The sequence below is a fragment of the Salibacterium qingdaonense genome, from assembly GCF_900114715.1.
Lineage (GTDB): Bacteria > Bacillota > Bacilli > Bacillales > Marinococcaceae > Salibacterium > Salibacterium qingdaonense.
The window spans coordinates 1-57,671 of record NZ_FOTY01000007.1 but is presented as its reverse complement, the minus strand read 5'-3'; the positions used below and the strand labels follow the sequence as shown (position 1 = coordinate 57,671).

Genomic DNA, 57,671 nt, shown 5'->3' with positions numbered 1-57,671 from the left:
GAATGGAAAAACCTGAGCGAGTGCCGGCCCGTAGTCATCGAGACCGTCCTGATAAAATGGCTTCCACATCTGTGTTGTCAGTTCTTCTGTATAATAGGTATGGAAGGTGTCTTCAATCTCCTCAAACGGTACTTTTGGTTCGTCGTTCTCGAAAGATTTTTCCCATTCGTTGTACATCACATCTTCAATAGCTGCTTCCGCCTCTGTTATATGACCCTGGAAGAATGCCAGGGAAGGGGTTTCCACTGGTTCCGGTCTGTATTCTTCGTTCATGGCTCTTGCGGTAAATACCGAGAACTGGGCTCTTGTCGTTGGCTCTCCCGGACGGAACGTGTTGTCTTCGGCGTAGCCTGTCGCAATATCGGCACCGGCCAGGGCCTGGATATCATGATAGAAAATATAATCTTCCTCTATATCCGCAAAGTCCACCGTACGGTCTGCATTCAGGTTATATGCTCTGGTGAGCACCGCTGCCATCTGCCCTCTAGTTAAGGGATCATTCGGCATAAACGCCCCATCGTCTCCATTTATAATTCCTTCATCCGCAACAGCCGCAATGGCTTCATACGCATGACTGGATTCATCTACATCTTCAAAGCCGGGACTCGGACGGTCTCCGGTATCAAGATTCAGGGACGCGGCAATCATAAGTGCTGCCTGGGAACGTGTGACTTCGTTTCCGGGCCGGAACTCTCCGTTCGGATAACCGCTGATCACCCCTTCACCGGCAAGGAACGTTATTTCATTCTCCGCCCAAAAGTCCGAATGGACATCGGAAAAGTCTTCATTTGCAGATACCATGCCTGTCGTCATAAAGAATGCGGTGATGCAGGACAGCCCTGCCTTCTTCCAGAATTTCATCATGATCCACCTCTTTCTTGAATGATCTTCATCTTTCTGTCTATTTCCTTCTATCTATTTGACGAAACCGGAAGAAGGAAGGTTGCAAAACGGTATCCTTTTTCTTTCTGCTGCGAAAAAAGGTTTAATCATGCGCGCTTGAGAGGGATAGTACACATAAAAGGTGAAAGGAGCGTACTGCGATGCATATCTTTTCTGAACGTGATATCCGCCAGGTGGTGGATATAAACAAGAAAGCACTGGAGCTGGTGGAAGAAGGGTTTCAGAAACTGGAGCAGGGGGAGGTGACGATGCCGCCGGTTCTGCGCGTCGATATCCCCGAACACAACGGAGAAGTGGATGTGAAAACAGCTTACGTGAAAGGCATGGATTTGTTTGCACTGAAAATGTCATCTGGTTTTTTCAACAATGCAGACAAAGGGCTCCCCAGCCTCAGCGGCATGATGCTTCTGCTCCGTACAGATACAGGGTTTACCGATTCCATCCTGCAGGACAATGGCTATCTGACCGATGTCCGCACGGCGGCGGCCGGAGGAATCGCAGCAGCGCACCTTGCCCCGGAAACGGTGAAAACAGCGGGTGTGATCGGAACCGGCACCCAGGCGCGGTACCAGATTCGTGCCCTGCAGCTCGTCCGGAAGCTGAATCAGGTGCTCGTGTACGGGAGGAAGTCAGAACGGGTACAGCAATATATCGATGACATGCAAAAGGAGCTCGGGGTGGAGGTGAAAGCAGCCAAGAGCCCGGAAGAGGTAGTACGAAACAGTGATGCGGTCGTAACAACAACGCCTGCCAAAGAACCAATCATTCAAAAAGAATGGCTTCATCCCGGCCTCCATATTACTGCTATGGGATCCGATGCCGAAGAAAAGAACGAGGTGGCCCCGGAAGTACTCGGAACGGTAGATGTGCTCGCTTGTGATGCCAAAGCCCAGGTTTTTAAGCTTGGTGAACATCATCATGCACTGGAAGCAGGAGTTATTCAGGAAAACACGGATACGGTGGAACTCGGAGCACTGTCTCTTGGTCATGCCGGGGGAAGGACATCTGAGGAGGATGTGACGTTCTGTGACTTGACCGGCACCGGCGTTCAGGACACTGCCATCGCCGTATACGCGCGGCACAGCCTTATCGACGCAGGAAAGGGAACGACATTTGAAGGTTAGATAGAAGGAGAAGAGCTGTTCCATGAAACGGGGCAGCTCTTTTCCTTCTAAGATGCACAATCATATTATTTTTTTCCGATTGTGAAGGTTAAACATGTTCTAAGCGTCCCTTTTTCAACGATTCACCGTCATTGTGACGCTTAGTCCACATCTAAGGGTCACTTTTCACCGAAAAGGAGTACAAAGTAACCCGCAGCGTGATCAAATCCAAGCGGCACGTGCCGCCATACAGAAAAAGGGATTCAGAATGACTGTGATTCATGTATAATAGAAAGAAGTCAGTCCGGCAGGTGTCTTCATCGATCTAATTTTCCGTACAATAAAGTCATAATCATGCAGACCGGTACATATCATGACAGCGTAGGCCTGTCTTTATCTTGCATGTGACAAAAGGAATCGCTACACTTTGTATACGGAGAAACACAGGGACCCGAAAAATCCATGATCTAAAAGGGGAGCGGTAGAATGACCGATGCACTGAAGACGCCGGTGGATGTCAAAATGACCACCAACATCAGGCAGCAGGGGGAAAAGGAACAGGTGAACCTGGAGGCGAAAGGTGAAGTCTACCAAAAGCAGAATTTCACGTTTGTGTCGTTCACGGAAAATCTGGACGACATTGGTGAAGTTTCTACTGTCTTAAAGGTGGGAGGACGGGAGATTACGGTACTACGGTCCGGATCGGTATCCATGCGTCAACGTTACTTACGTGGAGAACGAACCGAAGGAAGCTATGAAACACCATTTGGTACTTTTACCACCGAAGCGGACACCCATCAGGTTGCTGTCATGTGGGCGGACAGCGGCAGCACCGGCCGCATTCAGTTCGGCTATGATCTTAAGCTGCAGGGGGCTTCTGCCGGGCGGTATGAAGTCACTATATCGATTGAGGAGGATACGTAACGGTTATGAACGTCGTCGAACAGATCAAGGAACAATTAAAACAGGAAACCGCAGCCGCCGCTGTAAAAGCAGGGCTCGTGTCCAAAGAAGAACTGCCGGAAGTGGTGATGGAAACACCAAAGGACAAAGAACACGGCGACTTTGCCACGAACCTTGCGATGCAGCTGGCCAAAACAGCAAAAAAAGCGCCAAAGCTGATTGCAGAAGATATTACCGGAGCCATGGATACATCGAAAGCCTCTGTTGAAAAGATGGAGATTGCCGGACCGGGATTTATTAATTTCTTCCTCGATCACAGTTATCTGCGCCAGGTCATTCCGGCAGTGCTTTCATCCGGACAGGACTACGGAAAAACAGATGTCGGCGGTAAAAAGAAAGTCCAGGTGGAATTCGTTTCCGCTAACCCGACAGGAGATCTGCACCTTGGACATGCCCGCGGCGCGGCTGTCGGGGATGCGCTCAGCAGCATCCTCGAAACCGCAGGCTATGATGTGACACGGGAGTATTACATCAACGATGCCGGCAATCAGATCAATAATCTCGCCTACTCGGTGGAAGCCCGTTATCTGGAAGCCCTCGGAAAAGAGACGACAATGCCTGAAGAGGGCTACCGCGGTGCTGATATTAAACAGTTCGGCGAAGAACTCGCCGCTGAGCACGGGGACGCTTTTGTTGAAACAGCGCGCGAAGAGCGGCTTGCCTTTTTCCGGGAATACGGATTGAAACGGGAAATGGAGAAACTGAAACAGGATCTGCTGGATTACCGGGTCGAGTTTGACGTATGGTATTCTGAAACATCATTGTATGAAAGTGGGAAAGTGGAAGAAGCCCTGCAGCTTCTGGAGGAGCGCGGGGAAGTATATGAAGCAGATAACGCCGTCTGGTTTAAATCCACCAATTACGGAGATGACAAAGACAGAGTACTTGTCAAAAATGACAACACCTATACGTATCTTCTGCCTGATATTGCGTATCACCAGAATAAGTTTGAGCGCGGTTTTGAAAAAGTCATCAATGTCTGGGGAGCCGATCATCACGGCTACATTCCGAGAATGGAAGCAGCGGTGCAGGCACTTGGTTATGATAAGGAGCAGCTTGATACCCGTATCATTCAGATGGTGAACCTGTATGAGAACGGCGAACGGGTGAAGATGAGCAAGCGCACAGGCAAAGCCGTGACGCTGAAAGACCTAATGGAAGAAGTCGGGATCGATGCGACGAGATACTTTTTCGCGATGAGGAGTTCCGACACCCATATGGATTTTGATTTAACGCTCGCCAAGTCCGAATCCAATGAAAATCCGGTTTACTACGTCCAATATGCGCACGCGCGTCTGTGCAGTATTTTCAGACAGGCGGAGGAAAAAGGGTATGAGTACGATCCGGACGCCGATCTGACGCCGATTGCTTCGGAGAAAGAGTACGATCTGCTGAAAAAAATCGGCGAGTTCCCGGAAGCGGTCGCCATTGCTGCGGATAAATACGCGCCGCACCGGATGACCAATTACGCGCACGAACTCGCCGCAGCCTTCCACAGCTTCTACAACGCAGAGCGCGTAGTGGATGCCGAAGACGCCGCCAAAACACAGGCCCGTCTGAAACTCGTCAAAGCCGCCCAGATCACCCTTCAGAACGCCATGGCTCTGATCGGGGTACAGGCTCCTGAAAGAATGTAACCCTGCCACGGGTCAAAAACTTCCGAATGATTCCTTCCGTGGAATCGTTCGGAAGTTTTTTTATGTCGGCAGACAGGAATGGGCAAAAATCTGCGTTATACCGATTGTAAGGAAGGCATCGCCGGTCGGAAAGGTGTGAAGCAGAAATCGGGAGAATTAGTCGAGAAATCCGGAGAATCGATCGAGAAATGGGGAAAGTCGATCGAGAAAAACCCAATTCACGCGAGAATCAATCGAGAAACGAGCGAAACAATCGAGAAATGCGGAACATCGAACAAGAAATGCCGACACCACCCCAGCCGTTGCGCGGTGGTCTTGTCTGGTCCGGATCGAGGCAGAAACCAGCACCCCGTCTCCGCCGACCGCATTATCCATTTGGAAAATCTACTCCTACGCGCGTTAACCAGGATTAGAAACCGGGAATAAGCCCGAAAGCGTTGATGCATAGTATAAAGAAAGGTGTGGTACGAATGCAGGAAGCATTATTATCCCTTTTTACAGGACTGGGCGTTGGCTTTTTATTTGCTCTCGTACGCCTGCCAATTCCAGCTCCGCCCGCTCTGCCCGGAATACTGGGTATTGTCGGTATTTTTCTTGGATGGAAAATATTCCATCTCATTCAAACCTGGCTGCAGAGCGGAGGGAGCTGATCAAAGGAGAGAGGACAGACATGCCATTTTTCATCTCACAGGGACACAAGCTGCATTACGAGGTAAAGGGAGAGGGACTGCCGATTTTTTTCATCCATCCTCCGGCAATGGGCAGCGCGGCTTTTTATCATCAACGAAGACTCGCCCATGATTTCAAGGTGGTTCTGATGGATGCCAGGGGCCACGGTTTCAGCCAAGCCGGCAGGGAGACGCTTACTATTTCCGAATGGGCGGAGGATCTGCATAATCTGGCTGATGTGCTCGGGCTGGACCGGGTTCTTCTGTGCGGTTATTCAAGCGGTGGTTCGGTTGCGCTGGAATTCGCACTCCGTTGGCCGGAGCGGACCGCGGGGGCAGCACTGGCAGGAGGGTTTCCGGAAGTGCGCACCACGCTGCTTCACAGAGAATTTGAAATCGGAATGTGGATTACGGAAAAAGGATGGATGGGGCTGCTCGCCGGTATGCTTTCTATAGGAAATGCGGCGCAGGCGGAACACCGTGAACGAATAGCCGCTGCGGTGAAAAGAAGTTCCGCTCCACTCGTCCACTCCTTGTACGAGTCCGGACTGCATTACTCCTGTACAGCGGGACTCCCTTCCCTCAGCCGGCCGCTTCTTCTTTTGTACGGCTCCAGAGACTGGTATGTTCATTACTACCAGTACATGTTTTACAAATACGCGGTTCAGGCACCGAAAGATATTGTAATGGTCCATGGCGTAGGCCACCAGATCCCAACCCTTCAACCCGCCTCCTACAATGCCGCGGTGGCACAGTTCGCCCGGCAGCTCGAACAGGGAGGTGTACCCTTCAAAACGTTGACATGACGGCCCGCTACAACAACGGTTTCAGCAGATGAGCGGCTTTTTCTTTGATACGCACTGAAAACGGCCGCTTCTTAACATCCTCAAGGCGCAGGAGGGTAGAGTGCCGCATGTCTTTTTCCAACATATTTCTGATGTATTCGATGAACGTTTTATCTTCAATCAGCGTATTCATTTCGAGATTCAGGTGAAAACTCCGTTGATCAAAATTAGCGCTGCCGATATCGCAGCACTGTTCATCAATCAGCACAGCCTTCGCATGAAAAAAACCGTCGTTGAAATGATACACGCTGACCCCTGCATGGATTAAAGGCTCAAGGTAAGACCAGGACGCTTCCTGAACAAGAGGGTGATCCCGTTTAGCAGGAAGAATAATTGTGATGACAACGTCTCGTCCGGCCGCTTCAAGCAGCGCTTCCTGAAGAGTGGAACCCGGGATAAAATAAGGAGTCGCAATATAAATGCGGGAACGGGCCCGGCGGATCATATGAAGAAAGGTGTTCTGTACCTTGTCTCCATCCGTTGCCAGAAAGCGGAAAGTGGTATCTCCTTTTGGAAGAGGCTCCGGGTTTTTGTCGGAGGAAAAATCATCTTCCGGATGTTCCCGGTGCCAGTCCGCGATGAACTGGCGCGTTAAATCCTGCACCCCGTCTCCTTTAATACGAAGGTGAAAATCACGCCAGTATCCAAATTCCGGGTCACGCCCAATATATTCATCTCCTACGTTGAAACCGCCCGTGTACCCGATTTCTCCATCAATCACCGTGATTTTGCGGTGGTTACGCCGCTGCAGTGAATAGAACAAGAAAGGCAGAGAAACCGGCTGGCTGTATGTGAAATGTACTCCTGCTTTCCTAAGCTTTTTCACACCTTTGCGGGTTATGCCGCTGCTGATACGGTCGAGCATGACATGGACAGGGACACCCGCTTCTGCTTTCCGGCAGAGCAGATCAATCAGCTGACTGCCAATGCTGTCATGACGGAAGACGTAAAAAAGAATGTAGATGGACTCTTCCGCCTGCTTTATATCTTCAAAATAATCCTGGAAGAAGGTTCCACCCTCCTTATAGCACGTTACCTGTCCCGACCGGCGCGGATAAAGCACACTACTGCGTTCTTTATGGTGCTGTTTTCTGCCGCAGGCAAAATCAAGCAGACACCATCCTGCACCCAGCAGCAGTGCGGTGGTTCCTGATATTATCCAGATCATGAAAGAGTCCTCCTGACACTCCCTTTGCTACTGTTAGAGGGTTCGCTGTACCTCCTAGAATATCCGAAACGGAGCTGTTCTAGAATCAGGATACAAAAAAACTTTCCGCTGCATGTAGAAACAGAGTGCGAATCCATCGAAAAATGCTGGCATAAATACTGCAAATATGTTTATAATGAAAAGTATGATTTTGAAGAACGGATAACTTAAACGGAGTCTGTTTCCAAGTCGGGAGAATGTCTGAGTGGACAGTTCCCCGAAGGACATGAATACTTTGTGGAAAAAAAGGAGTGTGCGGTCCTTGAGTATTTCTGATTATAATGAAGAAGAAGTGGAAGAAATGTCTGCGATAGAACTGGCTCATATTCTGCTGGAAGATGAAAAAAAACCATATGAATATGGAAGTTTGATGAACCGGATTGCTGAATTGAAAGACTTGAGTTCCGAAGAAACAAAAAACCGGCAGACAAAACTGTTCACCTCCATGAATCTTGATGGGCGTTTTGTTCATCTGGGAGAGAATCACTGGGGCCTGCGCGGATGGTACCCGCTGGACCAGTCCGATGAAGATTTAAGTACGACTGTGAAGATGGAAGATACGAAGAAAAATCAAGAACCTGCCGATGAGTTCGAGGAAGACTTTGATGATAACTTTGAAGATATTGAAGATGAACTCGATGAACTCTCCCAGGAAGAGAATGCGGAAGACGAAGAAAAAACGAAACCGCTGGACGGATTTGAAAGGGAAGAACCGGAAGAACCGGAAGATGATGATTCCTACTGATTTCCATAGGGTGCAGCGGATTCTGTGCCCGGTCCAGGACGTGCACGGTTTCCGTAGAGGTTCCTCTCATATTGATGCTTGACTTTTAAAATAAGGCTCGGTAAAATCATTTTTGGGCTTAAACAGATATATAATAAGGATTCCATAAATGAAACGAAACGAAAGTGCGCCCCCTCCCCGGGATTGGTGTCACTTTTGTTTTTTTTATAGTTAGGAAGAGCACAAATACCGACGTATGCCGGATCCAGTTTCAGCGCCCGCCACAGAACGTGTACGCTCTTCATAGAAGCTCATTTTAAACAGGCGGACGCCTTGTACTTTTCTGAAGAGCAGCCGGCTCGTGCAATTAAATAAAAAAGGAGTAGATGAAGGCATGGCAGTTAAATATATCTTCGTAACCGGAGGAGTTGTGTCATCGCTTGGGAAAGGAATTACCGCCGCTTCGCTGGGCCGTCTTCTAAAAAACCGTGGTTACGGGGTGACGATCCAGAAGTTCGATCCGTATATTAATGTCGATCCCGGAACGATGAGTCCGTACCAGCACGGAGAAGTGTTCGTGACCGATGACGGTGCGGAAACGGACCTTGATTTAGGCCATTATGAACGTTTCATTGACATTAACCTGAATCAAAACAGCAACGTAACGACAGGGAAAGTATATTCATCGGTTATCCGTAAAGAACGCCGGGGAGACTATCTCGGCGGGACGGTCCAGGTCATTCCGCACGTGACCAACGAAATCATTGAGCGGGTGTACCGGGCCGGACGTGAAACCGGAGCAGACGTCGTTATTACTGAAATCGGCGGTACCGTCGGCGATATTGAAAGTCTGCCTTTTCTCGAAGCCATCCGGCAGATTAAAAGTGACGTCGGCGTAGAAAATGCCATGTATATTCACTGTACGTTGATTCCCCACCTTTCCGCAGCTGGTGAGCTGAAGTCAAAGCCGACCCAGCACAGCGTGAAAGAACTCCGCAGCCTTGGGATTCAGCCAAATGTAATTGTGGTCCGGACTGAAAGCGCCGTGCCACAGGAAATGAAAGAGAAAATCGCGCTCTTCTGTGATATTCATAAAGACGCTGTGATTGAATGTTCGGACGCCGATACATTGTATCAGATTCCGATTGATCTCCAGCGTCAGAAGATGGACCAGATTGTTTGCGATTATCTGAAACTTGGCGGCGGTCCGGCTGACATGGAAGAATGGAAAATGCTGGTCGAAAAGGTGCAGAATCTCTCCGGCCGGGTGACCATTGCTCTTGTCGGAAAATATGTATCGCTTCCTGATGCCTATCTCTCTGTGGCAGAATCGTTGAAACACGCGGGGTATGCTTTTGACTCCTATGTGGATATTCAGTGGATTAACTCGGAAGAAGTGACACCAGCTAACATTGTGGAAAAGCTGAAAGAAGCAGACGGCATTCTTGTGCCCGGAGGATTCGGTGACCGCGGCATAGAAGGTAAACTGACGGCTATCCAGTACGCCAGAGAAAACAATATTCCTTATCTTGGGCTTTGTCTGGGCATGCAGCTTGCCTCTGTGGAATTTGCCCGTAACGTTGTGGGGCTGACGGAGGCTGGTTCGGCAGAACTTGATCCGGATACAAAGGACCCGGTCATTGATCTTCTGCCGGAACAAAAAGAAGTGGAAGATATGGGCGGAACCCTGCGGCTCGGCTTGTACCCGTGCAAACTGCGGGAAAACACCGTCGCTAAGAAAGCATATGGAGAGGAAGTGGTGTACGAACGCCACCGCCACCGTTACGAATTTAACAACACTTACCGTGATGCTATGGAAGCAGCAGGATTCATTTTCAGCGGGACAAGCCCGGACGGCAGACTCGTGGAGATTATCGAGCTCACGGATCATCCGTACTTTGTTGCTTCGCAGTTCCACCCTGAATTTGTGTCCCGCCCGACCAGACCACAGCCATTGTTCCGCGAATTCATTCAAGCATCCATCGAACATCAATAAATAGATAAAAAGGAGCTGTCCCGTGTTTCAAGGGACAGCTCCTTTTTTGGGTGACAGGCTGTATGGGGAAACTACAAGCCCGGAGTAGTGCCATTAGTGTCCTCAGGGAGTAATTTCGGAGACACTATTATGCTGGAGCAAAGAATTAGTAGTTCCGGGTGACTGCCGGCAGCCACTAAGTCCGCGTTTCAGAGCCGTAGTGTTCATGAAACTTCGTTTGGAGGACACTAATCTTCCATTTCCATCTGCCAGTGTCCACAGTCGTTGTGAAAACAGTTTTCCCCTTTCATTTTTCTGGCGATTGGAAAACAGGGATATCTCCCCGCTGATAAAGCCTTAGAATTCGTCGAGCATTTCTATGATGTTCAAAAAGAGAAGCTGTCCTGCGAATAGAGCACACAGCGCGGAAGGATCCCCCATCCGCAGGCCGCCTTCTCCGGGTACGATGCCGCCTTTCACGTGGGTCTGCAGCCACACGTCTGTCGGTTCCAGTTCCAGGCCGCTGTCTTCTGCAGCAAACGGAGCTGTTACGACAAACGGAATCTCCTGCTCCAGCAGTCTGCCGGCGGCGGTCAGCAGCGCATCCTTTTCCTCATTTCCGGCCAGAAGCAGCACCCGGTCGTCCATTTCCACCTTTCCCAATTCTTCAAGAGGCACAAACGCTGTCTGCGGCGGGGCATCCGGATGCTGCGCCAGAGTTAAAGCGCTCCCTTCCATGGACGATGTTCCGCCGATCAAAAGCCGTCCGGTTCCTGCCGGTCCCTGCGCGAGAAGTCTGGCTCCATTTTCTATCGCTTCATCCTCTGATAAAATATGCTGAAAAGCTCCCTGCAGCTGTGTAGCAAATACTTTCACATGGCTCCCGCCTTTCCTTAAGTACTGATTCTATCGTAAAGTAGATTCGTGTTTGTGTAAAAAAGACAGCAAAAGAAGGAAATCAGAGGGTGGATATGGAAGGGGTAACAATAACAACGAATGAAGAAAAGCGCGGGGCATCCTGAGTAGAAAGAATCTGCTTTACGGGGAGAGGTTCTCTCAAAAACAGCAGTCGTTCCATGTCACGCCCTGTCCCGGGTGTTGATTTTCACCCGAGCTTCCGCTGTTTCAGGGTGCTTGCGCTTTTCTTGACCACTTGGAAATAGTCGGTATGGAGCGTACTGCATAGAGAAAGAAGGGGAACCGGTTTGAATAAAATATTAATTGTGGATGATCAATACGGCATAAGAGTGCTGCTGCAGGAAATACTTCAGAAAGAAGGGCATGATATTCTGGAAGCCTCGAACGGCAGTACGGCTCTTGAACTGCTTGAACATGAACATCCCGATCTCGTGCTGCTTGATATGAAAATTCCCGGAATGGACGGGGTTGAAATTCTGAGGAAACGCTCGGAACGCGGGCTGGCCCCCGGCGCATCTGTGATACTTATGACCGCGTACGGGGAGCTGAGCATGATGCAGGAGGCCGAGCGGCTGGGTGCTTCTTCGTATATTTCCAAACCATTTGATATCAATCAGATAAGAGAAGAAATTCAGAAATACCTGACCTGAGTTCCGTAAACTGAAACAAAACAGCGTGACAGTGTGTTATGGCACGCTTCACCGCAACTTTTCCCGGACGGATGGGTGAAAAACTTTCATAATGTGCTATAATGAAGCAGAAAACAATCCAGAGATAGTGGAAGACACGATACTTTGTTACATAGCGGGGCAAAACAACTGCCGTTTTTTCAAAGTGTGCTGCAAACAGTCTTTTTCATCCATTCTGTCACGACGTAAGCCGCAAGGAGGGTAAGTATGCCGCTTGTATCTATGAAAGAGATGCTGAATGAAGCAAAAGCCAATCAATATGCCGTGGGTCAGTTCAATCTGAACAACATGGAATTTATTCAGGCAGTTCTGCAGGCGGCCGAAGAAGAACGTTCGCCGGTTATCTGCGGAGTCTCTGAAGGAGCAGCCCGTTATATGAGCGGTTTTAAACCGGTGGTGGACATGGTGAAGACTTTCATGGAAGCCCACAATATTACGGTGCCCGTGGCGGTTCACCTGGATCACGGTTCCAGTTTCGAAAAATGCATGGAAGCCCTTCGTGCCGGTTTCACATCCGTGATGATTGATGGTTCGAATAATCCACTTGAAGACAACATTGCCCTGACCAGACAGGTGGTGGACGCTGCCCATGCTGTTGGTGTGTCTGTTGAAGCAGAACTTGGCCGGGTCGGCGGGCAGGAAGACGATGTGGCCGTGGAAGAGGCAGAAGAAACATATGCAGTTCCGTCTGAGTGCAGTAAGCTTGTAAAAGAAACAGGGGTGGACTGTTTTGCGCCGGCTCTTGGTTCTGTGCATGGTCCGTACAAAGCAGAACCCAACCTTGGTTTCGACCGCATGAAGGAAATGGACAGCGCTGTTGGTGTGCCGCTCGTGCTTCACGGCGGAACGGGAATTCCTGCTGAAGACGTGCAGAAAGCGATTGGTTTTGGGCACGCTAAGATTAACGTTAACACAGAAAGCCAGATTTCCTCTGCTGCTTCCGTACGCAAAGCCCTTGAAGAAAAGCCGGACCTTTATGATCCCCGTAAATACATGGGGCCGGCACGTGATGCCGTCAAAGATACCGTAAAAGCGAAAATGCGTGAATTCGGTTCGTCCAACCGGGTGTAACGCAGGGTCGTGAAGGGAAAAGAGTTAATAGAGTGCAGACCGGACCGGGCTGCACCTGTTAACTCTTTCATTTAGCAGACAGGAAAGCATACCAATGAGTGTGTTTAAGAATCCGGCGCAGCATTCAGCCGCTCGGAGGCTCACAGAACGTGAGGATCTTAGTTGAACTTCTATTATTCAGGATGCCGGCACTTTTCTTTTAAGATAACTATCAAGGAGGAGGCGGAAATATGAAATTTTTTATTGATTCAGCCAACATGGACGAAATAAAGGAAGCCCACGAACTGGGTATCCTTGCCGGGGTGACAACCAATCCAAGCCTGGTGGCAAAAGAAGGAGCTGACTTTCAGGAGCGTTTGAAAGAAATTACCTCACTCGTAAAAGGTTCGGTCAGTGCCGAAGTGATTTCCACCCAGGCCGACGGAATGCTCGCCGAAGGAAGAGAACTCGCGCAAATTGCACCGAATATCACCGTGAAAGTCCCGATGACCGAGGAAGGAATGAAGGCGGTAAAAGTCTTTACCGAAGAAAACATTAAAACCAACGTCACGCTCGTCTTTTCTTCCGTCCAGGCCCTTCTGGCTGCCAGAGCCGGAGCGTCCTATGTTTCTCCATTTCTGGGCCGGTTGGATGACATCGGTCACAACGGCCTTGACCTGATCAGTGAAATTGCTGAAATTTTTGACGAACACGATATTGATACAGAAATTCTTGCCGCCTCCATCCGTCATCCTATGCACGTATCGGAGTCGGCAGCAAGAGGGGCGGATGTTGCCACCCTGCCGCTCAAGGTGATACGCCAGCTCTTCAAGCATCCACTGACAGATCAGGGAATCGAAAAATTCCTGAATGACTGGGAGAACCGCTGACCCTGACTCCACCGGAAAATATGAAACCCTTGTTTTTGGAAAAATCAAAAACAGCCGGGAGGGTCTATCTCCCTTCCCGGCTGTCTATACTGAAATTATCCCTCTTAACAGATAAAAAGAACATCCCAAGAACGAAGACGAGGAAGTGAGATACGCATGCAGAAGTTGATGATTGAAGGAGGACATCCCTTACACGGCAGCATACATATCAGCGGTGCCAAAAACAGTGCAGTAGCTCTAATTCCTGCGGCTGTACTGGCTGATTCCGTCGTATCCATCGAAAACCTTCCGACGATTTCCGACGTGGAAACACTGGCTTCCCTGCTTGAAGATATTGGAGGGTCCGTCTCGTATGATGGATCGAAAATGGACATTGACCCCTCCAGTATTGTCCCGACGCCGCTTCCCAACGGAAGAGTAAAGTCTCTTCGCGCTTCCTATTACATGATGGGAGCGATGCTGGGCAAATTTAAACAGGCGGTCATCGGTCTTCCAGGAGGATGCAATCTTGGTCCGCGCCCGATTGATCAGCATATTAAAGGATTTGAAGCTCTCGGTGCCAAAGTAACGAATGAACAGGGGGCTATTTACCTTCACGCAGAAAGATTAACCGGTGCCCGCATCTACCTTGATGTCGTAAGTGTAGGAGCGACCATTAATATTATGCTTGCCGCCGTAAAAGCTGAAGGACGAACAACCATCGAAAATGCCGCTAAAGAACCCGAAATCATTGATGTAGCTACGATACTCTCCAGCATGGGCGCCAAAATCAAAGGAGTCGGCACCGATATTATCCGGATCGACGGGGTGGAACAGCTGAATGGCTGCGTGCACTCCATTATACCGGACCGGATCGAAGCGGGAACCTATATGATTGCTTCGGCGGCGATGGGCAGAGAAGTGATGATGAACAATGTCATTCCCGATCACCTTGAGTCGCTCATGGCAAAGCTCCGGGAAATGGGTGTAAGCATTGAAACGGCCGATGAACAGGTCAGAATAGCAACGCCGTCTGAGATCACCAGTGTTGATATCAAAACCCTTGTATACCCCGGTTTTGCTACAGATCTGCAGCAGCCGGTCACGGCACTTTTGACGAGGGCAGGCGGCACAAGTGTCGTAACTGATACCATCTACAATGCCCGTTTCCGGCATGTTGATGAACTGAACCGTATGGGCGCCGACGTTAAAGTGGAAGGACGCTCTGCGATTATTAACGGCAGGTCTTCGCTGCAGGGCGCAAAAGTAAAAGCAAGCGATCTCCGTGCAGGAGCCGCTCTCGTCGTAGCCGGACTGATGGCTGAAGGGGTAACAGAAATCACTGGTCTGGAACATATTGACCGGGGTTATGAAGATCTGGAAGAAAAACTTCTTGATCTTGGAGCGAGAGTTTGGAGAGAAGAACTGACGTCAAGCGAAATACAGCAGGTAAAAAGTTCGTAAAGCAAATGGGAGGGGAACGAATTGGAGAGAAGTTTATCCATTGAACTGGTACGGGTAACCGAAGCCGCTGCATTATCATCAGCGCGTTGGATGGGGCTCGGAAAAAAAGAAGAGGCAGACGATGCAGCCACAAGCACAATGCGGGATGTGTTTGATACGATCCCGATGAAAGGCACGGTCGTGATCGGTGAAGGCGAGAAAGATGAGGCGCCGATGCTTTACATAGGGGAAAAACTCGGCACCGGATTCGGTCCCCGGGTGGATGTGGCGGTGGACCCTTTAGAAGGAACCAATATCGTTGCAAACGGTATGGAAAATGCGCTCACCGTCATTGCCATAGCTGACCAGGGATGTCTGTTGAATGCTCCAGACATGTATATGCACAAAATCGCCGTCGGTCCGGATGCTGTCGGAGTTATTGATATTAAAGCGTCTGTTCTCGATAACTTGAAAGCGGTGGCGGGGGCCAAAGGCAAAGACGTAGGGGATGTTGTTGTCACGATGCTCAACCGCGAGCGTCACACGTCCCTCATCCAGGAAGTGCGGGATGCAGGCGCAAGGATCAAGTTTATTCAGGAAGGCGATGTGGCTGCTGCCATCAACACAGCCTTCGATGAAACCGGAATTGATATTCTGCTCGGTTCGGGAGGTGCCCCGGAGGGTGTTCTTTCTGCTGTCGGCCTTAAATGTCTGGGCGGAGAACAGCAGGGATTGCTGCTTCCAAAAGACGATGAGGAGAAGAAACGGTGCGAAGAGATGGGCATCGATGACGTGTCACGAGTTCTGTACATGGAAGACATGGTTTCCGGAGATGACGCTATCTTCGCTGCCACCGGCGTGACAGACGGCGGTCTTTTGAAAGGCATCCACTACAAGGGAACAAGCGCCACCACCCAGACGCTTGTTATGCGGGCGCGTTCAGGAACTGTGAGATTTGTGGACGGCAAACATAACATAGAGAAAAAGCCTGGATTTGTCATAAAAAAAGCAGACTGAAAAAAGGAAGAAAACGGGGCAGCAGCACAGCACCATGTGCTGCTGTCTTTTGAATTCATTGTTGCTATTCTTGTATAAACGTGTTTACAATATACGTTAGACGGGAAAAATAGAAAGATAGTATATACAATCTCCCCACCTGAAGATTTTTACCAGCATTTCCAAGCGGAAACCGCCATTTTCCACCCCGAACCGATAATTATCCTATAAAAATCCCAACTCTGTTTTTTCATAGAAACGAACATAGTATAGAAAAATGTGTATTTGACTATGCAGAAAAGTGGTGACGATGATTGAGTGTAAATTTAGCAGAACTGGAGAATAAAACGCTGAAAGAGCTTTATGCGCTGGCTAAAGAGTATAAAGTATCCTACTACAGCAAGCTGACAAAGCGCGAATTGATTTTTGCCATTCTCAAAGGACAGGCGGAAAAAGACGGTTATATGTTCATGGAAGGAATTCTTGAAATTATTCAGACGGAAGGATATGGTTTCCTGCGGCCGATTAATTATCTGCCGAGCTCGGAAGACATTTATATTTCCGCCTCCCAGATCCGCCGTTTTGATCTGCGAAATGGTGATAAAGTATCCGGCAAGGTCCGTCCGCCGAAAGATTCGGAACGGTACCACGGCCTGTTGATGGTCGAGGCTGTGAATGGGGACGATCCCGATGCATCAAAAGAACGCCCGCACTTTCCGGCGCTCACTCCTTTGTATCCGCAGGAGCGTATGAACCTTGAGAACAAACCGGGACGGGCCGGTACGCGGATTATGGATATGGTTACACCGGTCGGTTTCGGGCAGCGCGGGCTGATTGTCGCCCAGCCGAAAGCCGGGAAGACCTCTCTCTTAAAAGAAGTCGCGAACAGCATCACCGAAAACCATCCCGAAACGGAATTAATCGTACTTCTGATTGATGAACGCCCGGAAGAGGTGACCGATATCGAACGGTCGGTGGACGGCGATATTGCCAGTTCCACGTTCGATGAAGTACCGGAAAACCATATCAAAGTGTCGGAACTGGTTCTTGAACGGGCAATGCGTCTTGTGGAGCAGAAGAAGGATGTTGTTATTCTAATGGACAGCATCACCCGTTTGGCCCGTGCCTACAACCTTGTCATTCCACCGAGCGGTCGTACACTGTCCGGCGGTATTGATCCTGCAGCCCTGCACCGTCCGAAACGGTTTTTCGGAGCGGCGCGTAACATTGAAGAAGGCGGGAGCCTGACGATTCTCGCGACCGCCCTTGTGGAAACGGGTTCCCGGATGGACGACGTTATTTATGAAGAATTCAAGGGAACCGGTAACATGGAACTGCATCTGGACCGCCGTCTTGCGGAACGCCGCATTTTCCCGGCCATCGATATCCGCCGTTCCAGCACAAGAAAAGAAGAACTGCTTCTTTCCAAAGAGCACCTTGAGAACTTGTGGGCCATGCGGAAAACGATGAACGATTCCCCGGACTTTCTGGATCATTTCATCCGCAAAGTTAAACAAACGAAGACCAATGACGAGTTTTTCGAAGATCTTGAAAAGGACAAGCAGAAAGGCCGGACAACGAACCGGCGCAGCTGACCGGATCATAGAGAAATAGTTGAAAAATCACAGCGGACTTGTTATAATCCCGTTATGTGTGACATCAATCGCTGATGGGAAAGTAATATACATGCTGCGCGCAGGTTCGGTTCAAAACCATGCATGCCGCAGCATTTTCACCACCAGAGCAAAAGGAGTGAAAACAAATGAAGCAGGACATCCATCCGGAATTCCACAAAGTCGTATTTATGGATTCAAGCACAGGATTTAAATTCTTGAGCGGTTCCACCAAATCGTCCGAGGAAACGATTGAATGGGAAGACGGCAACACGTATCCGCTTTTGAAAGTGGAGATCAGCTCCGACTCCCACCCTTTCTATACCGGTAAGCAGAAGCTCGCGGACACCGGCGGCCGTATCGACCGTTTCAAGAAGAAATACAACCTCGACTAATGATTATATCAGTCCTGGACAAACACCAGGCAGGGATATGAAACCCTGCCTGGTGTTTTTATATAGAGAGAAACGAGGGATTGCAGGTGTTTGTGCCCCGCGTCTCCAGAGGCAGCGCTGCCTGGCGGCCAATTATCACAACCTCGCCAGGTGGATTATCCGGTTCTGCACTCCCGCCGGCTGTGCGGAACCACTGAAGACCTGTGCCGGCGTCTTCGTGTCCACCACTCCCCCTGATCCATCTACAAAAGCGCAGCTCCTTCCATCTTTCACATTTTCTGAAGAACAAAACAAGTGCCTTTCCAGTATGTATAATATCAGCCTAAATATTTCACTCTTGTCCACTGAAAAAAGGTATTGAAAAGATAAGTCCATAAGTATATTATTGCACTAGGGAAACTTTTTGTCATGTGTATAAATAAATTAGCTGGAGGTAAAAAAATGAGCTTGTTGAAAAAAGCTGTATTTTTCAGCATTGTCATGGTCACTCTGGGAGCATGCGGGACAGGAGAGAATTCAGGTGCTTCTGAAGGACCCGGGGAGAAACTTTCCGTCGTGGCAACTACAGGACAGGTTCGGGACGTCGCAGAGCACATAGGCGGCGATCAGGCCGACGTGCAGGCAATGATGGGTCCCGGTGTAGATCCGCATCTCTATGAGCCGACGCAGCAGGACGTAGTATCTCTGGCCGAAGCGGATCTGAACCTTTACAACGGATTAAACCTGGAAGGAAATATGGGGGAAGTCTTTGAAAACGTTGAAAATGAAACGCCAAGCTATGCCGTAACGGAGAATATTCCGGAAGATATGTTGATATCAGGTGGGGAAGATTATCCTCATGACCCTCACGTATGGTTTGATCCGGACAGATGGGCATACGCGGTGGAAGCCGTGAAGGACGCGTTCATAGAAGTGGATGAAGCGAACAGGGAAGAATATGAAAAACGAGCGCAGCAATACTTGAACAACCTGGAGGAACTGGATGCATATGCCCAGGAAAACATTCGGAAAATTCCGGAAGAAAGCCGCGTTATTGTGACGGCCCATGATGCTTTCAGTTACTTCGGTGATGCATACGGCATGGAGGTAGAGGGATTGCAGGGAATCAGCACCGATGCGGAATTTGGTGTTGGAGACGTTAACAATATCGTGGACTTGATGGTGGAGCGGAGCATAGGAGCATTATTTGTGGAATCCAGTGTCTCCGAACAGGCGGTGAATTCCGTCGTGGAAGGAGCAAAGGAGCGGGGACAACAGGTGGAAATCGGTGGAGAGCTGTATTCGGATGCAATGGGGGAAGCCGGGACAGAGGAAGGAACGTATGAAGGAATGTTCCGGCATAACATCGATACAATGGCATCGTCTCTCCAGTAAAACAAGGAGGCAGAGTAATGAGTGATGCATTGGACGTTCAGAATATAACGGTAGCTTATCAGGAATCCACGGTTCTGGAAAATGCGGACTTTTCGGTGCCGCAGGGCAAACTGGTGGGGATTGTCGGTCCCAATGGTGCAGGAAAATCCACTCTTCTTAAAGCGGTGCTGGATCTCGTGCCAAAACTCCACGGGCGCGCTGTATTTTTCGGAGAGGAATTGAAAAAGGTCCGTTCGAGAATCGGGTACGTGCCGCAGCGCGGCGAAGTCGACTGGGATTTTCCGACGAGTGCCCTGGATGTTGTAACGATGGGACGCTACGGCCACGTTGGTCTGTTCCGGCGGCCGAGGAAACACGATAAAGAGAAAGCTTATGAATGTCTGAAGGAACTCGGGATGGAGCAGTATGCCAAGAGGCAGATCAGAGAGCTTTCCGGAGGGCAGCAGCAGCGGGTCTTTCTTGCCCGTGCCATGGCCCAGGATGCTTCCTTGTATATCATGGATGAACCATTTGCCGGCGTGGACGCCAAAACCGAACGCGCTATCATTTTGCTGATGCAGAAATGGAAACAGGAAAACAAAACAATCATTGTCGTACACCATGACCTGCAGACAGCCCAGGAGTATTTTGACTGGATGATTCTGCTGAACAAACACGTGGTAGCCCAGGGGCCGACAGAAGAAGTGTTTACGAAAGAAAAACTGCAGGAAACCTACGGCGGCCAGCTTGCCTTTCTGGAGAGCTCTTCTTCTGAAAAAGCGGGGAATCCATCATGATACAGGATTGGCTCTCCCTGCTTGGAAGCCCCAACCTCCGCTGGGTTCTGCTTGGCACGATGTTTTTAGGGATGGCAAGCGGCATCGTCGGGTCGTTTGTCCTTTTGCGAAAAGAAAGTCTCGTCGGGGAGGCTATGTCCCACGCAGCGTTGCCCGGTGTATGTCTTGGATTCTTAGTGGCTGGAAGAGAGCTTCCTGCTCTGATGACCGGAGCTGCTGTCTTTGGTTTAATCAGCTTGTGGGGCATACGCGTCATTCACAGACATTCAAAGCTGAAACAGGACACAGCCATTGGTTTGATCCTTTCTGTGTTTTTCGGGCTTGGTATCGTGCTGCTCACGATGATTACCAACAGCCCGGCAGGTAATAAGAGCGGCCTTGACAGTTACATTTTCGGTCAGGCTGCTTCGATGGTTCCATCCGATGTCTGGATGATGAGCAGCATTGCCATATTGGTTACAGCTGCTGCTCTTCTGTTTTTCAAAGAATGGAAGCTTGTTATTTTTGACCCGCTTTTTGCAGGAGGACTGGGGTGGAAAACAAAGACACTGAACAGCGTCCTGAGCTTGTCCATTGTACTGATTGTAACAGCGGGGATTCAGGCTGTCGGCATTATTTTAATGTCGGCGCTTATCATCACACCTGCCATCGCGGCAAGGTACTGGACCGACCGGCTTGGTGTGATGGTTATCCTTGCCTCGGTAATTGGAGCCTTTTCCGGTGTCACCGGGACGCTCATCAGTGCTGTCGACGGCGGCATTCCTACGGGACCCGTCGTTGTTTTGACCGCAACAGTCATCTTTTTTCTGTCGTTTCTGTTTGCTCCAAAAAGAGGGAAACTGGCGCAGGTCCTCGCACACCGGCAGTTCCGGCGCCGCTGGAAAAAGCAGCAGGCTCTCAAGGCACTCGGTTCGGTGCCGGGCACGGCGGCATCCAAGTATGAATCATGGCAAAAAGCACTCGGTGCCAAAAACAATGAAGCAAAAAAGTTGTGGAATTGGCTGAAAAAGAACAGGTATTTCATGTGATGGAAGAAAGGGGGGACCAGTAATGACGTATGAAGGATGGATCATTATAACCGGAGTACTGGCCGGGGCTTCGTGCAGTATCATCGGTGTGCTTTTGGTACTGCGGCAGACAGCCATGATATCGGATGCCATCAGTCACACCGTGATACTCGGGCTCGTGTCGGCGTTTTTGCTGACCGGGACACTTGACAGCTTCACGATGCTCATCGGTGCGGCTGTTGCAGGGTTATTAACGACGATTGTTATTCAGCTTCTGAAGAATTCCGGGGTACAGTCCGATGCTGCCATCGGCGTAACATTCACCGCATTTTTTGCGCTCGGGGTGTTTCTCATTTCCCGTTATGCGGGCAATGTTCACTTGGATGTCAATCACGCATTGATGGGAAACATCGCCTTTGTCCCGTTTCAGACCGTGACTCTTTTCGGCGTTTCCATCCCGCAGGCCTTTTTGTTTGTCAGCATTGTACTTCTTCTCAACGTCGCTGTGATCACGCTTTTGTATAAAGAATGGAAACTGTCCACCTTTGATCCAGCGCTCGCTGTATCCCTTGGTATACCGGCCGTTTTTCTTCATTATCTGCTCATGACGATGACATCGGTGACAGCTGTTTCCTCGTTTGACAGCGTCGGAGCGGTACTTGTCGTGGCTTTTATGATTGTTCCGGCCGCTTCGGCGTACCTTTGGACCAGAAAACTATCCTTCATGTTTTTATACAGCGTTGTATTCAGTGCTGCCGCCTGTTTCAGCGGATATTATGCTGCTAAATGGCTCAACGTTTCGATTTCTGGAAGCATGGCGGTCATGACAGGTGTTATTTTCCTGATTTCCTTTCTTTTTGCCGGAGAAAACGGAGTGATCACCCGGAGCGTCCGGCAGAAACAGCACAGGAACAGGGAATGGAACAGACAGCCTGCCTTCGCTCCTGCGGACGGGAAAAGAGAGCTTTAAAGGATAGCCCCGAAAACTTCCGATGACCTATTGAATACATCTCGAATTTCAGGGAAAATAAGAAAAGACTAATCGAGGAAGTAAGGGGAACAACAATGTACATGATAAGAAAAGATGGATGGATAGAAGTCATCTGCGGCAGCATGTTTTCCGGGAAATCCGAAGAACTGATCCGGCGCATCCGCCGGGCAGCCTACGGCAATCTAAATGTGATTGTGTTTAAACCGGCCCTTGATGACCGGTACAGTGAAGAGGAAGTCGTTTCCCACAACGGAACGAAAATATGGGCCAAAGCAGTGGGGCACTCTCATGATATTTTTTCGATGCTTGAAGAAGGGGTGCAGATGGTAGCGGTGGATGAAGCGCAGTTTTTCGACCACGGTATCGTATCTGTTGCCCAGCATCTGGCAGACCGCGGCATCAAAGTGGTGGTCGCCGGCCTGGATCAGGATTTCCGGGGAGAACCGTTTTTGCAGGTGAAAGAACTGCTGGCAGCTTCTGAAGAAGTGGTGAAATTACAGGCTGTCTGTCCCTGCTGCGGATCGCCTGCTTCCCGCACGCAGCGGCTGATTGAAGGGCGTCCGGCTCACTATGAGGATGAAGTCATTTTGGTCGGAGCCGATGAAGCCTACGAACCACGGTGCCGGCACTGCCACGAAGTGCCCGGCAGACCTGTTTCCGAACTGCATATCGAAAACACAGGATCCACCTGTTGAAAAAAAGACAGGATGGAGTGACATCCGGACGATCTATATAGATCGTCCGGATTTTTTAATGGATGCCGGCAGGGAAGAACATCGTGTGATCAGGTCGTATACCGGCCGAAAGTATGTGAATACATGCCAAGTGCTGCGATTTACCTGCCGAATAAGTGCTGTTACATGCCGGAAGTGAGGTTTTACCGGCCAAAGGTGCACGCGGACGGCTTTTTATATGGGATGCTGCATGAAAACGCGTGAACCGGAAATCCTAGGAGGACAACCTGTTTCAAGGAGGACGTCCTTTTATGAAATATATCGTATATTTTCTTCTGAGCCTGGTGCTCCTGTCGGCTGCGTCCTGTGGACAGGATAAGTCCCCGCAGGCCGGACCGCTGCGGAGTCCGGAGCCGGCAGCTCCTTCGGATTATAACCAGGGCCCCGGTAATGTATCGATGACGACACAAGAACAGAACCTGGGTAATGATAATGCCAGGGTGAAAGAAATTGCCCGGAGAATTGGATTCTCTCCAAGATATGTCACTTTCGGCGGCCGCCATGCTTATCTTTACACGACAAGTGATACGTCGTGGAACAAAGAAGAAAAAAAGAAGAAGCAGCAGGAACTCAAGCGCCAGTACAAACAAGAGCTGCCGAGGTATCAGGTACAAGTGACGGTATTGGATGGCTGACAAAGGGCGGGCCGGTGGACACTAAACCGCCGGGGAGTGGCGTTAGTGTCCACAAAAAGTGTAGTCGAGGACACTGGCGCACTGGTGCAGTCAGATAGTGTCCACCTTCATCCAGCGGCGGCTGCTATTGTCTGATTGCAGCATTACAGTGTCCATGAACCATCGTTTAGAGGACACTAATTCCTTTTTTCATCCGGTTAGTGTCCTCCGGTGGATTTCCGGGCTTTTTCTTTCCATGTATACTCTGGGGTATATACCACGCAGCTTTCCTTTCACACAAAAACGCTCCCGACGGTCCGTTAGGATCATCGGGAGCGTTTTCTCTTCAGGTTGCCCTGCGCACGGTCTGCTGGATCGGATCCCAGACGCCGTTGTATGGGGGTGCGTAGGATAGATCAAGATCTTCATAATCATCGAGCGTCATTCGGTGGAACAACGTAACGGCGAGCACATCGATACGTTTGGCCGCGCCGGATGATTCTCCGATGACCTGACCGCCGATAACTTCTTTGGTGTCCGTGCGGTACAGCAGCTTCAGGGTGAGCGGTTTTTTTCCTTCAAAATAGCCGGCTTTATCCACCGTCTCGTGAATCACGGTATCAAACGGGAAAGCCATGGCTTCAGCTTCCGCTTCATTTAACCCGGTTTTGGCAAGAGTGAGGTCGAAAAAGCGGAGGATAGAGGTGCCGACGATACCCTGGAACTGCTTCGGGATACCGGCCATGTTTTTCCCGGCGGCGCGCCCCTGTTTATTGGCATGGGTGCCAAGCGGGACATAATCATCCCGTTCTTTGATGCGGTGGTACTGTACGGCGCAGTCCCCGGCCGCATACACGTGGTCCACGTTGGTGCGCATCCACGCGTCCACCTGGACCGCGCCGTTATGCCGGAGCTGAATCCCGGTATTTTCAAGAAAATCTGTGTTCGGCCGGATCCCCGTGGCGGCGATGACGAGATCTGTATCATACCAGCCGCCGGTCGTCTGAACCGCCTGGATCCGCTGCACGCCTTCCAGCACTTCCACCGACTCCCCGAGACACAGCTCGACGCCGTGTTTCCCGGCTTCTTCATGGATAAGCGGTGTCATGTCGGGATCAAACATTTTGGCAATGCGGTTGTTGCGCTCGATAATACGCACGTTCCGGCCTGTCTCGATCAGGTTCTCGGCAAGCTCCAGGCCGATGTAGCCGCCGCCGATAATGGTCACATCGTGCACGTCATCCAGATCCGCATCAATCGCTTCAATATCTGGAATTGTCTTTAACGTGTGAACGCCTTTCAGCGTCCGCCCCGGCACATCCGGCAGTACCGGCGACCCGCCGCTTGCGATGAGCAGCTTGTCATATGGCAGTTCAAACGACATTCCCGTTTCCTTATCTTGTCCGGACACGACCTGCTTCGCGGTGTCGACAGCCTCCGCTTGATGGAATACTCTCGCATCGATGCCGTATTTCTCCCGGAAAGTCTCCACATCCCGGGCGATCAGTTTCTCTGTATGTTCCACCTCACCTCCGACGATGTAGGGAAGTCCGCACTGGGCGTAGGAATAAATGCCGCCCGCTTCAAGTGTTGTCACTTCCGCCCCTTCCACATTCCGTACAATCTGCATCGCAGCGCTCATTCCGGCCGCATCTCCGCCGATAATCACGTATTTCATGACTAAAACACCCTTTACTTTTAACTGTATGTAGTACAAACAGTATTCCCTTCCTGAAAAAATAAAAACGTTTCTCCTAACGAGCCGGTAGGACTAAGATATAAGGGGGGATGGACCTGGAAAAGAAGGTTCTTTTCGTGGAAATAATATTTCTTGTTACGATCTGCCGCTTTTATTCGTCTTACAGGTAGAACAAGACAAACGGAGGGACTGTGATGAACGATCATGACATGGTGGAACAGGCACGCTCCGGAAATGATCAGGCGTTTCAGGAATTAATTGCAAAACATTATCGTACAGTGCAGAAGTTTGCACACCAAATCGGAGTAAACCGGTCAGAGGTGGAGGACATTACGCAGGATGTGTTTTTGAATGTATACCGCTCGCTGTCATCGTTTACCGGGAACACATTTACCACCTGGTTATATACCGTAACGCTGAATGCTGCGCGCGATCACATGCGCAGGGAAAAAAGACAGCGCCGCAATGTGGAGGCGGTGATGGAGAAACGAACCACAAAACCCTATACAGAGCTTGGTTCCAGTGAAGCGTCCTGGGAGTTGCACGATATGATTCTTCGTCTGGAAGAAAAATACCGGGTTCCGCTTATTCTTCATTATTTTCATGAACAATCATTCAAGGAAATTGGTGAGGTGCTCGATAAATCGGAGTCCGCGGTAAAGACAAGAGTCATGAGGGCACGAAGACAGCTGAAAAAAGAATGGGAGAAAGTAGGTGTTGAGGCATGAATCAATCATGGGAAGAGCAGATGAAACGGTTGAAAGAGGATTACGACCGCATTCCTGACGAAACCAGTCCGGAGCGGATCTGGGCTCATGTGCAGTCTTCCAAGCGCGTTGGAAAACATCGTGCCCCCCGTGTTGGTGCTATTGCCGGCGGGACAGCCGCAGCTTTGATTGCCGGAATGCTTGTTATGTCTCAAGCCGTTCTCCCGCCTGAGGATCGCGGCACAGGAGAAGGACAGGAGGAAAATCCTAGTGTTGCGGAGCCGGAAGATGATCAGGATGAGGATACTGAAGAGAAGCCTCCCGGCGGCTCTGAAGAACAGCCTGATTCAAACAGACCGGCCGCTAAAGAAATCACGTACCAGGTTGAAGGAAGCTATACGGAAGATACGTTTCAACTTCTTGATGAAGATGGCTTTTCATTCACGACTTATATTCCTGAATTCTTCGAAACAGAACGAACGGAAGCAGGAAAATTAGCTGTATACGCGGCTTTCTCAAAAGACCAGCAGCGGACCGACGAACCGGTATGGACAGTGACGGAACACACGGATGGAAAGGATCTTGAAACAATGGCTGCAAACATCAGAACAACGTATGAAAACCAGGGATATCAAAGAAGCACCCACCAATTTGAAGATTTGCAGTACGGGGACTACATGGCTGTCTTTGAAAACACAGAAAGAGAGCACGTGACCGTTATTCTCCAGCAGAACGAGCAGACCATTGTAGAGTGGCAGAAGAGTTATCCTGTGGAGATGGGGGATGGAATTAATGCAGTGGAACAAGTGGCAATGGATGAATGGGAATGGAAATAATCGGCGGTTTGAATCCGATATGACTGCTTGAGATATAAGTTCAGTTTTTCCCGGACCGCGTAACGTTCAACCTCGAATCCGGCGAAGTGACAGGGATGGAAGAAATATCGTAACGGTGTACGGGTGTTGTTGCGGAAGCTTCCGCGGTTCTCCAGGCAGGAGGCGGTCCGGCTGACGAACGACGTTCAGGCGCCGTATCCCGGTGTAAACGTCGTTATGAACTCGTTTAAACGACGTTCAGGCACAGAAAAAGAAGCTGAACGTAACGTTGGAATCCTTCAATGACGTTTAAGCCGGCCGCGTCCGCCAAAACGTCATCATGAACCGCTTTATGTGACGTTTGTACGGGGGGCCGGCATACAAACGTAACGTAAGCATCGAACGTACTCCAGTGCTCCGGGGCAGAAGTGTCCACGGAACAGCTCCTGCCCCGCAATACCTTTTCCTATACAAAAAACATTCCGAACGGATCCCTCGAACCGTTCGGAATGTTTTTATCCAAGCTCCTTACTGCCATTGCAGAGACTGAAGTTCCCAGGCATGTACATGAAATACAGCGGCAGCTTCCGCTGCGAATTGAAGTCCCGCTGCCTCCTGTTCCGGAAAAATACGGGAAGTCGATGCGTATTCTCCGCCGTTCACAAATACTTCCGCGGATGAGCGGTCAAACAGACAATGGAGCGCATGCACCTTGTTCACCCGGCTGACACGCTGCTCCGGCTCACCGGTTTCAACATCAGGACGTTCAAACGTGAGCGTCTGTTCTTCAGCATCGTAAGAAATGTGAAAACAGCCGCGCCACGAGATCATCCAGCTGGCTTTTGTCTCTATTTCTATATAAAGCTCGGCAGCTGCTGCGGTCCACGAGGCCCAGGCAGCCGTCTCATTGGCTGCTGCCACAGTAGTTGATGCGTGTGTCCCGCGAAGCTGTTTGTATTCTTCGATGGGTTGTTGATATAAGTGCCCTTCCTGCATCGACAATTCCCTTGGAAACGTCAGGCAGTGCAGCCACCCGTCAGCAATTGTCGGGTGAGCCTGTTCCTGCTGGTCCGGAACACCCATCCAGCCAAGCAGCAGGCGCCTGCCCTGTTCGTCTTCAAACGTCTGAGGGGCGTAAAATTCAAATCCCAGGTCTATTTCACGAAAACCGCCGTGGGAAAACGTCTCCGTCTCCGGATGAAAAGTACCAGTGAAAATGCCGGTTTGGTATTGATTCCGGTATCGATACGTCTCTTTTTCGAGCCCCTGCGGAGACACCAGCAGCACCCGTGTACCTTCGAGTTCAAAGAAGTCCGGGCACTCCCACATGAAGCCAAAGGACTCGGGAAACGTGGCGTCCCGGCCGGCGAGTGGACCGAGAAACTCCCAATTCCATAAGTCCGGTGAACGGTACAACAGCACCTGCCCTTCTCCGTCGCTGCGCTGGGCGCCGATGACGAGACGCCATATGCCCGCTTCAAACCATACTTTTGGGTCACGGATGTGCGCGGTATACCCATCGGGCTGGTGAATGACGGGGCCGTACTTTTTAAAATCGACGCCGTTACGGGAAACAGCAAGGCATTGATAGCTCTTCCGGCGTCCGTGTTCATCTTTCACGTTGCCGGTATAAAACAAGTAGAGTTGATTTTCATGCACGACGGCGCTGCCGGAATAGCATCCATTCTTTTCAAACTCCTGCACCGGAGCCAGCGCCGGATGCAGAAGCTCCCAATGGATCCAGTCTCTTGTAGCGGCATGCCCCCACCATTTGCTGCCGTGACCAGTGTGAAACGGCATCCATTGGTAAAAAACATGATAAACACCCTGCCACTGCACAAGTCCGTTTGGATCGTTCATTAATCCCACAGGAGGCATGAGATGGAACTGCTGTCGAAAAGGTCCGGTCCTGGCGCCTCTGTTTTGATTCAACATCTTTTCTACGTCCTGCCGCATAGCATGCTCGTCACTCATGGTTTCCCCCTATACAGCTTTATCCGTGCTGCTCTGCTGTGATTCTGTTTCCTCTTTCTCTGATTGTGTTTCTTCTTCCTGCCAGCCTAACAGCCATGTGACGGTAAAAGCACTGCCCACGGTAATCAATAGACCGATGGCGTAGTTCACTGGATCGTTTGCAATGGCAAACATCGGCAGACCGGTCACACCGATACCATTTGCGGTAACGTTGGTAATCGTTACATAGGCCCCGCCGACAGCACCTCCGGCAGCAGCACCGATAAACGGACGGCGGTAGCGGAGATTCACTCCGAAAATCACCGGCTCCGTAATACCGAGAAAAGCAGCAAACGATGACGGTCCGGCGATTTCTTTCATTTTTTTGCTTCGTGTTTTCACCCATACAGCAAGCCCGGCTCCGCCCTGGGCAACGTTTGCCACCGCCCAGATAGGCAGTAGATAGTTAAAACCGACCTGCCCGAGAATTTCTGCTTCAATGGCATGGAAACTGTGATGCACTCCGGTTAATACAATCAGTGAATACAATCCGCCGAACACAAGTCCGGCAAATCCCGCTCCTGTGTCATATAAAAACATGAGGGACGATGTTACGCCTTCTCCAAGCAGACGGCCGAGCGGACCGACAGCCATCAGAGCAATAAAACCTGTCGACATAATCGTCAAAAACGGTGTAACGAGCAGATCAATCATATTCGGAACAAAGGTACGGAACAATTTTTCCAGCCAGCACATGACGTACACCGTCAGCAATACCGGAATAACGGTACCCTGGTAGCCGAGAAGTTCAATGTTCATGCCGGCAAATTGGAGGGTTTCCGGCTGTACGCCGCTTTCCTGAAGCCCCCACGGGTTCAAAAGAGTCGGATGAGTCATAATCCCTCCGACAACAGCCCCTAGATACGTGTTCCCGCCGAATTCACGTGCCGCGCTGTAGCCGATCAAAATCGGAAGAATAATAAAAGCGGCCGAGGAGAACATATCAAGCAGAATATACAGGGAACTGTCACTGTCTGCCCAGCCGAAGCGGTTCATCAGATTCAGCAGTCCCATCAGCATGCCGGCTGCTACAATGGCCGGGATGATGGGGACAAAGATGTTGGAAAGCACTTTTGCAAATCGTGATACCGGATTCATTTTCTTTTTTACAGCTTCGTTATGGTCCATCTTCTGCTGCTTATCATTTCCGGACTCTTCCCCCATGCCGATTTCTTCTGCGAGCGGCTGAAACACTTTATTAACGGTTCCGGTGCCGAAAATAATCTGGAACTGACCGGAGCTTGAAAAGGCACCTTTCACCCCTTCTAAATCTTCAATTTCCTTCTTGTTGATTCTACTTTCATCATCAAGAACCAACCGGAGCCGCGTTGCGCAGTGCGTAGCACTGATGATATTGTCCCTGCCGCCGAGAAGTGTCACCAGTTCTTCTGCTGATTGTTTATAATCCATTAGAAAACCCCCTCTTTCTAAAAGCGGAAGTTGTTTTCAACCATAAAAAAAGACCCAAAACGAGAAGGGGAAATGTGTGCCTGGAATACACACACGTTTCCTGTCCTCATTCTGGGTCTTGCCTGCTCAGAGCAGTAACAACTCCCGATATGTACAATGTACGCAAAGTATACAAAATGAAATTCACCATGTCAACGCTTTCCTGCTGATTTATGAAAGCGATTGATTTGATAAAATACGCTGGATATGAAGGGCAATGTAGCCGATCTCGGGTACAGGAAGCGGCAGACCGGCTTCCTGTTTCACGTGGTCAGCCAGCTCGCATGCTGCCGCGTAGGCTTTTTCATATTTGGTCTGAATGAGTGTAAGCATCTCGGGATCCATATCATCAAAACCTTTGCCGTCTTCTGCCCGCGAGAGAGCAAAATTTAGATGAACAACCAGGCGGTGGTACGACATGCTGTGTTCCGCAAGCTCGAGGCCGCCGGAGTTTTCAACGAGTTGAATGAGCTCCTGAATCAAGGACGTCCGCTGCATCGTCTTTTCCATCGAACCGGTTTGCAGTTTCGCGGTATGCAGATGCAGTGCTATATGCCCCGCTTCCGCCTCTGGAAGGTCTACCCCGAGATCCGTTTTAATTTTTTGGACGGCCCACACGCCGATTCTGTACTCCTCCTGATAGAGGGCTTTGATTTCATGGAGCAGTTTATTTTCTATCGTAACTCCCTGCTTCACACGTTCAAGGGCAAAAGCCAGATGATCAATCAAGGAAATATGAATATGATCGCTGAGGGGCAGATGCATCTCCCCTTCTGCACAGCTGATGATTTCCTCGCCGGTTTCAATGACTTCGACAGGAAGTGTCTTCAACAGCTGCTCAAATTTAGGTGTTTCCTCTTCCATGCTGAATATTTTTTCAATTTTCTTTTGGTTCACCGGGTCGTTTTTTCCTTTTTGAAATCCAATTCCCGGTCCAAAAACAATCTTTTCCCGACTCCCGTGATGAACAACGACAGCGTTGTTATTCAGTATACGCAGGATTTTCATGCCTCAGCCTCCTTTCTTTCGATACTATATCACCATCCAGGCGATATCTCATTCTCTGAGGATAACTACCACAAGGCTCAGCAGTCTACCTTTTCAGAGCTGGGGGTGCAGCACATCGGGTATACCGGCGCAAGATGGAGGGAGAGTTTTTTTGACGAAGAAGCGGCATTATACTATAATTATAATGTTATGCAACCTATAAAGAGGTGAAAGCTTGTGCTAGAACGTCTGCAAGCCGTAGAAGATCGTTATGAACAGCTGAACGAATGGCTGAGCGACCCGGATGTCGTAAGTGATACGGCAAAATTACGGGACTACTCCAAGGAACAGGCCGAGATTTCGGACATTGTCCAGAAATACAGGGAATATAAAGAGACAACGACCCAGCTTGACGACGCCAAGGTGATGCTCCAGGATAACCAGGATGACGATATGGAAGATATGGTCAAAATGGAAATTGAGGAACTGACGGAAAAAAAGCAGGAGCTCGAGGAAACGCTGCGGATTCTGCTGCTGCCAAAAGACCCCAATGATGATAAAAATGTCATCGTGGAAATCCGCGGAGCAGCAGGAGGCGATGAAGCTTCTCTGTTTGCGGCGGATCTGTTCAAGATGTATTCCCGTTTCGCTGAGAAGAACAACTGGAAAGCCGAAGTCATCGAGTCGACCCCGACGGAACTCGGCGGCTTCAGCAAAATGATTTTCATGATAAGCGGAGAAGGCGCCTACTCGAAGATGAAGTACGAAAACGGCGCCCACCGCGTGCAGCGGGTACCGAGCACGGAGTCAGGCGGACGTATCCACACGTCCACCTCCACCGTCGCGGTTCTGCCGGAAGCTGAGGAAGTTGAAGTCGAGCTCCATGACAAAGACATCCGTGTAGACACATTCGCCGCCAGCGGTCCGGGCGGTCAGAGTGTCAACACCACCATGTCGGCGGTGCGCCTGACTCACGAACCGACGGGTATCGTCGTTTCCTGTCAGGACGAGAAATCGCAGCTCAAAAACAAAGATAAAGCCATGAAAGTGCTGCGTGCCCGTATTTATGACATGTACCAGAAGGAAGCCGAAGCCGAGTACGACGAGAACCGCAAGTCCGCAGTCGGAACCGGTGACCGCTCGGAACGGATCCGCACGTACAATTTTCCGCAGAGCCGCGTCACCGATCACCGCATCGGCCTCACCGTACAGAAGCTCGATCAGGTGCTTCAGGGGGAAATTGACCAGATTATTGAAGCGCTGATTGTGGAAGAACAGGCCGAAATGATGGAAGAGGCAGGAGAGGCATAAATGAAGCCTGCATATATGTACGAAGCCCTTAACCGGGCTTCGTCTTTTTTAGAAGAAAACAAACGGGAACCAAAAGCCGCTGAACTCTTGATGAAGCACCATTTGAATGTCGGCTGGACGGATTTTCACCTGGCCCGGCGGGAACCTATCACAGATGACGTGTGGACGGCTTTTTGGCGTGATGTGGTGCAGCACGCACAAGGTGTTCCGGTGCAGCATCTAACAGGATATGAAGAGTTTTACGGCCGTCGTTTTCATGTGAATGAACACGTACTGATTCCAAGACCGGAGACGGAGGAATTGGTTGATGGTGTACTCAGATGGATCCGGAACCAGCGGATCACCAGCCTGCAGGTTGCCGATATCGGAACCGGAAGCGGCGTTATCGCGATCACGCTTGCACTGGAGGCACCGGATGTGCAGGTGAGGGCAGTGGAACTCGACAGGAAAGCCCTTGAGACTGCACGGCAAAACGCCGCCAATCTCGGAGCATCTGTCGAATTTTTCGAAGGCAGCCTGATGGACCCTCTCCTTGAAGGAGAAACGAAATACGACGTTATTGTCTCCAACCCTCCGTATATCCCGAAACAGGAATGGGAAGCACTGGATCCCCTCGTCCGGGATCACGATCCGAAACTGGCACTGGTCGGCGAAGACGACGGACTCGCCTGTTACCGGAAAATGGCGGTTCATCTCCCGGCTCTGCTGCAATCCCGGGGTCTTGCCGCCTTTGAGATCGGGGACCGGCAGGGAAACGATGTCAGCCGTATCCTGCAAAAAGAGCTGCCGCTCGCTGATATAGAACTCCGGCATGATATGAACGATAAACCAAGAATGGTATTCTGCGAACGCAATGACGTATAACGATCCAACAAAAGATGTCGAACCGTTTAGCGTTTAGAAAGCACAGGCACCGTCCACAATGAGTCATGAAAGGACGGTGTCAACGCCATGCCGAAAAAAGCACTCATTTATGTATTGTTTTTTGTTCTCATATCCTGGCTGCAGATGGAGCAGCAGCAAAATGCCGCAGCCTCCAATGCCGGCATTCAGACGATTCCCGAAGAAGCGGTTCGTCTCCGCATTCTCGCTCACAATAATTCTCCCGAAGAGCAGCTTGCAAAAACAAAAGTGCGGGACGCTGTAAATCAAGAGATACGCGGCGAATTAACGGCAGAATTGGACAAAGAGGAGGCGCTGACAACGTTGCAGCGTTCCCTTCCTGAACTCAAAGAGACGGTGCAGCGTGTTCTCAACGATCGGGGAATGGAAGAACGCAGCTTTTCCATCGCCTTAAAATCCGACGTGGACTTTCCAACGAGAATTTACGGGCCGATTATTTACCCGGCCGGAGCTTATGAAGCGCTCGTCGTGACCATTGGACAAGGAGAAGGAGATAACTGGTGGTGTGTTCTGTTTCCGCCTCTTTGCTTCATCTCATCGGAAGAATCTGTGGATAACTCCTCTTCAGGTGTGGAAAAAAAGGACGCTTCGAAGGAAAATGTGGAAAAAAGCAAGGGTTCTGTGGATGAAGAAAAGGATTACCGATTCTTCGTTGTGGAGAAATGGAACCATTGGTTCGGAGACAAGGAATAAAAAGCAGTTTGAGCACTGGCATGAAAGAATGATCGGGTTATCCACAGCTGTACACAAAGTTGTGGGTAACTTTTTTATATTTGCCTTGATAAAGCAATTTTTCTTATAATAGCAGGGGTTATTGGAACGGATGAAAAGGGGTGAAAAGATGAATTATAAACAAACAAGAATGTGGGATGTGGATAATTGGGATGGTAAAGAGCCCTCACCCCCTGAAATAGAAGAGGCGGGGTTGTGTATAAGCCGCGGAGAAGCGGTTGCTTTCCCGACAGAAACGGTATATGGTCTTGGTGCTGATGCCCGGAGTGATGCCGCAGTGGAGCAGATTTTCGCCGCGAAGGGACGACCGGGGGATAATCCGTTAATTGTACATATCGGTGAGAGGTCCCAGTGGCAGCATCTTACATCCTCCGTGCCGGACATGGCAGAGCAGCTGGCGGATGCTTTCTGGCCGGGGCCGCTGACTTTAATTGTCCCAAAAAACAACGCAGTGTCTGAAAAAGTAACGGCCGGGCTCTCGACGGTCGCAGTTCGTATGCCGGAGCATCCTGTGGCAAGGGCACTTATCAACAAGGCTGGTGTCCCGGTGGCCGCTCCCAGTGCCAATCGATCGGGACGCCCGAGTCCGACAAAAGCCGAACACGTGACGTACGATCTCGACGGGAAAATCGCGGGTATCGTGAAGGGAGGCGGAGCCGGGTACGGATTGGAGTCCACTGTTGTGGACTGCACAGGAGAGAAGGCGGTCGTTCTGCGTCCCGGTGGTATTACGAGAGAACAGCTGACCCGTGTTCTCGGGGAGGAGAACGTAGCGGAATCTGCTGGACTGCCGCAGGAAGAAGCGCCAAAAGCCCCCGGCATGAAATACCGCCACTATGCTCCGTCTTCACCTCTTGTACTTGTGGAAGGCAGTATGCACGAAGCTGTGAAAGAGGCACAAAGAGAGGGGAAAACGGTAGGTATTATGGCGGTGGATGAGCATCATGCCGACCTGCAGAAATATGCAGATGTCTTCATTGCTCTTGGATCAAAGGACGAGCTTTCAGACATTGCTGCCCGGCTTTATGATAACCTGCGCCTGGCCGATCAAAGCAGGGTGGATGTGATTTTCTGTGAAACGTTTCCGAAAAAAGGCATAGGAGAAGCTGTGATGAATCGTCTTGAAAAAGCCGCTTCCGCCTCCTGAATGTTTTGCTCCGGACATGCATAAGCTGTACGAGCATATCCGGAAAGGGGAACGGGAAATGGAAGGCTGGCTCGTACTGTGCGGAATGGCGGCGGCGCTCAGCATGGATGCCTTTTCTATGTCGCTTGCTGCAGCTATGAATCAGGCAGGACGAATCCCACGTCTGAAAACGGCGGCAGTGGTAGGTTTTTTTCATATGATTATGCCGTCTTTCGGTCTGTTCGGCGGAAGATGGATTGAAGAGTCGTTTGAGCAGGCGGCTCTCATGGTGGGGGGTATGCTCCTCATTTTCACCGGCATGCAGATGATCTGGTCGGCACTAAGCAATGAAGAAACGACAGCCGCTGTCATGCCGCGCGGAAAAGGGATCTTTCTGTTTGCGGTGCTTGTGAGTCTGGACAGCTTCTCGATCGGTATATCGCTTGGCATTCTGCAGACGCCGTGGGTCGAAGTGCTGCTATTGTTTGGAGCATTCAGCGCAGCGTTTACGTGGGCCGGTCTTGCCCTTGGCGGCAGACTTCAGTATATGCTGGGCCATCTTGGAGAAGCCGCCGGAGGAATCATTTTGTTCAGTCTTGGCTTAAAGCTGATTCTGTGACAGACATATCTGTGATAAAATAGAGAGTACAATAAGATAAAAAGGAAGGAACCAGGTATGACCAACGTGTTGTTTGTCTGTACCGGTAATACGTGCCGCAGCCCGATGGCCGAAGCACTTCTCCGGGAAAAAGGAAGAGATGATATCGAGGTGCAGTCCGCCGGGATATCGGCCTCTCCCGGCATGTCCGCGTCCAAAGAAACGGTGGAAGTGCTGAAGGAACGGGATATTCCGCTCCGTCACGCTGCCAAACCACTGACGAAAGAACGGGTGGACTGGGCGGATCTCATTCTCACGATGACGAAAAACCACCACGGTATGACCGTGCAGCAGTTCCCGGAAGCCGCGGATAAAGTATTTACCGTGAAAGAATTCGCCTGGAATACAGAAAGCGGAGCCGGAGACATTACCGATCCGATCGGGGGATCCCGTGACACCTACCGGAACACAGCGGACGAGCTTGAAACACTGGTAGAGAAAATACTGGAACGTATCAACAAAGACTAAAAACCGGAGCAAAAAAAGAAAGGTCAGGAGGAGATGTCCGTGAAAATAGCAATGGGATCCGATCACGCCGGTCACAAACTGAAAGTCGAAGTGGAAAAAGTACTTCAGGATATGGATGTAGAGATAGAAGATTACGGATGCAACTGCGAGGAGTCGGTCGACTATCCGGATTACGCCCAGCCGGTCGCCGAACGCGTCGCTGCCGGGGAAGTGGATAAAGGCATCCTGATATGCGGAACCGGTATCGGGATTTCGATTTCCGCGAACAAAATCAACGGCATCCGCGCCGCGGTCTGCCACGACGTATTCAGTGCCAAAGCATCCCGCGCCCACAATAACAGCAACATTCTCGCGATGGGCGAGCGCGTTGTTGGACCAGGTCTGGCGGGCGAAATCGTCAAAGCCTGGCTTGAGACGGAATTTGAAGGCGGCCGTCACGCCGACCGCGTCGATAAAATGATGGCGATGGAAGAAAAATAAACAGCAGGGCCGCCCTGAAATAGGGCGGCTTTTTTCATAGGAGAGGTCTAAGGGTAACAATGGTCGTTTAGAAAGTGAAATGTAAACCTTAGAAAGAGCGTAAGAGTTACTTTTTCAGGAGGACAGGCTGAAAGTGGGGCTTAGAAATCGGCTGACCGTCACATTGGACCCCGGAAGCGGCATTTGTGACCTTTAGACGCCAAAGACCTCCCGCGCCTCGGCCCGTTTTTTCAAAAAATAGACCTGATGTGGTATGCTTTCAACAAGAGGTGATCGGTATGACTCATGATATCAAGGAATGGCAGACGTCTCTGCAGGCCTGCCTGGATGCGCTGCGGGAGCAGACCACGCTCGATCAGGACCGGCTGCTTGTGATCGGGGCCAGTACGAGCGAGGTCACCGGCGGGCGTATTGGAACGGCGGGATCGGCGGAAGCCGCCGAAGCATTGTATGAGGTGCTGGATTTCTTTCAACAGGATACCGGGGTGAATATGGCTTTTCAGGGGTGTGAACATATCAACCGTGCTCTTGTTATGGAGCGCGCTGCAGCTGCCCGGTTCGGCGGGGAGGAAGTGGCTGTTGTTCCGCACCGCCGGGCCGGGGGCGCCATGGCGTCGCACGCTTTTGCGTCATTTTCTGATCCGGTAGTGGTGGAGCACATCCGCGCGGACGCCGGCATCGACATCGGGGACACGTTTATCGGCATGCACTTGAAACATGTGGCCGTGCCCATTCGAGGCTCCGTGGATTCCATCGGAAACGCACACGTCACCATGGCCGTCACCCGGCCGAAACTGATCGGCGGAACCCGCGCTCTTTATCCTGAATCTGAATAATGATATGATTTTTTTAAAAAAATTACGGATTCAGCGTAAAAATTCATGTTATAATACGGCAGGAAATCATAATAAATAACAAAACACGAATGAGAGAGTATGAGGAAAGAAAGGGGTAACGAAAAATGGAAACAGTTAAAAACCAGGATCCAGCCGTTTACGCTGCGATGCAGGATGAACTGCAGCGCCAGCGCGACAAAATTGAACTCATCGCATCCGAAAACTTCGTCAGTGAGGCCGTCATGGAAGCGCAGGGCTCGGTCCTCACGAATAAATATGCGGAAGGCTATCCCGGACGCCGGTACTACGGCGGCTGCGAGCACGTGGATGTCGTCGAGGATCTCGCCCGTGACCGCGCCAAGGAACTGTTCGGCGCCGAACACGTAAACGTGCAGGCCCATTCCGGAGCGCAGGCCAACATGGCTGTCTACTACACGGCGCTTGAGCAGGGGGATACCGTGCTCGGTATGAACCTCTCCCACGGCGGCCATTTGACCCACGGCAGTCCGGTGAATTTCAGCGGAGTGCAGTACAATTTTGTGGAATACGGTGTAACTCAGGAAGATCAGGTCATCGACTATGATGTTGTCCGCGCAGCAGCGAAGGAGCATCAGCCGAAAATGATTGTCGCCGGAGCAAGTGCGTATCCGCGGGAAATTGATTTCGCGAAGTTCCGGGAAATCGCCGATGAAGCAGGTGCGTACCTGATGGTCGATATGGCCCACATCGCCGGCCTTGTTGCCGCCGGTGTCCATCAGAACCCGGTACCGCATGCGCACTTTGTGACAACAACGACACATAAAACCCTGCGCGGCCCGCGCGGCGGCATGATTTTCTGCGGAGAGGATTTTGCCAAAAAGATCGACAAGGCGATCTTCCCGGGACTGCAGGGAGGTCCGCTCATGCACGTCATCGCGGCGAAAGCCGTCTCTTTCGGAGAAGCCCTCGAGGACTCCTTCAAGACGTATGCTGAAAACATCGTGAAAAACGCGAAACGTCTTGCATCCGCGCTTCAGGATAACGGCATCGACATCGTTTCCGGCGGAACGGACAACCACCTGCTTCTCTTGGATCTGCGAAGCCTTGGCATCACTGGAAAAGTCGGCGAAAAAGCGCTCGATGAAGTCGGACTCACCACGAACAAAAACACGATTCCATTCGACCCGGAAGGCCCGTTTGTCACAAGCGGTATCCGCATCGGCACCGCTGCTGTCACCTCCCGTGGCTTCGGTGAAAAAGAAATGGACGAAATCGGAGCAGTGATGGCGCTGACCTTGAAACACCATGACGACGAAGAAACGCTCAAGGAAGCGGCCCGCCGCATCGACGCACTGACGGCTGCTTTCCCGATGTATCCGGAACTGTAAGTTCTCCTGAAAAGACGGAGCGTGGGTATTTTCCCACCCTTCGTCTTTTTTCGCGTTAAAGGCTGTTTGCTGCACGTGCAGACTGTGTGAGGGGACGGTCTGTGTTTGTTACAACACCGGATTGTAATGATGCTTGGTTGGACAGTAAATCCTTTGGTTCGGCTTGTAAAAGAGTGAGCTCCGCTGGTAATGAAGGGTTCGGACGGTATGGTGGTATATTCGGCATGTAAATGGCGGCATTCGGCACGTAAATGGAAACGTTTCGCTGGTACATACCCTTTTTCATTCTGCTGACAGATTGAAGAAGCAGGCATTCGGAGGAGAATGCCGGACATTTGGCATAAGCACCGGACGGATTCCCGCACTGCCATCTCACACTGCCTTTTACAGGAATGATATAGGCAAAAACATCATTATGAGACCACGGCTGTTGATTATCCAAATATAGGAAGCGTTTCGTTGGACTCCGCCTTTCCTGCCCGCTTTCACCCTCCGGGCACAAGAGCGACATCTGCTCGAACTCCCTTCGGTCGTTCTCCCAGTGTCTCCTTAGCCGCAGGGCGTCGCCTCAGCTACATACCTGAAGGAAGATCGGCTAAGTCCGGCACGTCCTGCCGGGCGCCGATCTGACTCACCTCGTATGAGCCTCCGGTGATCTTCGGCTGGCGCTTCTCCCGCTGGAGTCGGGCAGACGGCTCCGCCCAACGAAAAAGAAGGGGGGATACATGCTTTGATCACAGATGCATCCTCCTCATAAGAACCCTTTCCCATTCCTTTATATGGTAAATCAACAGGCGTGTTATGAGACAGTTTATGTGCCGTTTGTCCGTTTTTTCATAGACAAACGTAACATTCATACACATACAGCAGCAGGAAGCCTTTTTTCGCAAAAAATCTGAATCGCAGCTCTATTCGCAAGCCCTTGAAGGGTTTCGGCTTTTTCTGTAGAATTTCATAAGAATGAAGTTGTATACCTGCTGCCACAATACATAAAATCCGGGGAGGAAACCCGGCACAAAGGAGCCTTTGCACGTTATGGGAAACGTACACGTATTTGATCATCCGCTGATTCAGCATAAACTGACGTATATCAGGGATGTTTCCACAGGGACAAAAGAATTCCGCGAGCTGGTCGATGAAGTAGCTACCTTGATGGCGTTTGAAATCACCCGCCATCTGCAGCTGCAGGAAGTGACAGTGGAAACACCGGTCGGGCCTTCCAAGTCACACGCGCTTGCCGGTAAGAAGCTTGGTGTTGTGCCGATTCTGCGCGCAGGAATCGGCATGTCGGATGGCATTTTGAAACTAATCCCGGCCGCGAAGGTAGGACACGTCGGCATGTATCGTGATCCTAAGACGCTGAAGCCGGTCGAATATTATGTGAAGCTTCCAAGTGACGTCGAGGAGCGCGAATTCATCGTCGTTGACCCGATGCTTGCTACCGGCGGATCAGCTGTGGATGCCATTTCCAGTCTGAAACAGCGCGGTGCCACCAACATTAAGCTGATGTGCCTGATTGCCGCTCCGGAGGGCGTGGAAGAAGTACAGAAACAACACCCGGAAGTGGACATTTACCTTGCCGCACTCGATGAAAAACTCGACGAAAAAGGCTATATCGTACCGGGACTCGGAGACGCCGGAGACCGCCTCTTCGGTACTAAATAAGGAAAAGCTTCAGCCGCGCGCTGAAGCTTTTTTTCATAGTCTGGTGATCTGGTTTTTCAGGGCGGGCCGGCTCCGTGGACACTAAATCCGCAAACTGCATCATGAGTGTCCACAGAAGGGACTTCGGTGGACACTAAGGTCCCCGGATCCTGCATCCAGTGTCCACTGATTTTGGCCGGGGACCACTGGTTTTGGATTTCTGCAGGATAGTGTCTGTAAAACGATCATCGGAGGACACTACGCCGTGATTGTCAGACGGTAGGATCCATACACAGCCTGCAGATAAGACAACAAAGGCATCCCTGTATAAATCCACCTGTTTGCTGCAACCTAAGAGAAGAACAGGGGGCTTAGGTGAAATGGGGAAAATATTGATAAACGTATGCTGCGTTCTCGTGCTCGCAGCGGCGGCAGGAACAACGGAGACGCGATCACTTCAAGCGGCAGAAGAACCCACTATCATTGCAGCTGCCACGGAACAGGTTTCTCTGCCTGAGCTCCGCGGCCGGATGGAGAACAACATCCCTGGTCTTTGTATAAAAGATACCTATAAAAAAGGATTCCGCGGCTTTGCGGTGAAAATCCCGGCAGAGCAGCAGGACTCCCTGAACCGCCTGGACGGCATTAAACGAACGGACAAAGCGGCGGTATATCAAACAGAGATTAACGAAAGTGCTCCATTTATCGGAGCGGAAGCGGCCCGGGAAGAACGGGACGCCAAAGGCTTTCCGCTGACAGGAAAAGGAGTAAAAGTCGGCATTATTGATACTGGTATTGATTATCATCACCCTGATTTAAAGAATAATTACAAAGGCGGCTATGATTTTGTCGATCAGGATCATGATCCACTGGAAGGAGCGGCGGACAAAAACGGGGAACCAACGATGCACGGAACCCACGTAGCTGGAATTATTGCGGCGGACGGTGCCATCCGCGGCGTAGCGCCGGAGGCCGATCTCTACATGTACCGGGCTCTTGGTCCCGGAGGACAAGGGTCTACAGAACAGATTCTGGAAGCAGTGGAAAAAGCAATAGAAGACGAGGTAGATGTATTGAACCTTTCACTCGGAAGCCCGATCAATGGACCGGACTGGCCGACGAGCCGCGCGCTTGATAAGGCGGTGGAAAAAGGGATAACAGCGGTCACATCCAGCGGAAACAGCGGGCCGAAGATGTGGAGTGTCGGTTCTCCCGGCACATCGGAGAAAGCAATATCGGTCGGTGCCTCGATTCCACCTCTTCGAATGCCGAAACTGGCGCTGGTGGATGACCCGGAATTATCTATTGATCTGCAGCCGGTGAAAGGAGCCGCGCCGTGGGAATTCCGGCGGGATCTGCCGCTTGTATTCGCCGGCCTGGGGTTGAAAGAAGATCTCCAGGACGTAAAAGGGAAAGCCGTTCTCATCGAGCGCGGCGGTATTCCGCTCGTCCGGAAAATGGCCAACGCACGCCGGGCGGGAGCCGATGCTGTCATTTTGTACAACAATGTGGCGGGCGGCTTTGCGGCGGTGTCAAAAGAAGAACTGCCCCTGCCTGTGATTACTATTTCAAAAGAAGACGGGGAACATTTGAAAAAAGCCGTTCAGGAAAAGGAAGGCGATGTTCCGCCGGCGCTGCGGACAATTCTCGAGGAAGAGACCGACCATATGGCATTTTTCAGTTCAAGAGGACCGGTTACGCAGTCCTGGGCAGTCAAGCCCGATATAGTCGCACCCGGAGTCGACATCGACAGCACGGTGCCGCAAGGATATATGTCACTGAATGGAACGAGTATGGCAGCCCCTCATATTGCCGGGGCGGCAGCACTTGTGAAACAGGCCCGGCCCAAGTGGACCCCGGAGCAGATTAAAACGGTGCTCATGAACGCAGCCGTACCACTGACAGATGAGAGCGGGAGTATGTATCCTCCATTTGTACAGGGAGCAGGACGGGTGGATATCGCCAGGGCGTTAAAGACAGAAACTCTCGTCAGTCCGGGAACACTCTCGCTGGGTGTCCGTCCGCTCGGAAGGGAGCAGACAGTATACGAAGAAACAATACGTCTTGAAAATAACTCCAAAAAAAAGCGGACGTATCGATTTCAGGCTGAAAATGAACCGTTTTTCGGTATGGAGTGGCACGTGCCGGAAGTTGTCGTTGTCCCTCCCGGTGAAGCCAAAGAAGTGAACGTTCAGGCAGAACTGGAACCCGGTGTAGTGGAAACAGATGAACTGCACGGCGCCATCACAGTAACTGGAGGAAAGTATCCGGTTACCCTGCCTTATCTGATGCTTATCAATGAACCGCAGTATCCGAGAATCAGTGCGTTTGAACTGCAGCCGGATCCACAGGCATCAGCTTTTCAGTATGAAGTTTACATGCCGGGGGGTGCTGATACGTTTGAAATCAGGCTGTATGACCCGGATACATTCGCCTATGCCGGTATGCTCGATGAAAAACAGAACGTGAAGCCGGGCTTATTCAAACAAACATTAAAAAAAGAAGAAATTTCTGTAAAACCCGGGGTTTACCGGGCAGTTATCCACGCGGTCTCGGGAACAAAGGAAGAGACGCTGGAAACATTCATCCAACTCCGGCAGCAGAGGGTGGAAAAGACCCCGGAACCGAGAACGTAAGAGCAGGAAATGGAAGCGCTGCCGGAAGGGCTCAAAGACCCTCCGGCAGTTTTTTTGAGCAATCCTGGAATTGTCACTTAATCGACACATAGTAAATAACGGAAATCCCTGATGTGACAAGGATTTTTTCCGTGGGTAGGATTGACAGAAAGGGGGTGCTGTTGTACGATGACAGAGGGTATGTGAGAGGGTTTACATATTTCGGTGACGGTTGCACGATGGTGGAGAAAGACAAAGGCCGCAATCGACTTCTGTTGAATTGTCAGAAAGATTCGGCTGCCCACCCTGAAGCGCCGTCCCTTTTTCGGCGCAGCTTTGAACCACCGCGAATGGAGGGTAATATGGCGGACAAGCATAAGTCTCCAAAACCGTTCCAGTCCGCGGCTTTAACATCAGCCGTGCTCTCTTATTTAGTTGGACCCCTGTTAATCGGCATATTCGCAGGAAGGTGGCTGGATGACAAGTGGGGAACAGCCCCTTTTATCATGATCATCGGCCTTCTGGCAGGACTTGCCACCGGAGTATACGGACTAACCCGTCTGCTCGAGCACTATCTTAAAGACGGAGACGACCGGAAATGAATCAGACTTTTCAGCAGGAGACAAGGCGTTATGTCCAGTTCACGTTTTATGCCCTGGCACTTTATGTCATAGGTTGGGGGATGAGCCCGTACCAGGTGTTTTTTTTAAGTGCCTTGATTGGAACGGGACTTGGTCTCTTTAATGTCTGGAGCATGTACCGGGACGTTAAAAAGCTCGGAAAAGCCGCGGAAGAGAACCGTTCGGCATTTTCTGCAGGAATGCTGTCGCGGCTTGCGTCCGGAGCGCTGGCGGCCGTTCTTTTCCTTCAATTTCCCGGGCATTTTCATCTGATTGGTCTTGTTACCGGCATAATGACACCCTACATTATCATTCTTCTTCACTCCTTGTTTAAAAAAAAGCCCGCATAACCCGGATGAACAGTGTCTGACGTGCACGTAAACAAAGAGCGAAGAAGCGGCAACAGGGAATCAGGGAACCATTTACGAAGAGTAAGGGGGGAAGCAAATGCAACACGAATCTCCGATCGTCCATGATTTATTTGGAATTACGGGATTTCACGTGAACCTGTCGAATATTATCATGCTGACCGTCGCTGCACTGATCGTGTTCTGTATTGGGTTTTTTAGTGCGAGAAATTTAAAAATGAAACCATCCGGGATGCAGAACGCGTTCGAATGGATTATTGATTTCATCAAAAACACCATTTCCAGCACAATGGACTGGAAAACCGGAGAACGGTTTTTCGGCCTCGGCATTACTATCTTTCTGTTGATTTTCGTGTCGAACATGCTCGGTATTCCGTTCATGATTGTCAACTCGGAAACGCATGAGCTGTGGTGGAAATCGCCGACAGCAGACCCGGTAATTACTATGACATTTGCAGTCATGGTCATTTTTCTCACGCATTTTTACGGGGTGAAGATGAAGGGTGTAAAAGAGTACGGGAAAGATTATCTACGCCCGGTGCCTTTTCTTTTACCGCTTAACATCATTGAAGAATTTGCCAACACACTGACGCTTGGAATGCGGCTGTTCGGTAACCTGTACGCAAAGGAAATCCTTCTGACACTCTTAACGGGTATCGGGGGAGCCGGTATTCTCGGGGCCATGGGAGCCGGTATTCCGATGATTGCGTGGCAGGCGTTCAGTATATTTATCGGAGCCATTCAGGCGTTTATTTTCCTGATGCTGACAATGGTTTATCTGTCACACAAGGTACTTGATGAGCATTAAACGATTCACTGCGTTTTTTTAGAAATTTAGAAACAATCATTCATTCATTATATTTAAGGAGGACATTCAAATGGGAGCATTAGCAGCAGCTATCGCAGCAGGACTGGCAGCAATCGGGGCAGGTATTGGTAACGGACTTATCGTGAAATCGACACTTGAAGGGGTTGCCCGCCAGCCGGAACTCCGCGGCACATTGCAGACGATCATGTTCACGGGTATCGCACTTGTTGAGGCCCTTCCGATCATCGCGATTGTTATCGCGTTCATCGTTATGTAGCAGCGGGTACATAGACCGCTGGGATTAATGGCGGAGTCCATCGAGTGACACTTCGCCATTCCTTTTGTATCAATCACCGAAAGGAGTGAATTCCGTGCCGGAAGCTATTTATTGGGGAGACGTGGTGTTCTCGCTCGCCATGTTCATCATCCTTCTGCTTCTTCTCCGCAGGTTCGCCTGGGGACCGATCATGAATGTGATGAAAGAGCGTGAAGAACATATTTCTTCTGAAATCGAAAATGCCGAAAAACACCGCAAAGATGCGGAAAAATATGTGGAAGAACAGCGCCTGGAAGTGGAACGGGCCAAAGAAGAGGCTCAATCCATCATCGAGAACGCGAAAAAGACAAGTGAAAAGCAGGGAGAAGATATCATCGCTCAGTCCCGCGCGGAAGCCGAGCGCCTGAAAGAAAGTGCCCAGGCTGACATCGCACGGGAAAAAGAACAGGCTATTGCTGAGCTGCGGGAAGAAGTCGGCTCCCTGTCTGTGATGATCGCTTCCAAAATTATCGAAAAAGAGCTGGATGAAAAAGAACAGCAGCAGCTCATTGAAGATTACGTTAAAGAGGCAGGCGGGCGTCTATGACAAGAGCAGCAGCCAACCGGTATGCCCAGGCCCTGTTTGAACTTGCAAAAGAAAAAAGCATGCTGGAACAGATTCGTTCAGAGCTCGACACGGTACAAGAAGTGTTTACTGAAAACAGCGGAATTCCTGAAGTTCTTGAACATCCGAAAGTTCCCGTACAACAGAAGGAAACACTGCTGAAAAACGGCTTCTCCGGCATGAGCGATATGGTGCAGCGGACGCTGCTTTTAATGCTGGAAAAAAACCGGATCGACTCTGTCGTTCACATGATCGAGCGGTTCCAGCATCTCGTAGATGAAGAATGGAAAGTGGGACATGCGCTCGTTACGACCGTTAAGCCGCTTTCTGATGAGGAACGCACCATGATTTCGGAAACTTTTGCTGAAAAAACCGGAAAAAACACCCTCTATATCAGAAATGAAATTGATTCTGAGCTGATCGGCGGACTGAAAGTTGATCTTGGGAATCTGGTTTTTGATGGCAGCATAAAAGGTCAGCTGAACAGAATGCAGCGCAGGCTGGTCTCCGGAAAATGATAGAGGATAGGGGTGAACGTTAATGAGCATAAAATCGGACGAAATTAGCTCTCTTCTGAAACAGCAGATTGAAAATTTTCAGTCTGATGTTCAAGCGAATGAAATAGGAACTGTCATCCAGGTCGGTGACGGTATTGCACGTGCTCACGGTCTGGAGAACGTCATGGCCGGAGAACTGCTCGAGTTTGCCAACGGCGTGATGGGAATGGCTCAGAACCTGGAAGAAAACAATGTTGGTATTATTATTATGGGATCGGATTCCGGTATCCGCGAAGGTGATGAAGTGAAGCGGACAGGCCGGATCATGGAAGTGCCCGTTGGCGAAGAACTGATTGGACGTGTCGTCAACCCGCTTGGTCAGCCTATTGACGGGCAGGGTCCGCATGAAGCGTCGAAATCACGTCCGATTGAGGGCGCCGCACCGGGTGTCATGGATCGTAAATCTGTTCATGAACCACTTCAGACCGGTATCAAGGCGATTGATTCGATGATTCCAATCGGCCGCGGACAGCGTGAGCTTGTTGTCGGGGACCGTCAGATTGGTAAGACATCCATTGCAGTGGACACGATTTTGAACCAGAAAGATGAAGATATCATCTGTATTTACGTAGCAATCGGTCAGAAGGAATCGACCGTTGCAGGAACCGTGGAAACCTTCCGCCAAAAAGGTGCCCTGGATTACACCATTGTCGTAAACGCAGGCGCATCCGATCCGGCACCGCTTTTGTATCTGGCGCCGTATGCCGGGGTAACCATGGGCGAAGAGTTCATGTATAACGGTAAACATGTCCTCGTCATCTACGACGACCTGACCAAGCAGGCAGCTGCGTATCGTGAACTTTCCCTGCTGCTCCGCCGTCCACCGGGACGTGAAGCTTATCCGGGTGATGTTTTCTACCTGCATTCCCGTCTGCTTGAACGTGCCGCAAAGCTGAGTGATGACATGGGAGCCGGTTCCCTGACCGCTCTGCCGTTTATTGAAACGCAGGCAGGTGACGTCGGAGCCTACATTCCGACGAACGTTATCTCGATTACAGACGGACAGATCTTTCTGCAGTCGAACCTGTTCCACTCCGGTGTGCGTCCTGCCGTGAACCCGGGTATTTCCGTTTCCCGTGTCGGCGGTTCCGCGCAGATTAAAGCAATGAAGAAAGTGGCGGGTACACTGCGCCTTGACCTGGCGTCGTTCCGTGAGCTTGAGGCGTTTGCGCAGTTCGGCTCAGACCTTGATGAAGCGACGAAGGCGAAACTGTCACGCGGGGAACGTACGGTTGAACTCCTGAAACAGGACCTGCACCAGCCGATGGCGGTTGAAAAGCAGGTATCGGTTCTTTACGCGCTGACAAGCGGCTTTATGGATGACATTCCAGTTGGGGATATTAAGCGGTTTGAGGCTGAACTTCTCGCCTATCTGGATTCCAATCATAAAGAACTGCTGAATTCTATCCGTGAAACCGGAAAGCTTCCGGAATCGGAAGACTTTAATGACGCTATCGGCGGTTTCAAGAAGACCTTCAGCGTTTCCAAATAAGCCCAGGCACCGAAAAGCATGCACAACCGGTGTGAAAAAAAGGTGGTGAATCCAAGTGGCCTCTTTACGTGAGATTAAAAACCGTATCGGCTCAACCAAGAAGACGAAACAGATAACCAAAGCGATGGAAATGGTATCTGCCTCGAAGTTAAACCGTGCCCAGACAAATGCACAGGCTTACGAGCCATATACAAGAAAAATCAGGGAAGTGGTGTCAGGTATCGCCTCCGGAAACTCCGGCGCTACCCACCCGATGCTTGAAGAACGTCCAGTGAAAAAAACGGCGTATATCATGATTTTTTCCGACCAGGGGCTTGCCGGAGGATATAATGCCAACCTTCTGCGTTCCTTTATGGACAAGGTCGCTGCCCGTCACAACTCGAGCGACGAATACGGTGTTATCGTGCTGGGTAAGATCGGGAGGGATCTGCTGCAAAGACGCGGGATACCCGTTATGGATGAAATAACCGGTCTTCCGGACCAGCCTGACTTTCATGATATAAAAAATATTACACGGCTTGCTGTAAACATGTTCGGAGAAGAAGAAATTGATGAGCTGTACATTTGGTATAACCATTTCATCAGTGCCATTCAGCAGGAAGTCAGCGAAACAAAACTGCTTCCGCTGACTGATATAGGTGAAGGAGCAGAGGCAGCTCAAAGTTATGAATATGAACCATCCGAGGAAGCTATCCTTGAACAGCTTCTCCCGCAGTATGCGGAAAGCTTGATTTTCGGAGCGCTGCTTGATGCCAAAGCGAGTGAATTCGGCGCAAGAATGACAGCGATGAGTGCGGCAAGCGATAACGCTGACGACATTATTGACGATCTGACCTTGTCCTACAACCGGGCAAGACAGGCTGCTGTAACGCAGGAAATCAGTGAAATTGTCGGCGGAGCTGCTGCTCTGGAATAAGTTAATGTGGCATTGATACACAGTTTAGGAGGGAAAAATATGAGCAATGGACGCGTCACCCAGGTTATGGGTCCGGTAGTTGACGTTTCGTTTCCAAGCGGTGAGCTGCCGGAATTGAACCACGCGCTCACGGTTTCCCAGAAAGGGCATGCTGATAACATTGTGGATGTTGAAGTTGCCCTGGAAGTAGCGCTGCATCTGGGAAATGATACTGTTCGTACGGTCGCCATGGGCTCGACGGACGGATTAATCCGGGGAGCGGAAGTTATAGATAAAGGCGGTCCGATTTCCGTTCCGGTCGGAGAAGAGACCCTTGGACGTGTATTTAACGTTCTTGGAGAGACCATTGACCAGCGGGAGCCTATCGGTCCGGAAGTGAAGCAGGATCCGATCCACCGCGAAGCTCCGGCCTTTGATGAACTTTCAACCGACACAGAAATTCTTGAAACAGGTATTAAAGTCGTCGACCTTCTTGCTCCTTATGTAAAAGGCGGTAAGATCGGTCTGTTCGGCGGTGCCGGTGTCGGAAAAACCGTATTGATTCAGGAATTAATTAATAATATCGCGCAGGAGCACGGTGGTATTTCTGTATTTGCCGGAGTCGGGGAACGGACCCGGGAAGGGAACGACCTCTACTTTGAGATGCAGGATTCCGGCGTTATCAATAAGGCCACCATGGTGTTCGGTCAGATGAACGAGCCGCCTGGAGCACGTATGCGTGTGGCATTGACCGGCCTTACCCTTGCGGAACATTTCCGTGATGTGGACGGTCAGGACGTATTGCTGTTTATTGATAACATTTACCGTTTCACGCAGGCAGGTTCAGAAGTATCCGCCCTTCTCGGCCGGATGCCTTCTGCCGTTGGTTACCAGCCGACACTTGCCACCGAGATGGGACAGCTGCAGGAACGGATTACATCCACGAAGAAAGGCTCGGTTACATCAATCCAGGCGATTTATGTACCAGCTGACGACTATACCGACCCTGCTCCTGCCACGACGTTTGCGCACCTTGATGCAACAACCAACCTGGAGCGCCGTCTGACGGAAATGGGTATCTATCCTGCGGTGGATCCACTGGACTCCACCTCCCGCGCGCTTGCACCGGAGTATGTCGGCGAGGAGCATTACGAAGTGGCTCAGGAAGTACAGCAGACGCTGCAGAAATACCGGGAACTTCAGGATATTATTGCTATCCTTGGAATGGATGAACTGTCTGAAGAAGACAAAATGGTCGTGCACCGTGCACGCCGGATTCAGTTCTTCCTTTCCCAGAATTTCCACGTTGCCGAGCAGTTCACCGGACAGCCGGGATCATATGTACCGGTGAAAGACACGATCAGCGGGTTCCGTGAGATTCTGGACGGCAAACACGACGATGTTCCGGAAGATGCCTTCCGTCTCTGTGGTCCGATTGAAGATGTCACCGAAAAAGCGAAGGCCATGTCCTAAGCGGGACTGCGGTAAGGAGGAGGAATCATGTCGACGATCAATGTCAATGTTGTCACTCCTGATGGCGCGGTTTATGATGGGGATGTGGAAATGGTCAGCGCCCGTTCCCAAAACGGGGAGCTTGGTATTCTGCCCGGACACATTCCGTTAGTAGCACCGCTTTCGGTAGGCGCTGTCCGCCTCAAATATGAATCAAAAATTCATCTTGTTGCGGTCAACGGAGGCTTTGTTGAGGTTCGTCCCGACAGTGTTACGATTCTCGCTGAATCGGCCGAGACACCGTCCCAAATCGATGTCGAACGTGCCCGGAGAGCAAAAGAGCGGGCTGAGGATCGTATCGAGCGTGCCAAACAGGAAGAAATCGATTATCAGCGGGCTCGTCTCGCATTGAAACGCGCCGTTACCAGAATCGAGGTAGCCGGTGAATAATAAAAAGGCTGTTCCGCGCAGGGGTTCCTGCGGTGGAACAGCCTTTTTTTACATAAGAAATCGTTTCTGCAGCATCGCAGGGCCTAATCGAGGCATACATCCAGAGAATTAATCAGGAAATCCGGAGTAACGATCGAGAAATGCAGAGCATCAATCGAGAAAAGAGCGGAATGGGGAAAAAGCGATCGAGAAACGGAAGCATCGATCAAGAAACCCGCTGAATCAATCGAGAACGGAGGAGCATGGAAGCCGTCCCCGTGCCGGATCGGCGGCCCGGCCACACTGATGCTGACATCCGGAGCATCAATCAAGAAATCCGGAGAATTGATCGAGAAATGCAGAGGATCAATCGAGAAAAGAGCGGAAATGGGAAAAAGCGATCGAGAAACGGAAGCATTGATCAAGAAACCCGCCGAATCGATCGAGAACGGAGGAGTATGGAAGCCGTCCCGTGCCGGATCGGCGGCCCGGCCACGCTGATGCTGACATCCAGAGAATCAATCAAGAAATCCGGAGAATTGATCGAGAAATGCAGAGGATCAATCGAGAAAAGAGGGGAAATGGGAAAAAGCGATCGAGAAACGGAAGCATTGATCAAGAAACCCGCTGAATCGATCGAGAACGGGGCAGCATGGAGGCCGCCCCGGTGCCGGATCGGCGGCCCGGCCACGCTGATGCTGATATCCGGAGCATCAATCAAGAAATGCGGAGAATTGATCGAGAAATGCCGAGAATCAATCGAGAAAAGAGCAGAAATGGGAAAAAGCGATCGAGAAACGGAAGCATTGATCAAGAAACCCGCCGAATCGATCGAGAACGGAGCAGCATCGAAGCTGTCCCCGCGCCGGATCGGCGGCCCGGCCACGCTGATGCTGATATCCGGAGCATCAATCAAGAAATCCGGAGAAACGATCGAGAAATGCCGAGCATCAATCGAGAAAAGAGCAGAAATGGGGAACATCGATCGAGAAACGGAAGCATCGATCAAGAAATCAGCTGAATCGATCAAGAACTGCCCTGCCTGCACCAATCGATAGCACAACACATGGTTTTAATCCATCTTCCACAGCCTGTCACCGGATAACATGAACGTTCCTTTTCGGTTCTGGAGGATATGATAGTCCGTGTCAGGAAATAGAATGAGACTCCGCAGCAGATAGTCTTTCTGGTATTTCCACGCCAGGTGAGAAAGCAGCTGGCGGGTCTTTTCCATGCTCCCGCACCATTCGTAAAAGTGATCATACGGCAGCTCAGCCGCTTCGCTCAGATCATGTTGAAATGTTTCTTTTTCTTTTGAACCCGCGTCTTTTTTTACATATCCCCACATATGCTCCAATGTATTGATGCAGCCCCGGCGGTCATATGGCCTGCCGGAAACAACACGGAGGCTCTGGAAAAAATGATGAATCGCGGGCAGATCGTGCAGGTTTCCTGCCTGTTTGGATAATGATTTGTAATGCTGGTACCCTCTGCCCATGACATCATATTTAGCGGTTGCCCAGATTTTTTCGGCGCTGCTCCGCGCGATGCGGACATTTTCAACAAGTTCCAACAAAAGTCCTCCTCTTTTTATATATCATACATGTGAATGCAGCTCCTGAAACAAAGGGTTGTGCACGGTATTTTTCTTTCGGATTTATTTACAATCATGTTACAAAAATTCGTTTGGCGTAATGAAATTTTAAAAAATATCCGATTTTTATACAAAAACTTGTTTTTTTTTATTATAATTGAGGTATAGTCAGTATGTCATGGTAATATAAGTCATTATTTTGCCGAAACGACCGTTATGGAACAGTTTTAAACCGGCACAAGCTGTCGAATTCAGTCAGATATGTTACAATAAAGTGATGTGTTTGAATGAGAGAAAGGGCTCTTTTCCCTTTCAGCAAAATGCCCTAAGATACACATCGGATTGTTAGAAGGGCTGTTAAGGAGTTTTCAGCGATGAATCCTGAAGGGCAGGACGCGATCTTACATATTACTGTCAACCTTATCTTTTTGGTTATTGTATGGTGGAGTCTGCAGTCTTTTCGTTTCGATGTTTTTCTCCGAAACCCGGAAGGCCCGAAGGCAAAACTGCTCATGGTGCTTGTGACGATTGCGCTCAGCCACCTTGTCAGTTCGTTTTTCATTGAGTACCTGCAGGGGTCGTTGACACTGAGGTATTTCTTTTGAGAGACTCCCTCCATCTTCCACGTATGCGCGTGCTCTCTCCGGTGAAAATGAGGAATGAGGACGTGCATCTGGAACGCCTGGACAGAGTGCCGTATACGAAGACGTAAGAAGACAGACGCTTTGTCGAAAAACAGATGCACAAGGGGAACAGCCGGAAAACAGGTCGATGAATCATCCCCTCCGGCGTTTTTCAGGGAAATTTGTAACACGGCAGCCTGTCACGACGACTAAACGAAATAGTGAACCCAATGAACAATGGACACAAGACGAGAATGGGCACCCGTTTCTTTACCGGACAGGGCACGCCTATATGGACGAATGAATATCCATAATACAAAGATGACTGATTCTGCCTGCATGAAACCAGGCGGGAGACGTCATTCTCATGCAGAAACGATACGAACTATAACGGACGCGGAGGGGAAAACGTTGGAAAAAATAGTAGTCAGGGGAGGAAAGCGGCTGAAGGGAACCGTGAAAGCAGAAGGCGCAAAGAATTCTGTTCTTCCGGTTATCGCCGCCTCCCTCCTCGCTGAAGAAGGAACGAGCACTATATATGATGTCCCGACTTTAGCCGATGTATTTACAATGAAAAATGTACTGAATTATATGGATGCAGATGTGAATTTTGAAGACGGGGTATTCACGTCTAATGCAGAAGGTGAACTGACGACGGAAGCTCCATTTGAATACGTTCGTAAAATGCGGGCATCCTTTCTCGTCATGGGACCGCTGCTTGCAAGAAAAGGGTGCGCTCATATTGCACTTCCGGGAGGATGCGCGATTGGGTCCCGTCCGATTGACCAGCATCTCAAAGGGTTTGAAGCAATGGGGGCTGTTGTTGAGATCGGCAACGGCTACATTGAAGCGAAAGTGCAGGATCGTCTCCAGGGAGCCCGGATTTATCTCGACTTCCCGAGTGTAGGAGCAACAGAAAACATTATGATGGCGGCCACTCTCGCTGAAGGAACGACCATTCTTGAGAATGTGGCGGAAGAACCGGAAATTGTGGACCTGGCGAATTACCTGAATGCCATGGGTGCAAAAGTCCGCGGTGCCGGTACCGGTACGATTCGAATCGAAGGCGTTAAACAGATGAAAGGTGCTGTGCACTCCATTATTCCGGACCGGATTGAAGCGGGGTCCCTGATGATTGCCTCAGCCATCACAGGCGGGGACGTATTCGTTGAAGGTGCCATTCATGAGCATATCCGTCCGCTTGTCGCGAAACTCCGTGAAATGGGCGTTATTATTGAAGAAGGGGACAACGGCATGAGAGTAATCGGACCGGATATTCTCCGGCCGGTGGACTTGAAAACCATGCCTCATCCCGGCTTTCCAACAGATATGCAGGCGCAGTTCATGGCGCTTCTCACGCAGGCAAAAGGTACAGCCGTTATCACGGAGACTGTATTTGAGAACCGCTTTATGCATGTTGAGGAATTCCGCCGCATGAACGCAGACGTGAAAATCGAAGGGAAAGCGGCCATCGTCAGCGGTCCAACCCGCCTCCAGGGAGCTGAAGTGGCAGCGACCGATCTGCGGGCCGGTGCCGCCTTGATCATCGCCGGACTCGTGGCCGAAGGAGAAACCACGTTAACCGAGCTGAGACATCTCGACCGCGGTTACGTCGATTTCCACAAGAAGCTGCAGGGACTCGGCGCCCGCGTGCAGCGTGTGGAAGTAACAGAGACGGAGAAAGTCTCCTCTAAAGAAGAGAAAGTATTACGTACCGTCAATCATTAAATCAACCGGGGTTGTATCAAAAGATACAGCCCTTTTTTTATGAAAAAGCATGCAGCCGGTCCCGGGCAGGAACAGAAGGCACGCTGCCTTTTGCCCATTTATCCAGCCCCATCCGGGTACGTTACGAATGAAAAATAAGAGCTTAGTGTTTACGGATGGCCCTATAGTGGACAGTAAGCCGGGGAGATCAGGAATTAGTGTACACCGGCGGAATGCCATGGACACTACATGACGGTGCCGGAGTTCTAATGTCCTCGAACTCCCCTTTCATGGACACTGCGTGAGCTGCCAGGTGGTTTAGTTTCCACGGAACCGCTCCCTCTTCCACCCCGGTCATCGCCGGAACCGTTCTCCTTACATCCAATCATACGCCGGGGACTTGCAGCATATTTATAGGAAGTGTGTGTACAATGACAGGAAACAGGGGGCGGTAAATGGATGAAAAAAGGAGCCTTAATCTCCGTTTTTCTTTTCGTATTGTTTTTTCTTATCCCGGTTTTATTCATCAGCATAGGGGGCTCACCCGGTTCACCTGGTACACAGACAACGGATACCAGCCCGGAAAACTCCGGGGAGGAACCGCTGACCCAGCCGGCTGAAGAGGCTGAACGAACCATTCCTGTATTCCGCAGCGAAACGGAAACCGTGGAACAGACCGGTCTTGAGGAATACGTGGCAGGGGTGGTCGCCTCTGAGATGCCGGCAACGTTTGATATAGAAGCCCTGAAGGCCCAGGCCCTGACAGCACGGACGTACGCAGCGAAACAGATCGCTTCCCCTTCAGAAATCAACCTGCCGGACGGAGCGCTTGTCACCGATACGACGATGCATCAGGTGTATCAAAGTGAACAAGAGCTGAAAGAAGAGTGGGGCAAAGATTTTGATTGGAAAATGAAAAAAATAAACGAAGCGGTACGTGCCACAAAAGGACAGGTCTTAACGTATGAAGGACAGCCGATCACAGCTTCCTTTTTTTCCACCAGCAACGGCCATACCGAAAATGCGGAAGATTACTGGCAGAACCCGGAGCCGTATCTGCAAAGTGTGGAAAGCCCGTGGGATACAGAATCCCCCCGGTATGCAAATGAAATATCCATATCCGTCGCAAAAGTGGAACAAGCTCTTGGTATTTCGCTGTCTGAAGGCGCATCCGGTACTGTTTTAAGTCAGACCGAAAGCAGCAGAGTGGAAGAAGTGGAGTTAGGAGGAGAAACATTTTCAGGTCGCGACATCCGGGAAAAGCTGGAGCTTGATTCCACTGATTTTACGATAAGCCGCCAGGGTAATGAGTTGATTTTTGCTACGAAAGGCTGGGGACATGGTGTCGGGATGAGTCAGTACGGTGCGGATGGCATGGCTGATGAAGGAAAAACATATGAGGAAATTGTGAAGCACTATTACAAGGGTGTGGAGATAGCTGGACTGTCCTGAATGCCCCTTTTTAAAAAATCAGCATAAAAAATCCAAATTCAAAGGTATAATTTTCCTCGCTCCTGATCACAATGGGAGCTGAGGTGATAATCATGAAAAATAAGGAAAATCAACAAGCAGCAGCCAGAGAACGCAGAGGAATGAAAGACAGACTCCGCGCGTGGTCAAAACAAAAATGGTTCTGGCCTGCTGCCTACTTGAGTGTCTGTGCCTTTTTGCTTGGAACGTACTTTGTCATTCAGAGTCCGGCTGGAACGAATCAGGCTGAAGAAGAACAGCCACCGGCACAAGAGCAGGAGGCCCGGGAGAATGAAGGAACGATGGAAGGCGAAGACAGCATGCCTGCGGCTTCAGGAGACGAGACGCTGCAGATGCCGGTGATGGATGAAGACAGTGTAGATATTATTGGGTATTATTACGATCATGACGCTTCAGCTGAAGAACAGCAGGATTCTCTTGTATACTACAATAATATGTACTACCAGAACAAAGGAATCGATATTGCCGGCCAGGACGAGGAATCGTTTGAAGTGACGGCGGCCGCGACGGGTGAAGTAGTAAACGTAGAAGACGATGAAGTTCTCGGACAGGTCGTGGATGTTAAACACACTGATAACATCGTCACTTCCTACAGCAGCCTTCAGGATATAAAGGTGGAAGAAGGCGATACGATTACGCAGGGCTCTGTGCTGGGAGCAGCAGCTGAAAATCTCTATAATAAAGATGCAGGCATTCACGCTCACTTTGAAGTCCGTAAAAACGGAGAACCGCTCAATCCGGACGAAGCCTTTCATCAACAACTCACGGCATTAAGCGGTGACAATGGAAATCAGGAAGAAGAGCAGACTGCACGCGAAGACGACGGTGATGACTCGGAGGACGGCGAGGAAGAATCCTCCGGTCTGGAAGAGTTCCCTATTCTTGATGGCGGTGACGGTAACGAAGGTAACGAGAATGAGAATGGGTAATTCAGAGAATACGTAACAGGATACAGGTGCTGTAAAGCCCGGACGATGCTGCGTGAAGCAGCTGATATCGCCCGGGCTTTTTTGTGCCTGGACACGAACTTCCTCGTTCACGTAGTTCGCGTCCGCAGCACATCTTAGGCCTGTCCCTTTTTCAAGGGGAAACAAGCACAGCGGAGAAATGTCACAATATGTTGAAAAATAGTGCTTGATTGTAAAATCAAATGCAACAGCTAAAGGCATCGTTAAAGATATAGCTAAAGCCATCGTTATTCCGTTATGATGAAAGGAACCCAACACCTAACATAATAGGAGGAATAACGATGACCACTTCCCATGGTACCACAGAAATGCGGTGTTTTTCTCATCTTTCGTCCTTTGATCGGGGACAGATTCAAGCCCTTCGTCAAGAAGGCAAGTCCATGCAGACCATTGCGGAGGCTATTGGCCACCATAAATCAACGATATCCCGGGAACTAAAGCGGGGCACCACAACGCAAAGAACGTCGGATTTATCCGAGTAT

General features: G+C 50.4%; 59 protein-coding genes (1 of these 59 running past the window's edge). 49 read left to right on the top strand and 10 right to left on the bottom strand.

Annotated features, from left to right (window positions below; all coding sequences use genetic code 11):
- A protein-coding gene (locus BM058_RS07855; protein ID WP_090926483.1) for an S-layer homology domain-containing protein crosses the window boundary here: on the bottom strand, positions 1–864 show its 5' portion. 168 nt of this gene lie to the left of the window's left edge; the window shows 864 of its 1,032 coding nt (coding positions 1–864); it begins with the start codon at positions 862–864; the stop codon falls past the left edge of the window.
- Between the two features lie 179 nt (positions 865–1,043).
- Here BM058_RS07855 and BM058_RS07850 point away from each other — a divergent pair, with 179 nt between their 5' ends.
- The 5 genes from BM058_RS07850 to BM058_RS07830 all read left to right on the top strand — a co-directional run bounded on the left by BM058_RS07850 (position 1,044) and on the right by BM058_RS07830 (position 6,080).
- A complete protein-coding gene (locus tag BM058_RS07850; RefSeq protein WP_090926482.1) occupies positions 1,044–2,027 on the top strand; it encodes a cyclodeaminase in 984 nt (327 codons plus the stop codon).
- A 465-nt stretch (positions 2,028–2,492) separates the two neighbouring features.
- Entirely contained in the window at positions 2,493–2,930 is a 438-nt protein-coding gene (locus BM058_RS07845; RefSeq protein ID WP_090926481.1) for a DUF1934 domain-containing protein, read from the top strand.
- 5 nt (positions 2,931–2,935) lie between these two features.
- Positions 2,936–4,606, top strand: coding sequence for an arginine--tRNA ligase (gene argS / locus BM058_RS07840; RefSeq protein WP_090926480.1), 1,671 nt, complete (start codon positions 2,936–2,938; stop codon positions 4,604–4,606).
- 470 nt (positions 4,607–5,076) lie between these two features.
- Entirely contained in the window at positions 5,077–5,256 is a 180-nt protein-coding gene (locus BM058_RS07835) for a XapX domain-containing protein (RefSeq protein ID WP_090926479.1), read from the top strand.
- A 20-nt stretch (positions 5,257–5,276) separates the two neighbouring features.
- Positions 5,277–6,080, top strand: a complete 804-nt coding sequence (locus BM058_RS07830) for an alpha/beta hydrolase (RefSeq protein WP_177195471.1) — start codon at positions 5,277–5,279, stop codon at positions 6,078–6,080.
- A 7-nt stretch (positions 6,081–6,087) separates the two neighbouring features.
- Here the strand turns inward: BM058_RS07830 and cls are convergent, their stop codons facing one another.
- Positions 6,088–7,287 carry a cardiolipin synthase gene (gene cls / locus BM058_RS07825; protein WP_090926477.1) on the bottom strand — a complete coding sequence of 400 codons (1,200 nt, stop codon included), beginning with the start codon at positions 7,285–7,287 and terminating at the stop codon, positions 6,088–6,090.
- 301 nt (positions 7,288–7,588) lie between these two features.
- On the opposite strand from cls, the gene rpoE reads away from it, so the two are divergent.
- On the top strand, positions 7,589–8,071 hold the full coding sequence (gene rpoE, locus BM058_RS07820; RefSeq protein ID WP_177195470.1) for a DNA-directed RNA polymerase subunit delta: 483 nt from the start codon (positions 7,589–7,591) through the stop codon (positions 8,069–8,071).
- Between the two features lie 373 nt (positions 8,072–8,444).
- Positions 8,445–10,046 (top strand): CTP synthase, encoded by a 1,602-nt coding sequence (locus tag BM058_RS07810; protein WP_090926474.1) that lies wholly within the window; start codon positions 8,445–8,447, stop codon positions 10,044–10,046.
- A gap of 336 nt (positions 10,047–10,382) precedes the next feature.
- On the opposite strand, the gene BM058_RS07805 is transcribed toward BM058_RS07810, so the two are convergent.
- A complete protein-coding gene (locus BM058_RS07805; protein WP_090926473.1) occupies positions 10,383–10,901 on the bottom strand; it encodes a DUF2529 family protein in 519 nt (172 codons plus the stop codon).
- Positions 10,902–11,230: 329 nt separating this feature from the next.
- On the opposite strand from BM058_RS07805, the gene BM058_RS07800 reads away from it, so the two are divergent.
- The 13 genes from BM058_RS07800 to BM058_RS07740 all read left to right on the top strand — a co-directional run bounded on the left by BM058_RS07800 (position 11,231) and on the right by BM058_RS07740 (position 23,515).
- On the top strand, positions 11,231–11,593 hold the full coding sequence (locus BM058_RS07800; RefSeq protein WP_090926472.1) for a response regulator: 363 nt from the start codon (positions 11,231–11,233) through the stop codon (positions 11,591–11,593).
- A gap of 246 nt (positions 11,594–11,839) precedes the next feature.
- The gene (fba, locus tag BM058_RS07795) at positions 11,840–12,703 is read left to right on the top strand and encodes a class II fructose-1,6-bisphosphate aldolase (RefSeq protein WP_090926471.1); all 864 of its coding nucleotides are present in this window, start codon (positions 11,840–11,842) and stop codon (positions 12,701–12,703) included.
- A gap of 230 nt (positions 12,704–12,933) precedes the next feature.
- Positions 12,934–13,572 carry a fructose-6-phosphate aldolase gene (gene fsa / locus BM058_RS07790; protein ID WP_090926470.1) on the top strand — a complete coding sequence of 213 codons (639 nt, stop codon included), beginning with the start codon at positions 12,934–12,936 and terminating at the stop codon, positions 13,570–13,572.
- A 156-nt stretch (positions 13,573–13,728) separates the two neighbouring features.
- Complete coding sequence (locus BM058_RS07785; protein ID WP_090926469.1) at positions 13,729–15,015, top strand: UDP-N-acetylglucosamine 1-carboxyvinyltransferase; 1,287 nt, start codon at positions 13,729–13,731, stop codon at positions 15,013–15,015.
- Positions 15,016–15,036: 21 nt separating this feature from the next.
- Positions 15,037–16,011, top strand: a complete 975-nt coding sequence (glpX, locus tag BM058_RS07780) for a class II fructose-bisphosphatase (protein ID WP_090926468.1) — start codon at positions 15,037–15,039, stop codon at positions 16,009–16,011.
- A gap of 293 nt (positions 16,012–16,304) precedes the next feature.
- Positions 16,305–17,585, top strand: coding sequence for a transcription termination factor Rho (gene rho / locus BM058_RS07775; RefSeq protein ID WP_090926467.1), 1,281 nt, complete (start codon positions 16,305–16,307; stop codon positions 17,583–17,585).
- 167 nt (positions 17,586–17,752) lie between these two features.
- Positions 17,753–17,998, top strand: a complete 246-nt coding sequence (locus tag BM058_RS07770; protein ID WP_090926466.1) for a type B 50S ribosomal protein L31 — start codon at positions 17,753–17,755, stop codon at positions 17,996–17,998.
- 441 nt (positions 17,999–18,439) lie between these two features.
- Complete coding sequence (locus BM058_RS07765) at positions 18,440–19,372, top strand: metal ABC transporter solute-binding protein, Zn/Mn family (protein ID WP_245736893.1); 933 nt, start codon at positions 18,440–18,442, stop codon at positions 19,370–19,372.
- Positions 19,373–19,389: 17 nt separating this feature from the next.
- A complete protein-coding gene (locus BM058_RS07760) occupies positions 19,390–20,148 on the top strand; it encodes a metal ABC transporter ATP-binding protein (RefSeq protein ID WP_090926465.1) in 759 nt (252 codons plus the stop codon).
- On the top strand, positions 20,145–21,176 hold the full coding sequence (locus BM058_RS07755) for a metal ABC transporter permease (protein ID WP_090926464.1): 1,032 nt from the start codon (positions 20,145–20,147) through the stop codon (positions 21,174–21,176). The genes BM058_RS07760 and BM058_RS07755 overlap by 4 nt, the downstream gene beginning before the upstream one ends.
- Before the next feature lie 22 nt (positions 21,177–21,198).
- Positions 21,199–22,125 (top strand): metal ABC transporter permease, encoded by a 927-nt coding sequence (locus BM058_RS07750; RefSeq protein WP_090926463.1) that lies wholly within the window; start codon positions 21,199–21,201, stop codon positions 22,123–22,125.
- A gap of 95 nt (positions 22,126–22,220) precedes the next feature.
- Positions 22,221–22,841: a thymidine kinase gene (locus BM058_RS07745; RefSeq protein ID WP_090926462.1), complete on the top strand. Its 621-nt coding sequence runs from the start codon at positions 22,221–22,223 to the stop codon at positions 22,839–22,841.
- Between the two features lie 290 nt (positions 22,842–23,131).
- Positions 23,132–23,515: a hypothetical protein gene (locus BM058_RS07740; protein WP_090926461.1), complete on the top strand. Its 384-nt coding sequence runs from the start codon at positions 23,132–23,134 to the stop codon at positions 23,513–23,515.
- A gap of 325 nt (positions 23,516–23,840) precedes the next feature.
- Here BM058_RS07740 and BM058_RS07735 read toward each other — a convergent pair whose 3' ends face one another.
- Positions 23,841–25,172: an FAD-dependent oxidoreductase gene (locus BM058_RS07735; RefSeq protein WP_090926460.1), complete on the bottom strand. Its 1,332-nt coding sequence runs from the start codon at positions 25,170–25,172 to the stop codon at positions 23,841–23,843.
- 215 nt (positions 25,173–25,387) lie between these two features.
- On the opposite strand from BM058_RS07735, the gene BM058_RS07730 reads away from it, so the two are divergent.
- The gene (locus BM058_RS07730) at positions 25,388–25,921 is read left to right on the top strand and encodes an RNA polymerase sigma factor (RefSeq protein ID WP_245736892.1); all 534 of its coding nucleotides are present in this window, start codon (positions 25,388–25,390) and stop codon (positions 25,919–25,921) included.
- Positions 25,918–26,736 (top strand): hypothetical protein, encoded by an 819-nt coding sequence (locus BM058_RS07725; RefSeq protein ID WP_090926459.1) that lies wholly within the window; start codon positions 25,918–25,920, stop codon positions 26,734–26,736. Before BM058_RS07730 ends, BM058_RS07725 begins: the two co-directional genes overlap by 4 nt.
- 226 nt (positions 26,737–26,962) lie before the next feature.
- Here BM058_RS07725 and BM058_RS07720 read toward each other — a convergent pair whose 3' ends face one another.
- The 4 genes from BM058_RS07720 to BM058_RS07705 all read right to left on the bottom strand — a co-directional run bounded on the left by BM058_RS07720 (position 26,963) and on the right by BM058_RS07705 (position 31,185).
- Positions 26,963–27,151, bottom strand: coding sequence for a hypothetical protein (locus BM058_RS07720; RefSeq protein WP_090926458.1), 189 nt, complete (start codon positions 27,149–27,151; stop codon positions 26,963–26,965).
- Between the two features lie 92 nt (positions 27,152–27,243).
- The gene (locus BM058_RS07715) at positions 27,244–28,689 is read right to left on the bottom strand and encodes a glycoside hydrolase family 32 protein (RefSeq protein WP_090926457.1); all 1,446 of its coding nucleotides are present in this window, start codon (positions 28,687–28,689) and stop codon (positions 27,244–27,246) included.
- 9 nt (positions 28,690–28,698) lie between these two features.
- Positions 28,699–30,138, bottom strand: a complete 1,440-nt coding sequence (locus BM058_RS07710; protein WP_090926456.1) for a sucrose-specific PTS transporter subunit IIBC — start codon at positions 30,136–30,138, stop codon at positions 28,699–28,701.
- A 210-nt stretch (positions 30,139–30,348) separates the two neighbouring features.
- Positions 30,349–31,185, bottom strand: a complete 837-nt coding sequence (locus BM058_RS07705) for a PRD domain-containing protein (protein ID WP_090926455.1) — start codon at positions 31,183–31,185, stop codon at positions 30,349–30,351.
- Positions 31,186–31,401: 216 nt separating this feature from the next.
- Here BM058_RS07705 and prfA point away from each other — a divergent pair, with 216 nt between their 5' ends.
- The 9 genes from prfA to BM058_RS07660 all read left to right on the top strand — a co-directional run bounded on the left by prfA (position 31,402) and on the right by BM058_RS07660 (position 39,045).
- Positions 31,402–32,475: a peptide chain release factor 1 gene (gene prfA / locus BM058_RS07700; RefSeq protein WP_090926454.1), complete on the top strand. Its 1,074-nt coding sequence runs from the start codon at positions 31,402–31,404 to the stop codon at positions 32,473–32,475.
- Positions 32,476–33,339, top strand: coding sequence for a peptide chain release factor N(5)-glutamine methyltransferase (prmC, locus tag BM058_RS07695; RefSeq protein WP_090926453.1), 864 nt, complete (start codon positions 32,476–32,478; stop codon positions 33,337–33,339).
- 87 nt (positions 33,340–33,426) lie between these two features.
- Positions 33,427–34,071: a stage II sporulation protein R gene (gene spoIIR / locus BM058_RS07690; protein ID WP_090926452.1), complete on the top strand. Its 645-nt coding sequence runs from the start codon at positions 33,427–33,429 to the stop codon at positions 34,069–34,071.
- 148 nt (positions 34,072–34,219) lie between these two features.
- Complete coding sequence (locus tag BM058_RS07685; protein WP_090926551.1) at positions 34,220–35,257, top strand: L-threonylcarbamoyladenylate synthase; 1,038 nt, start codon at positions 34,220–34,222, stop codon at positions 35,255–35,257.
- A 58-nt stretch (positions 35,258–35,315) separates the two neighbouring features.
- Entirely contained in the window at positions 35,316–35,855 is a 540-nt protein-coding gene (locus BM058_RS07680) for a manganese efflux pump MntP (protein WP_177195469.1), read from the top strand.
- 57 nt (positions 35,856–35,912) lie between these two features.
- Complete coding sequence (locus BM058_RS07675; RefSeq protein WP_090926450.1) at positions 35,913–36,362, top strand: low molecular weight protein arginine phosphatase; 450 nt, start codon at positions 35,913–35,915, stop codon at positions 36,360–36,362.
- Positions 36,363–36,401: 39 nt separating this feature from the next.
- Positions 36,402–36,842: a ribose 5-phosphate isomerase B gene (rpiB, locus tag BM058_RS07670; protein ID WP_090926449.1), complete on the top strand. Its 441-nt coding sequence runs from the start codon at positions 36,402–36,404 to the stop codon at positions 36,840–36,842.
- 278 nt (positions 36,843–37,120) lie between these two features.
- The gene (locus BM058_RS07665; RefSeq protein ID WP_090926448.1) at positions 37,121–37,678 is read left to right on the top strand and encodes a TIGR01440 family protein; all 558 of its coding nucleotides are present in this window, start codon (positions 37,121–37,123) and stop codon (positions 37,676–37,678) included.
- A gap of 125 nt (positions 37,679–37,803) precedes the next feature.
- Positions 37,804–39,045, top strand: a complete 1,242-nt coding sequence (locus tag BM058_RS07660; protein ID WP_090926447.1) for a serine hydroxymethyltransferase — start codon at positions 37,804–37,806, stop codon at positions 39,043–39,045.
- A gap of 55 nt (positions 39,046–39,100) precedes the next feature.
- Here BM058_RS07660 and BM058_RS07655 read toward each other — a convergent pair whose 3' ends face one another.
- The gene (locus BM058_RS07655) at positions 39,101–39,556 is read right to left on the bottom strand and encodes a hypothetical protein (protein ID WP_090926446.1); all 456 of its coding nucleotides are present in this window, start codon (positions 39,554–39,556) and stop codon (positions 39,101–39,103) included.
- Positions 39,557–40,080: 524 nt separating this feature from the next.
- Between BM058_RS07655 and upp the strand changes: the two genes are divergently transcribed.
- From upp to BM058_RS07585, 13 genes are all read left to right on the top strand, one after another.
- Complete coding sequence (gene upp / locus BM058_RS07650; RefSeq protein WP_090926445.1) at positions 40,081–40,710, top strand: uracil phosphoribosyltransferase; 630 nt, start codon at positions 40,081–40,083, stop codon at positions 40,708–40,710.
- Between the two features lie 359 nt (positions 40,711–41,069).
- On the top strand, positions 41,070–43,325 hold the full coding sequence (locus BM058_RS07645; RefSeq protein WP_090926444.1) for a S8 family serine peptidase: 2,256 nt from the start codon (positions 41,070–41,072) through the stop codon (positions 43,323–43,325).
- A 161-nt stretch (positions 43,326–43,486) separates the two neighbouring features.
- A complete protein-coding gene (locus BM058_RS18845; RefSeq protein ID WP_407690165.1) occupies positions 43,487–43,906 on the top strand; it encodes an AtpZ/AtpI family protein in 420 nt (139 codons plus the stop codon).
- Positions 43,903–44,274, top strand: coding sequence for an ATP synthase subunit I (locus BM058_RS07635; RefSeq protein WP_090926443.1), 372 nt, complete (start codon positions 43,903–43,905; stop codon positions 44,272–44,274). The genes BM058_RS18845 and BM058_RS07635 overlap by 4 nt, the downstream gene beginning before the upstream one ends.
- A 97-nt stretch (positions 44,275–44,371) precedes the next feature.
- A complete protein-coding gene (atpB, locus tag BM058_RS07630) occupies positions 44,372–45,100 on the top strand; it encodes a F0F1 ATP synthase subunit A (protein WP_090926442.1) in 729 nt (242 codons plus the stop codon).
- 70 nt (positions 45,101–45,170) lie between these two features.
- Entirely contained in the window at positions 45,171–45,377 is a 207-nt protein-coding gene (atpE, locus tag BM058_RS07625) for a F0F1 ATP synthase subunit C (protein ID WP_093339005.1), read from the top strand.
- A 94-nt stretch (positions 45,378–45,471) separates the two neighbouring features.
- Complete coding sequence (gene atpF / locus BM058_RS07620) at positions 45,472–45,963, top strand: F0F1 ATP synthase subunit B (protein ID WP_281244687.1); 492 nt, start codon at positions 45,472–45,474, stop codon at positions 45,961–45,963.
- Entirely contained in the window at positions 45,960–46,499 is a 540-nt protein-coding gene (locus BM058_RS07615; protein WP_090926440.1) for a F0F1 ATP synthase subunit delta, read from the top strand. The genes atpF and BM058_RS07615 overlap by 4 nt, the downstream gene beginning before the upstream one ends.
- A gap of 22 nt (positions 46,500–46,521) precedes the next feature.
- A complete protein-coding gene (gene atpA, locus BM058_RS07610) occupies positions 46,522–48,030 on the top strand; it encodes a F0F1 ATP synthase subunit alpha (RefSeq protein ID WP_090926439.1) in 1,509 nt (502 codons plus the stop codon).
- Positions 48,031–48,085: 55 nt separating this feature from the next.
- Entirely contained in the window at positions 48,086–48,946 is an 861-nt protein-coding gene (atpG, locus tag BM058_RS07605; protein ID WP_090926438.1) for an ATP synthase F1 subunit gamma, read from the top strand.
- 39 nt (positions 48,947–48,985) lie between these two features.
- Complete coding sequence (atpD, locus tag BM058_RS07600; RefSeq protein ID WP_090926437.1) at positions 48,986–50,398, top strand: F0F1 ATP synthase subunit beta; 1,413 nt, start codon at positions 48,986–48,988, stop codon at positions 50,396–50,398.
- Between the two features lie 27 nt (positions 50,399–50,425).
- Entirely contained in the window at positions 50,426–50,827 is a 402-nt protein-coding gene (locus tag BM058_RS07595) for a F0F1 ATP synthase subunit epsilon (protein WP_090926436.1), read from the top strand.
- A gap of 257 nt (positions 50,828–51,084) precedes the next feature.
- Complete coding sequence (locus tag BM058_RS07585) at positions 51,085–51,864, top strand: hypothetical protein (RefSeq protein WP_143082993.1); 780 nt, start codon at positions 51,085–51,087, stop codon at positions 51,862–51,864.
- Between the two features lie 14 nt (positions 51,865–51,878).
- On the opposite strand, the gene BM058_RS07580 is transcribed toward BM058_RS07585, so the two are convergent.
- On the bottom strand, positions 51,879–52,379 hold the full coding sequence (locus BM058_RS07580; protein WP_090926433.1) for a DUF1722 domain-containing protein: 501 nt from the start codon (positions 52,377–52,379) through the stop codon (positions 51,879–51,881).
- 395 nt (positions 52,380–52,774) lie between these two features.
- On the opposite strand from BM058_RS07580, the gene BM058_RS07575 reads away from it, so the two are divergent.
- The 5 genes from BM058_RS07575 to BM058_RS07555 all read left to right on the top strand — a co-directional run.
- Complete coding sequence (locus tag BM058_RS07575) at positions 52,775–53,005, top strand: DUF1146 family protein (protein ID WP_090926432.1); 231 nt, start codon at positions 52,775–52,777, stop codon at positions 53,003–53,005.
- Positions 53,006–53,434: 429 nt separating this feature from the next.
- Positions 53,435–54,751: a UDP-N-acetylglucosamine 1-carboxyvinyltransferase gene (gene murA / locus BM058_RS07570; RefSeq protein WP_090926431.1), complete on the top strand. Its 1,317-nt coding sequence runs from the start codon at positions 53,435–53,437 to the stop codon at positions 54,749–54,751.
- A 438-nt stretch (positions 54,752–55,189) separates the two neighbouring features.
- A complete protein-coding gene (gene spoIID, locus BM058_RS07565; protein ID WP_090926430.1) occupies positions 55,190–56,182 on the top strand; it encodes a stage II sporulation protein D in 993 nt (330 codons plus the stop codon).
- Positions 56,183–56,274: 92 nt separating this feature from the next.
- Complete coding sequence (locus BM058_RS07560; RefSeq protein WP_177195467.1) at positions 56,275–57,150, top strand: M23 family metallopeptidase; 876 nt, start codon at positions 56,275–56,277, stop codon at positions 57,148–57,150.
- A 320-nt stretch (positions 57,151–57,470) separates the two neighbouring features.
- On the top strand, positions 57,471–57,671 hold a 201-nt coding region (locus BM058_RS07555), incomplete at its 3' end, for a helix-turn-helix domain-containing protein (protein WP_143082992.1).

Excerpts from the sequence above, each read along its gene's own strand:
- BM058_RS07850 (WP_090926482.1), top strand. The coding sequence starts at position 1,044 with ATGCATATCTTTTCTGAACGTGATATCCGCCAGGTGGTGGATATAAAC.
- BM058_RS07845 (WP_090926481.1), top strand. The coding sequence starts at position 2,493 with ATGACCGATGCACTGAAGACGCCGGTGGATGTCAAAATGACCACCAAC.
- argS (WP_090926480.1), top strand. The coding sequence starts at position 2,936 with ATGAACGTCGTCGAACAGATCAAGGAACAATTAAAACAGGAAACCGCA.
- BM058_RS07835 (WP_090926479.1), top strand. The coding sequence starts at position 5,077 with ATGCAGGAAGCATTATTATCCCTTTTTACAGGACTGGGCGTTGGCTTT.
- BM058_RS07830 (WP_177195471.1), top strand. The coding sequence starts at position 5,277 with ATGCCATTTTTCATCTCACAGGGACACAAGCTGCATTACGAGGTAAAG.
- cls (WP_090926477.1), bottom strand. The coding sequence starts at position 7,287 with ATGATCTGGATAATATCAGGAACCACCGCACTGCTGCTGGGTGCAGGA.
- BM058_RS07810 (WP_090926474.1), top strand. The coding sequence starts at position 8,445 with ATGGCAGTTAAATATATCTTCGTAACCGGAGGAGTTGTGTCATCGCTT.
- fba (WP_090926471.1), top strand. The coding sequence starts at position 11,840 with ATGCCGCTTGTATCTATGAAAGAGATGCTGAATGAAGCAAAAGCCAAT.
- fsa (WP_090926470.1), top strand. The coding sequence starts at position 12,934 with ATGAAATTTTTTATTGATTCAGCCAACATGGACGAAATAAAGGAAGCC.
- BM058_RS07785 (WP_090926469.1), top strand. The coding sequence starts at position 13,729 with ATGCAGAAGTTGATGATTGAAGGAGGACATCCCTTACACGGCAGCATA.
- BM058_RS07770 (WP_090926466.1), top strand. The coding sequence starts at position 17,753 with ATGAAGCAGGACATCCATCCGGAATTCCACAAAGTCGTATTTATGGAT.
- BM058_RS07765 (WP_245736893.1), top strand. The coding sequence starts at position 18,440 with ATGAGCTTGTTGAAAAAAGCTGTATTTTTCAGCATTGTCATGGTCACT.
- BM058_RS07760 (WP_090926465.1), top strand. The coding sequence starts at position 19,390 with ATGAGTGATGCATTGGACGTTCAGAATATAACGGTAGCTTATCAGGAA.
- BM058_RS07755 (WP_090926464.1), top strand. The coding sequence starts at position 20,145 with ATGATACAGGATTGGCTCTCCCTGCTTGGAAGCCCCAACCTCCGCTGG.
- BM058_RS07750 (WP_090926463.1), top strand. The coding sequence starts at position 21,199 with ATGACGTATGAAGGATGGATCATTATAACCGGAGTACTGGCCGGGGCT.
- BM058_RS07745 (WP_090926462.1), top strand. The coding sequence starts at position 22,221 with ATGTACATGATAAGAAAAGATGGATGGATAGAAGTCATCTGCGGCAGC.
- BM058_RS07740 (WP_090926461.1), top strand. The coding sequence starts at position 23,132 with ATGAAATATATCGTATATTTTCTTCTGAGCCTGGTGCTCCTGTCGGCT.
- BM058_RS07735 (WP_090926460.1), bottom strand. The coding sequence starts at position 25,172 with ATGAAATACGTGATTATCGGCGGAGATGCGGCCGGAATGAGCGCTGCG.
- BM058_RS07730 (WP_245736892.1), top strand. The coding sequence starts at position 25,388 with ATGAACGATCATGACATGGTGGAACAGGCACGCTCCGGAAATGATCAG.
- BM058_RS07725 (WP_090926459.1), top strand. The coding sequence starts at position 25,918 with ATGAATCAATCATGGGAAGAGCAGATGAAACGGTTGAAAGAGGATTAC.
- BM058_RS07715 (WP_090926457.1), bottom strand. The coding sequence starts at position 28,689 with ATGAGTGACGAGCATGCTATGCGGCAGGACGTAGAAAAGATGTTGAAT.
- BM058_RS07710 (WP_090926456.1), bottom strand. The coding sequence starts at position 30,138 with ATGGATTATAAACAATCAGCAGAAGAACTGGTGACACTTCTCGGCGGC.
- BM058_RS07705 (WP_090926455.1), bottom strand. The coding sequence starts at position 31,185 with ATGAAAATCCTGCGTATACTGAATAACAACGCTGTCGTTGTTCATCAC.
- prmC (WP_090926453.1), top strand. The coding sequence starts at position 32,476 with ATGAAGCCTGCATATATGTACGAAGCCCTTAACCGGGCTTCGTCTTTT.
- spoIIR (WP_090926452.1), top strand. The coding sequence starts at position 33,427 with ATGCCGAAAAAAGCACTCATTTATGTATTGTTTTTTGTTCTCATATCC.
- BM058_RS07685 (WP_090926551.1), top strand. The coding sequence starts at position 34,220 with ATGAATTATAAACAAACAAGAATGTGGGATGTGGATAATTGGGATGGT.
- BM058_RS07680 (WP_177195469.1), top strand. The coding sequence starts at position 35,316 with ATGGAAGGCTGGCTCGTACTGTGCGGAATGGCGGCGGCGCTCAGCATG.
- BM058_RS07675 (WP_090926450.1), top strand. The coding sequence starts at position 35,913 with ATGACCAACGTGTTGTTTGTCTGTACCGGTAATACGTGCCGCAGCCCG.
- BM058_RS07665 (WP_090926448.1), top strand. The coding sequence starts at position 37,121 with ATGACTCATGATATCAAGGAATGGCAGACGTCTCTGCAGGCCTGCCTG.
- BM058_RS07660 (WP_090926447.1), top strand. The coding sequence starts at position 37,804 with ATGGAAACAGTTAAAAACCAGGATCCAGCCGTTTACGCTGCGATGCAG.
- BM058_RS07655 (WP_090926446.1), bottom strand. The coding sequence starts at position 39,556 with ATGTCGCTCTTGTGCCCGGAGGGTGAAAGCGGGCAGGAAAGGCGGAGT.
- upp (WP_090926445.1), top strand. The coding sequence starts at position 40,081 with ATGGGAAACGTACACGTATTTGATCATCCGCTGATTCAGCATAAACTG.
- BM058_RS07645 (WP_090926444.1), top strand. The coding sequence starts at position 41,070 with ATGGGGAAAATATTGATAAACGTATGCTGCGTTCTCGTGCTCGCAGCG.
- BM058_RS07635 (WP_090926443.1), top strand. The coding sequence starts at position 43,903 with ATGAATCAGACTTTTCAGCAGGAGACAAGGCGTTATGTCCAGTTCACG.
- atpB (WP_090926442.1), top strand. The coding sequence starts at position 44,372 with ATGCAACACGAATCTCCGATCGTCCATGATTTATTTGGAATTACGGGA.
- atpE (WP_093339005.1), top strand. The coding sequence starts at position 45,171 with ATGGGAGCATTAGCAGCAGCTATCGCAGCAGGACTGGCAGCAATCGGG.
- BM058_RS07615 (WP_090926440.1), top strand. The coding sequence starts at position 45,960 with ATGACAAGAGCAGCAGCCAACCGGTATGCCCAGGCCCTGTTTGAACTT.
- atpA (WP_090926439.1), top strand. The coding sequence starts at position 46,522 with ATGAGCATAAAATCGGACGAAATTAGCTCTCTTCTGAAACAGCAGATT.
- atpD (WP_090926437.1), top strand. The coding sequence starts at position 48,986 with ATGAGCAATGGACGCGTCACCCAGGTTATGGGTCCGGTAGTTGACGTT.
- BM058_RS07595 (WP_090926436.1), top strand. The coding sequence starts at position 50,426 with ATGTCGACGATCAATGTCAATGTTGTCACTCCTGATGGCGCGGTTTAT.
- BM058_RS07575 (WP_090926432.1), top strand. The coding sequence starts at position 52,775 with ATGAATCCTGAAGGGCAGGACGCGATCTTACATATTACTGTCAACCTT.
- spoIID (WP_090926430.1), top strand. The coding sequence starts at position 55,190 with ATGAAAAAAGGAGCCTTAATCTCCGTTTTTCTTTTCGTATTGTTTTTT.
- BM058_RS07560 (WP_177195467.1), top strand. The coding sequence starts at position 56,275 with ATGAAAAATAAGGAAAATCAACAAGCAGCAGCCAGAGAACGCAGAGGA.